Raw genomic sequence first — 54,227 nt, 5'->3', positions numbered from 1 at the left:
GCGCCCCGTCGGCCAGCGGCTCGCGGAAGACCATGCGCTCCCGCCACGTCCCGCCCTCGACCAGGCGCGCGCCCAGCACGACGGCGCGCAGCGTCCGCCCGCGACGCTCGCGCCGCGCCAGCAGCTGGTCCACCAACAGCACCAGCGCGCGCTCCAACTGCACGCCCGACGCCGACTCCGGCAGCTCCAGGACCTCCTCCAGCACCTCGCCCGGCAGGCGCGGCCGCAGCTCGTCGTCCTTCCCGCACGCGAGATCGTGCGCGTGCTCGCCGACGCGACCGAAGCGGTCCGCGACGACCGGTCGGCCCAGCGCCGCCAGCTGCCCCAGCGTCGTCACGCCGAGACGCATCAGCGGCTCCACCGTGGAGGCGACCTCCGGTCGACGCCGCAGCAGCGCCACCGGCTCGGACGCCAACCCGCGCGCGCCGTCGACGACCTCGACGCGCCGCGAGCGCGCCTTCACCGCGCCCGCCAGCGCGCAGAACCGCGACGGACCCGCGCCGATCCGCGCGGGCAGGCGCAGCGCCGCCCGCACCGCCGCTACGACGCCCGCCAGCCATGGCGGCGCGCCGGACGACGCGCGCGCCTGCAAGGCCGTCGCGGGGTCTCCCCCGCCACCGTGCAGCCGCGCCAGCGACGACGCGTCGAAGAACGCCAGCCCGGGCGTCTCGCTCTCGACCGCCGCGCCGACCGACTCCAGGCGCGCGAGCACCTTCTCCCACGCGTCGGCGACGCCCATCGGGTCCGGCGGGATCAGCGCCAGCGCGGGGCAGCGCGCCAGCGCCTCGCCCAACCGCATCCCCTTGTGGATCCCGAACCCCTCCGCCGAGGACGACACCTCCCCCACACGCTGCTCGCGCCCGGGCTCCGGCGCGAGCGCCGCTGGACCGCGCGCCAGCGCCTCGCGGCCGCCGGCGGCGATGACGAGCTCGAAGCGGGAGAGGAGAACGGCGACGATCATGCGAACCGAACACATGTTCGCATGAACGGCGGACGATGCGCAAGCCGGCCGTTCGGGTCAGAACGGTCCGGGCTGGCCGAACATCTCGCCCAGCCGCATCGCGACCGTGAAGTCGCCGGCCAGCTCCAGACGACCGGTCAGGACGGCCTTCACGGGGTCCAGGTCACGTCCCGCGATGCGGATGAAGTCCGCGACCGACACCGTGATCGCCAGCCGCGGATTGCCCGTCGCACCCGGCCGGGCCGACGCCCGCGGACCGTCGATCGACACCGTCCACGACCGGACGTCGCCGTCCTCGCCGCGCAGGTTGTACTGGATGTCGCCGGTGAAGCCATTGGCCTTCTCGGGGACGAACTGGCGCTCCATCGCGGCGAAGATCACGCGCAGCCCGGGACCCGATCCGGCGGTGCGGGCCAGGCGCGCGTCGGGCGAGCGCGCGACGAAGGCCTGGAACGCGCGCTCGCCGCGGGCCTCCAGCGCACGGCGCAGCGCGGCGCCGCGGGACTCGGGGGCGCGGTCGTCGGGAGTCGGTGAGTTCTCGGGCGCGGACACCGCCACATCATCCCCTGCCGCGAACGCGTAGTCGCGCGGCGGCCTGCGACGGGCCGGCCGGCGCTCCAGCGCGCGTCGCGCGGCCCCCTCGGAGAGGCGCGGCGTCGGGTCCTCGGCGAACGCCGGCATCACCTCGGCCGCGAACAGCTCCAGCGCCTCGAGCACGTGCTCGTGGCGCGTGCGCCCGGTCTGGACCATGAACACCAACTCGTCAACGCCGGCCGCGGCGAAGCGGGCGACGAGGTCGCGGACCTGGTCAGGTGTGCCGATCGCTCCACGCTGCGAGGCAAGGCCGCCGCCCATCGGCCTGACCCGCAGCGGCGCGCCATCGGCGACGATCGGAGCACGCGCGAGGCCGACGTCGTCGCGGCGGGCCTGGAAGTCCTCCCACACCGACGTCCGGCCGGGCCGGTGCTCGCCGAAGGTCGTATAGTGGCCGCGCGCGTAGGCGGCGAAGTGGGCGCCGTCGATGCCACGCGCGATCGCCTCGGCCTCATCATGGTGGACATGGAGGGGAAGCGCGGCGGCGAAGGTCGCGTTGACCGCGAAGCCAACAGGAACGCAGCGCTCAGAGTTGAGGGCACCGTCGTATTCGGACGCCCACGCGGCGAGGTCCTCCGGCTCCACCGCGGAGAGCACGAGCACGCCGGTCCCGCGCTCGCCCGCGACGCGCGCCTCCGCCCGCTTGGAGATCACCGACCACAGCGGCGGATGGGGCTTGCGCAGGGGCTTGGGGACGACGTCGCGGGGTGGCATCCCGAAGGCGTCGTCGCCGGCGTAGGGCGACTCCACCATCATGCTCACGGCGGTCGCGAAGACGTCGGCGGCGGGCGTGGCGGGCGCGAACGCCGCGCGCTCCGCGCCCGTCGCGGTCGCCGCCGCGCCGAGGTGGGCGCGGCCGCCGGAGACGAGGTCGAGCGTCGCGATCGTGGCCGCCAGGTGCGCCGGATGGTGAAGCGCGGGCTGGGCGGCGAGCCCGAGCGCGAGGTCGGTCGTGCGCTGCGACGCGGCGCTCAGCACGACGTCGGGCGCGCTCGCGAGCGACCGCTCCTCGAGGAAGTGGTGCTCGGCGATCCACGCGGCGTGGAAGCCTAGGCGGTCGGCGGCCGCGAGCTGGTCGAGCGCCTCGGCGATCAGGCGCCGCTCGGCCTCGGCCTGGCCGCCGTCCCAGGGCCGCGGCAGCTGCAGCTCGTAGAGCAGGGAGAAGCGCACCCGGGGAACGTAGCGGGGGCTCCCGATCGGGAGCCCCCGCCGTAGCACGCCTGTAAGCCGGATCTTGTCGTGGACGACCATCCATCTGAGCGGCCGACCTGGACCTCGGCGGGCAGCCTGCGAACGGTCCTGCTTGGCCTTGCACCTGGTGGGGTTTGCCTGGCCGCCATGTCGCCATGACGCCGGTGCGCTCTTACCGCACCTTTTCACCCTTGCCTGTGCCGGACGCACGTGCAGCCCGGCCATCGGCGGTATGTCTCTGTGGCACTGTCCCGCGGCTTTCACCGGGTCGGCTTGCGCCGACCACCATGCCCTGTGGTGTCCGGACTTTCCTCGACGGGTTGTCTCTCCCGCCGCGGCCGTCCGGCGTGCAGCAGTCAGCGTAGCGCCGAGCGGGGCGGGGTGAAAGCGCTGCAACGGCGCGAGCGCGACGTGCGTCCGGGGCGCGGGCTGGAGGGGTTGGTTCGTGGGCCCGGTGAAGGGGTTGGGGAGTTGATGAACATGGTGCGGGTGAGGCGCGTGGTGGTGGCGGGCGGGGTGACGGCGGCGCCCGAGCAGAGGCCGCGCCAGCGGTCGGTCGTCCGCCCGGTTCGCCTCGACTCGGCCCCGTTCGCCGGCGCCCGGGTGCGCGGTAGCGTCCGGAGGCATGAGCGACGAGTTCCGCTTCGACCCGGACTCCTACGACCAGATGATGGCCGACGACATCCCGGCCTATGCCGCGCTGCAGGCGGCCGTGGCCGAGGCGGCCGGCGCGGGCGCCCGGGGCGGCGGGCAGCTGGCGGCGCGGCTGCTGGAGCTGGGAACGGGCACCGGCGAGACCGCGATGCACGTGCTCGCCGCGCACCCGGGCGCGTCGCTGATCGGCGTCGACTCCGGCGACGAGATGTTGGAGCGCGCGCGGACGCGGCTGCCCGACGCGGACCTGCAGCCGGCGCGGCTGCAGGACCCGCTCCCCGACGGGCCGTTCGACCTGGTGTTCTCGGCGCTGGCGGTCCACCACCTCGACGGCCCCGAGAAGGCGTCGCTGTTCGCGCGCGTCGCCACGGCGCTGCCCCCGGCGGCCGCTTCGTGTTGGGGGACTTGATCGTTCCCGAGGATCCGAGCGACGTCGTGACCCCGATCGATGGCGTCTTCGACACCCCGAGCAGCATCGACGAGCAGTTGGGGTGGTTGACGAGCGCGGGCCTGGAAGCCGAGCTGACGTGGCGCGACCGCGACCTCGCGGTGCTGGTCGGGACGGCGCCCTCGCGCTGAGGTCGACCACCGTGGCGCCACGAAGGCACCACGAACGCGCGGGAGCGCGGGAGCGCGGGCGTCCTGAGAGCCAACGAACGCCCGCCGGAAAGGCGAGCGTCCCGAGAATCACGAACGCCCGCGGGGAGCGCGGGCGCCGGAGGGGATGAGGGGTTGTTGGTGGGGTTGGGCCCCGGTCAGGCGATGGTCGTGCGGCACGAGCCGCAGCGGCCGCCGACCGGCGCGGGCCCGGCGCTGTAGCGGGGCGTCATCGCCTCGCCGCAGGCCGGGCACGCGACGGTGCGGTGCGCGGCGAGGCCCTCCCAGACCCCGACGAGCAGCTCGTCGAGGGTCGGCCCGCCGTCCTGCTGGACCATCGGCTGGTGCGTGTCGTCGCGCGTGGGCGCGGGCGTGGCGTCCGGCACGGTGGCCGGCGCCGGCGCGGCGATCCGCGCGGAGCCGGGCTCGCGCAGCTGAGGCTGCTCCCCGTCACCGGGAGCCGACCGCCGCGAGCGGTCGTGCACGAAGCCCGGCTCGCGCAGTTGGGTCCGGTCGGCGTCCTCGACGGGATCGAGGATCGACGGACGGAAGAGGGTCAAGGTCGCGGTCATGTCACACGCTCCGGAAGAGTCCGACGACCCGACCCATGATCCTTACGTCCTTGGACCGGATCGGCTCCATCGTCGCGTTCTCGGGCTGAAGGCGGATGTGATCGGGTTCCCGGAAGAACCGCTTGACCGTCGCCTCCTCCCCCACCAACGCCACGACGATGTCGCCGTCGGCGGCGTTCTCCTGCTTGCGGACGACGACGTAGTCGCCCTCGAGGATGCCCGCGTCCTTCATCGACTCGCCGCGGATCCGCAGGACGTACTCGCCCTGGTCCCCGCCGGCGACCGGCGGCACCTCGACGTACTCCTCGATGTTTTCCTCGGCGAGGATCGGCTGACCGGCCGCGACCGAGCCGACCAGCGGCAGCCCCGCCGGCCGGACGATCGACCGGACGTTGTCGACCGTCTCCCCGACCGTGCTGGCCACCGCGGCACCCGCCTTGTCGAGCAGCTCCAGCGCGCGCGGCTTGGACGGATCCCGCCGCAGCAGCCCGAGCTTCTCGAGGTTCGCCAGGTGCGCGTGGACGGTGGAGGACGAGGCGAGACCGACGGCCTTGCCGATGTCCCGCACCGTCGGCGGATATCCGTGCTTGGCCGAGTACCGCTTGATGAAGTCGAAGATCTCCTGCTGGCGCTTGGTCAGGTCCACCGGGGTCACCTCTCGCAGCTCTTGTTCTCTCGGTCGAACATGTGTTCGTGAAGGTAGCGGGGTCTCCAGACGGAATCAAGCCGAGCGCCCGCGAAGCACCCCGCTCGCTATGCTGACCTCGCCTGTCACGCGCCGGTGGCGGAATTGGTAGACGCGCAAGGTTGAGGGCCTTGTGGGGGGATTCCCCCGTGGAGGTTCGAGTCCTCTTCGGCGCATGAGACGAAAGCCCCGCAAGCGCGGGGCTTTCTTCGTTGTGCCCCTTGGTTCCGCGTCGATGCCACCAGGGATCGGACCCCTGCGTCCCACACACGCGTGCCGACAAGCAGCCCTCCAATTCTGGCGGCGTCCCAGGGTCGACACGCAGCCGAATCCGCGCTCGTCAGGTCGTCCTGCGTATACCGCCGCGAGCAGACGCCCGAAGCACCGGGTGGGCGTCCGGCGGCGCTCTGGCCTTAGCGACCGCGGCCCTTCATCGGTCAGAATGTCTGGGCTGCCGGACATGGGGTGGGTGTGAGGCGGGAACGGGTCGAGGATCTGTACGACGAATACGGGGCGCGCGTGCTCGCGTTTGCGCGCCGACGCACCGATCCGGCGACCGCCGAGGAGATCACCGTCGATGTGTTCGTCGTCGCGTGGCGGCGTACAGCGGACGTACCTGACGTCGAGCCGCTGCTATGGCTCTATGGAGTTGCGCGGCGGCTGCTGGCCAACGCACACCGTGCACAGCGCCGGCGCGAGGCACTTCTGACCGCCCTCAAGGGGATCCGCCCGCCGGCCACGCACGACGTCCGCGAGCCGGGCCCGTTGCTCGAAGCGCTCGCAGCGCTCGGCAAGGCAGATCGAGAGGTCCTGATGCTGAGCGCTTGGGAGGACCTCGACGCGCGACAGATCGCGGCGGTTCTTGGACGGTCGGAACCAGCCGTCCATCAACGACTGCATCGGGCGCGGCAGCGGCTGCGCGCACAGCTTGAAAGGCGGACGCCACATCACTGCGCAGCGGCGCCGAAGGAGGCAACAGCCCGTGACTGACCTAATGGAGCAACTCCGTCACGCCAACCCGGAGCCTGCGTCGGAAGCGCCGCCGACGCTCCGTCGTCGGCTCTTGGAGCGGACGGCCTCAGGCGTTGGCGGCAGTCGTTGGACAGATCGGCGACGCATGGTGTTGGGAACGACGCTCGCGACGCTCGTGGCATGCGGCGGAGCAACCGCTGCGGTTGTGGCGCTGCATGGTGCGCCCTCTGAGCCTTCCTCGGGCCCGATTCCGGGAGCCGCACGCGGCCAGGCCGACCGGTACCGAATCAGCGTGACCCCAAACACGGTGCTCGGATCCAGTGGATGGTGTGTCAGCACCAGCACCTCGGTTGGCACGGAACAGGCAACGGTCGGCGAAGGCTGCACACAAGCCCCTCATGTTGGAACCCTCCTCGTCGGCGGAGGGATCTTCTTGCTGTCGAGCAGTCGAGCGCTGGTGTATTACCTCGTCGACTCAAGGGTCGCCGCTGCCCGACTCAACAACGATCGCGTCGTGGAGGCCACCTCCGACCCGGGCCTGCCGAGCACGATGCGACTCGTCGCAGCGACGGTGCGCGCGCAGGCCTACCACGTCGACCCCGGATATCTGCGCGTCCAGTTGCTCGCCGCTGACGGCAAGCCGCTGGCGGGACAGGCCAGCAGTCTGCAAGACCTTCCTAGACAGGAGCGGCCGACCAGGGGGCTGGCCTCGTCTGCGGCTGACGCGGCCTGCCGACTCACCGCCGCGGATGCAGGCGTCTCACTGCACGACGCGCGAACCGTCCCGCAAGCGACGCTCGATCGAGCTACGGGATATGCGTTCCTCAGCTGCGCTACGGCCACAGCCAAGGTCGGCGGGGCGAGTATCGAGGTAGTCGTGCTAGCAGACCCGGCCGGCGGAGGTGCGCCACCGGCGGTCAATACGGCAGCAGGCTTCGACACCCATGACGCAGCGGTTCAGCGATCGGCACAACGAATCGACGGTGGTTGGCTAGTGGTCAAGGGTGGCACGCGCGAGCAGCGCCGGGAGACGCTGACACGGCTCGTCGCAGAGGTTCGCCGCTAAGACCGCGCACTCACTCGCGCATCGAAACTCAGTTAAGAGCTATGAGACCCCGGCTTGTGACCACGCCGAGGAGATTTGTGACGATTTAGCGGCAGCTCCCGATCAATCGGGTCCGTCGACTCGCGCGTGGCGGTTCCAAGCATGACTCTTGCCTCCTGAGCAAACACAACTCTCGTCAGAGGAGGCGAGCTTGTCGATCTTCACGCGCTGGCTGAAAGTGGCTCGGGGCCTGTGTGCAGTCGGCTGTCTGGTCGCCCTGTGTGCGGCCGTGCCGACCGCTCACGCCGCGACGGCTGACTTCTGCGGGACCTCCGCAAGTCCTCGCGGATACCCCTACGGCGATCGCTGCGCAGCTGGCTACCACGGCGCCGTTGGGTTCACGAGGTTCACAGTGGCTTCTTGGGAAGGCCAAAACTTCATGTGCGCGCTGGTCAAGGAAACGGCGAGTGGCGGCGGCGCGAACCGCTCGCTGCCGGCATGCGCCTACGCCTACTCACAGCAGTCGGACTGCACGACCTCGTACAACCCCTGCAGTGGCTACGCGACCAACGTCAATAACTGGTCATCCATCACCGGCTTCTACGGCTGGGGCTACTTCCAGTACAGCAACTAGGAGCAGATGATGCGTATCTCAAGGATCAGCGCGTTTGTCATGGCCGTGCTGGCGATCGCCGTGACCGGTGGAGCGGTAGCAGCCTTCGCTAGCAGCGATCAGGGCACCTCACCAGACACGTTGGCGTCACCACCGGCTCGCGTGGCCGGCAACTACTCGGTGTTGCGTGCTGCGAAGAGCGCTTCCGACGCGGTACCTGCTGACGTCGCCAAGGGCTTTGCGCCGAGCACGTTGGACAACGCGCACCAACTACGAACGCAGCTTTCGCGAGGTCGGTCGTGGCTGGCTTCGACCGTTGACGGGGGGATCTGCCTCATCATCGAACTGGGCGCCGCCGGCTGCCAGAACGCCGACAATGCAGGGCGAGGCATCGTCGAAGCTCTCGGTGGAGCAGGTGGCGGGCCGGACTTCAAGGACGGTGAGGTGCTCATCTACGGCGTCGTTCCCGACGGAGTCACGAACGCAACGCTGTACCTCAAGAGCGGCGAGTCACAGAGCCTCAAGGTCGTTGGCAACGCCATTTCGGCTGACGTCATGGGACCGACCGAACGTGTCGAGTACACCGACGCGGCCGGAGCGTTGGTGACGATCCCCGCACCGTCCTACACCGGCTAGCCAGCTCTAGCTCTCAGCGCGGCCGATGCCGCGCTGAGAGCGTTGGGAGGGACACTGGATCCCCCTCGTGCTGGGGTCCCGCCGCTGAGCCCTCAGACAGCTCAGCGGCGCGGGCCTATGCCGCCAAGGTGACGATCAGCAGTTGGCGTGCGCGTCGACCCAGCACGGAAATCACGTTGGGGTTGCCGATCACCCGCCAGGCCGGCTCAGGCGACGTGACCGAGAAGTCGGCCGGCGTCTGAGCGGCCAGGCAGACCGAGAACCCGTCGCCGCGCTCCCACGACAGCAGCCGCATGACCAGGTCGGACTCGATGGTCCGAACTCTTCGATCGCCACGAACGTCGGGGATCGGCCGGACCTGCCGGTCCTGGGCGATGGCGGTCGGGTCCACACGATCACGGTGGCCAGCTTCTTGGGCAACAACGGATGGTCGTCGGCCTGCAGCGTGGACAGGGCGACCGCACTGCTGCACCGACGAGTTCGAATCGCGGCTCGAACCGCGTGCGGCCGAGATCAAGCCACGCGGCCGTCGCGGTGCTGGTCTTCGACGACGACGGCCGCGTCGAGGGCCGCGCGGACCTGGGCGCGTGGACGCGGGGCGTGGCGATCCTCGGCGACGACCTCTACATCGGCTGAAGCGCGCGTCGCGGAGCCGGCGACGGGCACCGCGCGCACGTCGCGGTCCTGGACCGCCGCACGCCGGACACCCGAGACCGCGTGCCGCTCCGCGCGCGCGAGGTCTATGCGCTGGCCGTCCTCCCCGACCCACTGATCGCCGGGATCGAGCGGGGCTTCGGCACCAACCCGATGCGGGCGGGCGACGAGCGCCAGCTCGACCTCTTTCGCAGCGCCGACGTCGAACCCGAGCAGCTGTGGCCCATCAGCGAGCCGCCGCCTGAGGCCGCCTGCCGCGTCGAGATCTTGGCGGAGCTCCCCGCCACGCTCGGCACCGGCGCCACGGCGACGCTGCCGTGGCGCATGGTCAACCAGGGTGGTGCCGTCCTGCACGCCGCCGAGCCCTTCCCCGTGCAGGTCGGGGCGCGCTGGGTCGCCCATGACGACGGCAGCGTGACCGACGGCATGCGCGCGAAGCTGCCCGGCACGGTCGCGCCCGGCACCTCCACCGAGGGCGAGATCGTGCTCACCGCGCCCGACCGGGCGGCCGCCTACACGTTGATCCTCACGGCCGTTCAGGAGGGCGTCCGCTGGTTCGACGCCGTCGAGGCGACCAACGCGACGAGCGCGCGCGTCCAGATCACCGGCTGATCGCGGCAGCAGCACAGGCGCCTGGGCCGCAAAGGCGCATGCGGTGGGGTCGCCTCGGGCGCCGACCTCGTAGCCTCCACTGGCCGCCTCCATGCCCTCGTACCGTCCCCATCCCGACGAGACCATTCGCCGCCGGCGCCGTACCGCGCTCGGGGTCGTCGTCGTGCTGGTCGTGCTGATCCTGGTGGTGGCGGGGCTCGGGCCGTTCGCGGACGTGCGGCGGGGGATCTCGGCGGTGTCGGGGCCGGTCGGCGACGGGGCGTCGAAGACCGTCAAGCCGATCAGCAACCTGTTCGGCTGGATCGACGACACGATCACCGCGAAGGGGAAGGTCGACGACGTCCGCAAGGAGCGCGACCAGTTCCGGGACCTCGCGATCCAGGGGCAGGCCGCGGCGGCGCAGAACCCGCAGCTCCTCGGGCTCCAGACGATGGACCGCCAGCCGGTCGACCTCACGCCCTACAAGCCGGTCACCGCCCGCGTGCTCGCGCGCTCCCCCACGTTGTCCTACACGAAGATCACGATCGGCAAGGGCGCGACCGACGGCATCAAGGTCGACCAGCCGGTGATCGCCGCCGACGGGTCCGGGTCCGACGACCACGGGCTGATCGGCAAGATCGAGAAGGTCGGCGACAACTCGGCGGTCATCCGCCTGCTCACGAACTCGACGGTCGGCGTCGGCGCCAAGACCGCCGACGGCGACTCGGCCGGGACGCTGGTCGCCAGCTCCGGCAACCCGCGCGACCTCGAGCTCCAGCAGGTCCCGACCAAGTCCGACGTGCGCCAGAACACGCTCATCGTCACCGAGGGCACGACGTCCAAGCGCGCCGACATCGAGTCGATCTACCCGCCCGAGCTGCAGATCGGCCGCGTGTCGCGGATCGACGACGAGGGCACGATCGACCAGTCGCCGCACATCCAGCTCCTGGTCAACCCGCGCCGCGTGCAGTACGTGCAGGTCCTGACCAAGCGCTACAACGGCAACCGCTGACGACGGGCGCGCCGCGCCGCGGCGCTACCCGTCCGACGCGCCGTTCATCCCGGCCGCCTCCAGCGCGCCCGCGGCGGTCTGGAAGACCCGGCCGTAGACCACCTGGCCGTCGTCCACGCGCCACAGCCACCCCGCCGGCGAGTCGATCACGCGCCCCGCGCCCCACGCGTAGACGCGGCCGGTCGCGACGACGACGCCGTCGTCGCCCTCGAAGAACGCGTCGGACGTCGGACGCAGCTCCTGCCAGATCGACGCGACGTCCTCCAGGTACCGCAGCATGCCCGCGTGACCGCGATAGGGCTGCCCCGCCGCCGCGATCTGAGCGGTCTGCGGCTCGAACACGATGTCCCGGGCGCAGAGGACCAGGACCTGGTCGCGGTCGCGCCGCTCGAAGGCGGTGAAGAGCTGCTGGACGATCTCGACGTTGCGCGACGCCACGGTCCGTGGACTATCGCATTGCTGTCGACCTCGATGAGCGAACGGCCGATACCGGTAGCGTCCGCGGCCATGCGCCTGGTGACCTTCCGCGACCCGCACAGCGCGATCCGCGTCGGGCGGCTGGACGACGGCGAGCGCGTCGTCGAGCTGGCCGCCGCGACGATGCTCGACTGGCTGAGCGGCGAGGGCCACGCGCCGACGGGCCGCGACCACGCGCTGGCCGACGTCGCGCTCCTGGCCCCGGTGCCGACGCCGCCGTCGGTGCGCGACTTCTTCGCCTACGAGGGCCACGTCGCCACCGGCTTCCGGCTGGCGGGCGCCGAGATCCCCAGCGCCTGGTACGTGGCGCCGGTCTTCTACTTCTCCAACCCGGCGTCGATCCAGGGGCCCGGCCAACCGGTGCGCCGCCCGGCGGGCTCGCGGCGGCTGGACTTCGAGCTGGAGATCGCGGCGGTGATCGGCGAGGAGGGCGAGATCGCGGGCTTCACGCTCCTCAACGACTGGAGCGCGCGCGACGTCCAGCGCGAGGAGATGGCCGTCGGGCTCGGGCCCGCCAAGGGCAAGGACTTCGCGACCTCGATCGGGCCGTGGCTGGCGACGCCCGACGAGCTGACGATCGAGGACGGCCGGATCCGATTGGAGGCCACGGTCTCCGTCGACGGCGAGGTGCTGGCGCGCGGCGACGCGGGCGCGATGCGCTGGTCGTGGCCGCAGCTCGTCGCCCACGCGGCCAAGGAGACGCGGCTGGTCCCCGGCGACGTGCTCGGGTCGGGCACGCTGCACCGCGGCTGCCTGCTGGAGCTCAACGCCGAGCGCGCGCCGGAGGACGTCCGCTGGCTGGAGCCCGGCGACGAGGTCGTCCTGGCCGCCCCGGGGCTCGGCGAGCTGCGCACGCCGGTCGTCTAGCGCCACTCAGAAGCCCAGCCCGAGCTGCTGGGCCGGGTAGGTCAGCGCGCCGTCTCCCCCGCGCTGCGCGAACGCGGTCACCGCGTGGCGCTCCAGCCCGCCGTCGGGCGCGATGTGCACCACCTCGACGCCCTCGCGCGCCACGAGCGCGTCGGCCAGCAGCTGCCGGTGGCAGCGCCGCCAGTCGCCCTCCGCGCACATCACGGCCGTCACCCGCGCCGCGCGCAGCCGCGCCAGCCGCGCCAGACCGCGCGCGAACTCGGCGCTGCCGAGGTGGTCGGCGTAGCCGTTGAAGGCCGCCACGTCCCAGCCGTCGTTCACCGAGCCGCCGACCGGATCCCGGTGGCCGCCCAGCTCGGGCAGGTGCGCGTAGGCGATCCCGGACGGCGCCAGCTCGACCGCCAGCGCGTCGTCGTCGAAGTGCGGATGGCGGCGCGACCGCGGCCAGCGCCGCACGTCGGCGACCTGCGTGACGCCGTGGCCGCGCAGCAGCTCCGCGAACCGCGCCAACGTGTGCGACGAGTGCCCGACGGTGTAGACGGTCAAGAGGCCAGCGCCAGCTCGGTGCGCCGCGCGCCGAACTCGCCCGCGACCTCGACGAGCACGTCGAGCATCGCCTGCTTGGCCGGCGACCGGTAGGAGTCGGCGAGCGTCAGCGCGATGATCCGGCGCACCGGCGAGCGGCCGCTGCCGAACGAGCGGATGACGACGTCGTCGCGCACGTTGATCAGCGCGAGGTCCGGGATGAACGACACGCCCATGCCCGCCGCGACGAAGCCCTGGATCGCGTTGTAGTCGTCGAGGTTGAAGGCGATCGTCGGCTCGAAGCCCGCGACCTGGCAGGCGCGCATGAAGATCGACGTGTCGGGACACGTCGCGGCAGTCCCGATCATCCAGGACTCGTCGGCGAGGTCGACGAGCTTCAGCCGCGAGCGCCCGGCCAGCGGGTGCTCGCGCGGCAGCATGATGTACATGGGGTCGTCGAGCAGCGGCAGCGCCTCCAGGTCGGCGGCGTCGGTGCGCGGCGGCGCGAACGTCGCCTCGATCGAGAGCGCGACGTCGACCTCGCCGGCGCGTAGCAGCGTGAGCCCGTCGTCGGGCTCGGCCGGGCACAGCGACAGGTCGACGCCGGGATGGCGCTCGCGGAACGTCGCGACCGCCAGCGGCATCAGCGTCGCGCACGCGGACGGGAACGCGGCCAGCCGCAGGCGCCCGCCGCGCAGGCCGTTGATCGCCTGCAGCTCCTCCTCGGCGTCGGCCAGCCGGGCGAGGATCGCGTCGGTGTGACCGACCAGCGCGCGGCCCGCGTCGGTGAGCTTGACGCCGCGCGCCGACCGCTCGACCAGGCGCGCGCCCGCCTCCCGCTCCAGCGCCGCGATCTGCTGGGAGACCGCGGACTGCGTGTAGGAGAGGGCCTCGGCGGCGGCGCTGAACGAGCCGTGCGTGGCGACCTCCCGGAGCACGCGAAGGCGGCGGACGTCGAGCATAAGCGGAACTTACTCCGTCGGTCACCAAATGTCATTTGAGCTAATCGACCCTGCCCACCATGATCCTGACCATGTCCGGCAGCACCCCCTCCCTCCCCAGCATGGACGCCTTGGTGATCCGCCCCGCCTACCCCGACGACCACGCGCCGCTCGAGCGCCTCGCGCGCCTCGACAGCCAACGGCCCCTCGCGGGCCGCGGCCCGGTGCTGGTCGCCGAGCGGGACGGCCGGATCCTCGCGGCGCTCTCCGTGGCCGACGGCCGCGCGATCGCCGATCCCTTCGCCCCGACCGCCGACCTGGTCGCCCTCCTGCGCCTGCGCGCCGCCGCGGAGTCCTCCGCGGCGACCTCCCGCGGCGTTGCCCAGGGTGCCCGGGATCTCCTCCGGCGTGCCGGGGCGACAGCCCGGCGGCGCCCCGCGTTCGCGCGCGGGTAGCCCGCCGGGACATGGCCCCAACGAGCGCCGCTCCCACCCACGAGTTCCATCCCCCTCCTCAGGAGATGCGGGTGTGGGCGGCGCTCGGGGCCATCTACCTGATCTGGGGCTCGACCTACCTGGCGATCCGCCTGATGGTCGAGACCGTCCCGCCGGCGCTCGGGGCGGGCCTGCGGTTCGTGCTCGCGGGCGCGATCATGATGGTGGTGTTGGTCGTGCGGCGCGGCGCCGGCGCGCTGGCGGTCGGGCGCGCGCAGCTGCTTTGGTGCGTGGCGGTCGGCACGCTGCTGGCCGCGGGCGGCAACGGGCTGGTGACGGTCGCCGAGCGCGACGTGCCGTCCGGGCTGGCGGCGCTGCTGATCGCGTCCGAGCCGTTGTTGATCGTGTTGCTGCGGCGCCTGGCCGGCGACCGCGCGCGGGCCGCGACGCTCGGCGGCGTGGCGCTGGGCTTCGTCGGCGTCGGGATCCTGCTCCTGCCCGGCGGACGGCCCGACGACGTGCCGCTCGGGATGACGCTGCTGGTCCTCGTCGCGTCGCTGTCGTGGGCGCTGGGGTCGTTCCTGCAGTCGCGCGTGAACGTGCCGTCGGACCCGCTGACCGCGACCGCGCTGTCGCTGTCCTCCGGCGGCCTGGTGCTCGTCGTCGGCGGCGTGGTCGCGGGCGAGTCGCTGGACCTCGGCGCGTTCAGCGCCAAGTCGGTGGCGGCGTTCTTCTACCTCGTGGTCGTCGGGTCGATCGTCGCGTTCTCGGCCTACTCGTGGCTGCTGACGCACGCGCCGATCTCGAAGGTCTCGACCTACGCCTACGTCAACCCGGTGATCGCGGTGCTGCTCGGCGCCGTCTTCCTGTCGGAGGACGTGGCGGTCGCGACGCTGGCCGGGATGGCGCTGGTGCTCGCGTCGGTCTGGGTGATCGTCCGGCAGGAGAGCGCGGGCGGGGAGGCCGGCGCGGACGCCGTCGCCGCCGTCGAGACACATCAGTTGCATGACGAAACCGACTCCGCTACCGTGCGGACGGCCTCCTCACGCACCTGACCCCTCGGAAGGGCCCGCCCCATGAGCCACCGCGCCCGCGTCGCGGCCATCGTCTCGGTCGGCGTCTTCGTCGCCAGCCTCGATCTGTTCATCGTCAACATCGCGTTCCCCGACATCCAGCGGGACTTCGACGGCACGTCGCTGGCGTCGCTGTCCTGGGTGCTGGACGCCTACGCGATCGTCTTCGCCGCGCTCCTGGTCCCCGCCGGGCGCTGGGCGGACCGGACCGGGCGCAAGCGCGCGTTCCTCGGCGGGCTCGCGCTGTTCACGGCGGCCAGCGCGGCGTGCGCGGCCGCGCCGTCGGTCGGCGTGCTGATCGCGGCCCGGATCGTCCAGGCGGCCGGCGCGGCGATCCTGACGCCGTCGTCGCTGGGCCTGCTGCTGCCGGAGTTCCCGCCGGAGAAGCGCGGGCTGGCGATCGGGCTGTGGGCGGCGGTCGGCGGCACCGCGGCGGCGGCCGGACCGGTCATCGGCGGGTTGCTGGTGGAGCTGTCGTGGCGCTGGGTGTTCCTCGTCAACGTGCCCGTGGGGCTGGCCGCGATCGCCGCCGGCGCGCGCGTGCTGCGCGAGGTCCGCGACCCGGATCCGGCGCGGCCGGACCTCGTCGGCGCGGGCGTGCTGACGGCGGCGGTGGCGACGCTGATCGCCGCGATCGTCGAGGGCCCGGGCTGGGGCTGGGGCGACCCCCGGGTCATCGGGCTGTTCGCGGCGGCGGCGATCCTGCTCGGCGCGTTCGCGGCGCGCTCCACGCGCCACCCGGTGCCGGTCGTCGAGCCCGCGCTGCTGAAGGTGCGCGCGTTCGCGTTCGCGCAGGTCGCGGGCCTGTTCTTCTTCATCGGGTTCAGCGCGATGTTGTTGGGGTCGGTGCTGTGGCTGACCGAGGTCTGGGGCCAGAGCGCGATCGGCGCCGGCCTGAAGATCGCGCCGGGCCCGGCGACCGCGGCGCTCTTCGCGGTCGCGGGCGGCGTGCTGAGCGCCCGCGTCGGGCCGCGCCTGGTCGGCGCGGCGGGCGCGGCGCTGTTCGGGCTGGGCGGCGTGTGGTGGGCGACGCACCTGGGGATGGACGTGCGCTACGCCGCCGACTACCTGCCGGGGATGCTGATCGGCGGCGCCGGCGTCGGCCTCGTCAACCCGTCGCTGGCGGGCGCGGCGACCGCGCAGCTGCCGCCGACGCGGCTGGCGACCGGCAGCGCGGTGCTGACGATGTCACGCCAGATCGGCAGCGCGCTCGGCGTCGCGTTGTTGGTGGCCGTGCTCGGGACGCCGTCGCCCGCCGACGTCGTCGCCACGTTCCAGGACGCCTGGTGGCTGATGGCGGGCGCCGCGGCGCTGGCGTCGCTGTCGTTCGTCGCGGTCGGTCCGCCGGCCCGGGCGACCGCGGACGAGCCGCTCGCGGAGGGGCGCGAAGCGGGCCTCGGCGCGCCGACGCCGGAGGTGGTCGCATGACCGCGACCGACCCGCGCGGCCCCGTGGACGCGGCGCGCCGGCGCACGGTGACCTGGGAGGACCCGGCGCCGATCGTCGCCGCGGCCGCCGACCGGACGGGCCTGGAGCTGATGCGCGCGATCGCCTCCGGCGCGCTGCCCGCCCCGCCGATCGCGCGGCTGCTCGGCTTCGACATCGACCGCGTCGACGACGGCAACGTGGTGTTCTCGATGGAGCCGATCGAGGCCCATCAGAACCCGCTCGGCACCGTCCACGGCGGCATCGTCACCACCCTGCTCGACAGCGCCATGGGCTGCGCGGTGCACACGACGCTGCCGCGCGGCGGCATGTACACCACCTTGGAGCTGAAGGTGAACTTCCTGCGGCCGTCGTTCGGCGGCGGCGAGCGCCTGCTGGCCGAGGGCACGGTGCTCAACCGCGGGTCGACCGCCGTGCTCGCCGAGGCGACGATCACCGGCGCGGAGTCCGGCAAGAAGGTCGCGCACGCGACCTCCACGTGCCTGATCCTGGGACCGCGCTGAGCCGGGCCGCGGGGCACGCCGGGCGAGGCCGCGCCCGCCAGGCATGATGCGGGTGTGGAACCGCTCTTCGCGCTGGAGGAGGTGACGGTCACGGGCGCGATGCGCCCGCGGCTGGATCGCGTCTCGATGGCGCTCGGGAAGGACGGCGGCGTGACCGTGCTGCAGGGTCCGTCGGGGTCGGGGAAGTCGACGCTGCTGCGGCTGCTGAACCGGCTGGTGGCGCCCGACGCGGGGCGCGTGCGCTACCGCGGCGCGGACCTGGCGACCCACGACGTGCTCGCGCACCGGCGCGAGGTCGGGATGGTCTTCCAGGCGCCGGTGCTCTTCCCGGGCACGGTCGCCGACAACCTCGCGGTGGCCGAGCCGGACGAGGGCACCGACCTCGCCGCGCTGCTGGCCCGCTGCGGCCTGGCGCCGGAGGACTTCCTGGAGCGCGAGGCGGCGACGCTCTCCGGTGGCGAGGCCCAGCGCGCCTGCCTGGCCCGTGCCCTGGGCACGCGGCCGCGCGTGCTGCTGATGGACGAGCCGACGTCCGCGCTGGACGCCGACGCCACCGCGACGATCGAGGCCCTCACCCGGCGCCTCGCCGGCGAGGGCGTCGCGATCGTCCTGGTGACCCATGACCGCGCGCAGGCCGCGCGGCTCGGCGATCGCGTGATCGTGCTGCGGGAAGGACGGGTGGCGGCGTGAGCAGCGGACAAGTCTCCTGGTGGGGCCTGGCCGCGTCGCTGGTGATGATCGCGGCGGTCGCGCTGCTGTCGATCCGCCAGAAGCTGCGCCTGGAGCGTGACCTGGCGATCGCGGTCGTCCGGTCGCTGGCGCAGATGCTGCTCGTCGGGATCGCGCTCGGGCTGATCGTCGACCCGCACACCTGGGTCGGCTGGTCGTTCTTCTGGGTGGCGGGCATGGTCGTCTTCGCCGCGTTCACCGTCGCGCGCCGCGCCCCGATGCTCCCGGGCGTGCTACCGGTGGCGGCAACCGCGCTGACCGCTGGCGCGACCGCCGGCCTCGGCCTGCTCTTCGTCCTGCGGATCTTCCCGGTGACGGGCCGGACGGTCGTCCCGGTGGCGGGCATGGTCATCGGGAACTCGCTGGCCGCCGGCGTGCTCACCGTGCGACGCCTGGTGGAGACCATCGGCGAGCGCCAGGCCGAGCTGGAGGCGCGGCTCGCGCTCGGCCTGCCGTGGCAGCGCGCGGTCCGCCCGACGGTCCGGCAGGTGCTGCGCACCGGGATCGCGCCCGACGTCGAGCGGTTGAAGGCCCTGGGCATCATCGTCCTGCCCGGCGCGATGACGGGCCTGATCCTCGCCGGCGTCGCGCCGCTGGACGCGGTCCGCGTCCAGCTCGCGCTGTTGTACGTGATCCTCGGCTCGGTGACGACCACCGCCTCGGTGATCGCGCTGCTGGGCTGCCGGCGGCTCTTCACCGCCGACCACCGCCTCGTGCCGCTGAGCCGCTCGACGCTCGACGAGGGGTAGGGTCAAGACCATGAACTTCACCTGGCAGGACGGCGAGCGGACGATCCGGTTCGGACGCGGCGCGGTCGCCGACGCGCCGCGGCTGCTGGGCGACTCCTACACCTTGCTGACCACCGAGCGCGCGCGGGCCGCGGCGCCCGAGGTCGTCGAGGGCGCGAGCGCCGTCCACGTCGTCGGGCCCGGCCTGGTCGACGAGCTGGCCGCCGAGCTGCACGAGGCGGTCGGCGACGCGCGGCTGATCGTCGCGCTCGGCGGCGGCCGCGTGGTCGACGTCGCCAAGGCGCTGGCGGGGGTCCGGCCGCACGGCACGCGCGCCGCCGCGATCCCGACGACGCTGAGCGCCGCCGAGATGACGCGCATCCACCGCACGCCCGCGGGCCACGAGGGCGCGCGCAACGTCCGCGCCGCGATCGTCGTCAACGACCCGGACCTGTCGGCCTCCCAGCCGACCGCCGAGCTGGCCGCCTCCTCGGCCAACGCGCTCGCGCACGCGGTCGAGGCGCCGGTCACGACGCTCGCCTCCCCCGTCCCGACGCTCGCCGCGCGCGAGGCCATGCGGTTGATCGACGTCGCCTGGCTGGTCGAGGGCGAGGACCCGTCCTACCTCGGCCGCGAGCAGCTCGCCCAGGCCGCGCTGCTGTCGGGCTACGCGATCGACGCCACGCGCTACGGCCTCAGCCACGTGATGAGCCAGACGCTCGTGCGCGTCGGCGGCGCCGGCCACGGCCAGGCCAACGCGGCGGTCCTGCCCGTCGCGATCGGCGCGCTGGAGCAGCGCAACCCCGGCCGCGTGGACCCCGACGGCACGCTCGTCGAGCTGGCCCGCCGGCTGGCGCGCCGCGCCGGCGCCGACGGCATCCGCCGCCTCGGCGTCGACGAGGACCAGCTGGAGGCGTGCGCGCGGGCCGCCGCGCAGCGCCCCGACCTGCGCTACACGCCGCCGGCCGCCGACGCGGAGGAGCTGCTCGCGCTCTACCGCGCCGCGTGGTGAGCCCCGCTCGCGCCGTCACAGAACGACCGCGAGAACGTACTCACCTACGTGATCCTCGCCCTCGCCCTGTCGGTCCTCGCGCTCGGCGCCCTGCCGGTCGGCACGCCCGTCCAGCCGCCGGGCCGGGTCGCGCACGACCCGCACTCGGGCATGGGCGTCCCGGTCGCCGGCAGCGCCCGGCTGCTGGACGGGATCGCGCCCGCCGACCCGTCCGACGGCGGCCCGCCGTGGGGCCTGCGGTACCTCCGGACGACGCGCGGCCTCGGCTGCGTGCAGGTCGGCCGCGTGCAGGACGGGCAGCTCGGCGCGTTGGGCCAGGACCACGCCTTCCGCGACGACGGGCGCTTCCACCCGATCCCGGTCGACGCGGTCAGCTCGATCTCCGCCTGCGCGCCGCTGGACCGCGACGGCAGGCTCTACGCCGGCGCGGCCGCGACCGGCATCGCCTCGGCCGCCACGCCCGGCGGCAGCTGCGAGCCGCGGCAGTTCGTCGTCGGCGCGCCCGAGTCGGACCTGTGCCCGGACGGCGACGTCCGCAACCTGTACTTCGGGACGCTCGGACCGCGGGCCCGCAGCGTCACCTACACCTTGGCCGACGGCCCGCACACGGTCCCGACGGTCGGCCCGGAGGGCGCGTACCTGATCGTCCTGCCCGACACGGCGAGCCGCGACTTCAACGGCGTCACCGGCGGGGTCGTCCCCACCAACTCGCCGATCACCGAGATCGCGTTCGCGGGCGGGAAGCGGTGCGCGGTCACCGAGCGCGGCGCCGCGGGCGGGCGCTGCGCGATCCCGGGCCGTCGCACGGCGCCGCTGCGCCGCCTGCGCGCCGGCCGCGCCCGCGCCGCCGTCCGGGCGCGCGCGGTCCACGACCGCCGGGGCCGCATCGCGATCCAGGTCAGCTTCCGCGCGCCGGTCGCCGTGCACGGCACGCTGGAGGACTACGACGTCTCGCTGACCCGGTCCGGGGCGAGCACCTACGCGGTCGGGCCCTCCGGCCGCGACCACGCCGCCGGCGACCTCGTCACCGTGACGTTTCCCTTCAAGCATCCCGGCCACTACTTCGGCGCGGTGACGCTCGTGCGCGCCAACGCCGACGAGAGCGCCCGCCCGCGCAGCCTGCGCGACCGGGTCGGCACGTTCGCGTTGACCGTGCGTTAGGGGCGTGTCCGCCGGGTTGGCGGACGGCCTCGCGTGCGCCAACCTGGATCCCGGCGTCACCTCCCAGCCCATCGCCACGTTCCGAGGACATGACCCGCTCCCGCCTGCTCCCCCTGCTCGCTCTGGCCACGACCGCCGGCGCCACCGCCCTGCCCGCCGGCGCCGTGCTCGCCGCGACCCGGCCCGCGACGCCCGCCTCGATCAAGATCGTGTCCGGCTACGCCTACTACGACGCGTTCAAGCCCAACCTGGGCAAGAAGCTCGTGGTCGTGGTCGTCAAGACCCACGGCCAGCTGCCGCGCCGCTTCGACGGCCTGATCCGCGCCTCGGGCACGTTCGCCAAGCACGGCGGCGGCTCGATCGGCTCGGTCGGCGGCAAGGCCAGCAAGTGCTACACGTTCACCGTGCCGCTCAAGAACGGCCGCTTCTACCCCGTCGCCGGCACCTCCGGCAAGGGCGCCAAGGCCTCCCCCGGCCGCTACCCCGTCACGCTCTCGGCCAAGGCCGCCGACGGCTCCACCGTCTCCTCGACCAAGACCATCACGCTGCGCGACCGCAAGGTCGGCGACCGCAGCGGCAAGCCCATCGGCTGCTGAGTGGATCGCCACCACACGCGACCGTGGCGCGTTTGCGCCCCGGATCGTCGTGGCTGGCGGTGCGCGGCGAGCGCCGGCGGGCGGCCGCCCGTCAAGCTCCGTCGCGTGCCGCCAGGCGCGGCGAGACGGCGCGCAAACGCGCCGCGGCCGTCAGGCGCGGCGAGACGGCGCGCAAACGCGCCACGGGCTAGTTGATCTTCAACAGGATGATCGTGTTCACCGCGAAGAGCACGGCGAAGAGGATCGTCCAGCGGTTCAGGTTGCGCTCGACCATGGAGCCGCCGCCGAGCGAGCCCTGACCGGTGCCGACGCCGAAGGCGCCGGAGAGGCCGGCGTCCTTGCCCGAGTGCATGAGCACCAGGAAGATGAGGACGACGCAGATGGCGACCTGCACGACGGAGAGGATCGTCTCGAGCATTGCGTCCTAGAGGCTACTCGGCCGGGCCGCCCAGCGCATCCAGGCGGCGGAGGATCTCCATTGCCTCCTGGCGCAGCTGGCGGTCGATCGCCTTGTAGTCGGCCTCCGACAGCTTGCCGGTGCGGAAGTCCATCTCGGCCTCGCGGATCTCGCGGTAGCGCGCCTCCTTGGCGGCCTCGAGGTCCTCGAGGCGCGCGGCGAGCGCCGCGTCGTCGGCCTCGGCCCGGCCGCCGCGCAGCGGGCCGGCGATGACCCAGCCCACGATCAGCGCCGCCGCGAGCACCCCGACCACCGCCACCACGTCCATCCGCGGCGCCTAGGCGCGCTCGGCGCCGGTGCGGCCGAGGTCGCGCGCGACGCGGGCGGCGTAGCCGGCGGTCGCCCGCCGGTGCGCGAGGTCGGCGGTCGGCCAGATGCAGATGATCCCGCCCAGGAACGCCAGCAGCGAGCCGATCCAGATCCACGTGACCATCGGCGAGACGATCAGCCGGAACGTCGCCGGCGGCGCCTTCGACGCGTAGCTGTCGGTCAGCCCGCGGATCGCCGTGCCGAGCGCGGTCGCGTACTCGGTGTCGCTCATCTTGCCCTGCGCCGCCGCGAAGACCTTGTCGCCCTTCTTGACGTCGGCCAGCGTCGGGTCGAGGTCGGGCGTCACCGCGCTCCAGATGTCGATGCCCAGCCCGGCCCTCATCGCGATCTCCGACGTCGACTCGCCGTCGAAGTACTTGCCGATCGCGCCCGCGAACGGAGCGCCCGAGATCGGGTAGTAGCCGCGCTCCGGCGCGAGGTGCGCGACGACCTTCTTGCCCTTCATCACGGTCAGCTTCGCGCCGAAGACCAGCCGCTCGACGCCGTCGGCCTTGACGTCGATGCGCGACGTCGGGCCGTCGTAGCGCGCCGAGTACCCGCGGCCGATGTTCGTCGTCTGGCCCTTCTTCAGCTCGATCGTGTTGACGTGCTGGAAGGCCGACGAGGCGGCCACGCCGATGAACAGCACGGCCATGCCGAGGTGGATGACGTAGCCGCCGTAGCGCCGCCGGTTGCGGCGGATCAGCGTCAGGAAGGCCAGCGGCACGGGCTCGCCGGTCATCGCCCGGCGGGCGCGCACGCCGCGCACGAACTCCTGGACGACGGTGGCGATCGCGAACGCGGCCAGCGCGAACATCGCCAGCGCCCACGGCCGGCCGCCGACGCCGAAGGGCAACAGCACGATCGCGGTCACCACGCCGGTGGCGATCGGCCACGTGAAGTTGCGCCGCGCGTTCTTGGGCGTCGCGCGCCGCCACGCGATCACCGGGCCGACGCCGCTGAGCAGCACCAGCGCGAGCGCCAGCGGCACCACGTACTTGTCGTACCAGGGCGGCCCGAGCGACTGCTTCTCGCCGGTGATCGCCTCGGAGATCAGCGGGAAGAACGTGCCCCAGAAGACGACGAACGCCATCCCGACCAGCACGAGGTTGTTGGCCAGGAACATCGCCTCGCGCGACAGCAGCGAGTCGAGCTTGTGCTCCGAGCGCAGCACGTCGCGCCGAGAGACGACCAGCGCGACCGACCCGAGGATCATCGCGCCGATCAGGATCACGAACGGGACGCCGAGGTCCGAGCCCGTGAACGCGTGGATCGAGTCGAGGATCCCGGAGCGCACGAGGAACGTGCCGAGGATCGCCAGCGTGCCGGTGCCGAGGATCAGCGACGCGTTCCACGTCTTCAGCATCCCGCGCTTCTCCTGCACCATGATCGAGTGCAGGAACGCGGTGCCGGTCAGCCACGGCAGCAGCGACGCGTTCTCGACCGGGTCCCAGGCCCAGTAGCCGCCCCAGCCCAGCTCGGCGTAGGACCAGCGGGCGCCGAGCAGGATGCCGACGCCGAGGAAGAACCAGGCGCCGAGCGCGAACCGGCGCGTGGCCTGGATCCACTCGGCGTCCACGCGCCGCACGACCAGCGCGCCGACCGCGAAGGCGAACGGCACCGACCACAGCGTGTAGCCGCTGTAGAGCATCGGCGGGTGGATCATCATCGACGGGTGCCGCAGCAGCGGGTTGAGGCCCGTGCCGTCCTGGGGCGCGATCGGCAGCGTGTCGAAGGGCGAGACCTTGAAGACCAGCAGGCCGCCGAAGAACGTCGCGAAGCCCAGCAGCGTCGCGATCGCGTAGGGCTGCACGTCGCGCATGCGGTGGCGCGTGAGGAAGACGACGAGGCTGGACCACACCGACAGCAGCCACAGCCAGAGCAGCAGCGAGCCCTCCTGGGAGGACCAGGCGGCCGCGAACTTGTAGAAGAACGGCGTGGTCGTCGAGCTGTGCGACTGGACGACCGCGAACGAGAAGTCGTTGCGCAGGAACGCGATCTCGAGCACCGCGAAGGCGGCGGTGCTGAGGCCCGCCAGCGCGTAGACGCTGCGACGGGCGCTCGTGACCCACTCGCGGCGGTGGCCGATCCCGCCGTAGAGCGCGGCGAACACGCCGTAGACGGCGACGGCGAACGCCAGGAACAGCAGACCGCGACCCAGATCAGACATGGGCCCCGCTCAGGTCTTCTGCGTCTTGGACTGCTCTTGGAACTTGGACGGGCACTTCGTGACCAGCGAGTCCTTCTCGCCGACGAACGCGTCGCCCTGGCGCTTGACCGTGACGATCACCTCGCGCCCGTCGCGGAAGGTGTCGGCGACCGAGCCGGTGTAGACGATCGGGACCGAGGTCGTGCCGGAGCGGTCACGGACGCGGAACCGGTAGGTCGTCCCGGACTTCTCGATCGAGCCGTTCACGACCTTGCCGGTCAGCTGGTAGCTCTTCCCGGTCTGGGCGCCGGCCAGGAGCTGGCTCGGTGAGCGCGCCTCCGACGAGGCGCTGAAGCTGGTGTAGACGAGCGCGACCGCGAGGATCACGGCGGTGCTCAACGCCACGACGAGACGTACGCGGCGTTTGCGTGCAGGGTCCATCGCCCACCAGTATCGCAGCCTCGCGCGCGGGAAGCGCCTCCGGGTGGGCCCCGAAGTTGGGTAGGGCGCGTGTCCACGCGGGTTCAAGCGCCGTTTCTGAGACGACGATCACCCGGACATCTCATGCGCGTTCGACCTCTGACCCCCAGTCGTCCCCGCACCGATCGCCGTCCGCACGTCCTCGAGCGGCCGGCCGCGACGCCGCCGCCGCCCGCCGACGAGCACCCCGCCGAGCGCCGCCACCGCGCCTGCGTGGCGCCCGAGGACTCCGCGCTCTACACGTGCGGCTGCGGGTTCGCCTTCCAGGCCGCGGTCTCCACGTCGGTCGCCTGCCCGCGCTGCGGGTCCGGCCAGGCCTGGTAGCGCCCCGGCCCGACGCGCTAGCGTCGCGGGCATGGCGACCGCCGACCTCACCGTGATCGGGCTCGGGCGCAGCGACCCGAGCGCCAGCCGCTACATCGCGGCGATCCAGCGCAAGCTGAACGCCCAGGATCGCGTGCGGCACCGCCTGCACGCGATGGGCACGTCGCTGGAGGGCGAGACCGCCGACATCCTGGAGCTGGTCGGCGAGCTGCACGCCGTGCCGTTCGAGCTGGGGCTCCCGCGCGTCTACACGGTGCTCAAGCTCGACGAGCGCCGCGACAAGCCGCAGACGCTGGACGACAAGGTCGCGTCCGTCGAGCGCCTGCTCGCGGACGAGCCCGGCGCCTAGTCACCCTGCGCCGCCTCGCGCAGCGCCCGCAGCGCGGCCTTGCGCGAGTCCTTGTCGGTGCGGTCGAGCATCAGCACGCCGTCGAGGTGGTCGATCTCGTGCTGCAGGACGGTCGCGTCCGGGCCCTCGGCGACGACGGTCAGCGGGTGGCCGTCGAGGTCGACGCCGGTGACCTCGACGAGCGCCGGGCGCTCGACGGGCACGTGGACGTCGGGGATCGAGAGGCAGCCCTCCTCGATCGTCTGGACCTCCTCCCCGCGCCGGACGACCTCGGGGTTGACGAGCACGCCGAGCGCCTCCTCGTCGGCGAAGCGGTAGACGAACAGCCGCTTGAGCACGCCGGCCTGCGGGCCCGCGAGCCCGACGCCGATCGCCTCGTCCATCAGGAAGCCCATCCGGCCCGCCAGCTCGGCCAGCTCGTTGTCGAAGCGCGTCACCGGCGACGCCGTGCTGCGCAGCACCGGGTTGCCGTACTGCGTCAGCTGCGACAGCGCCGCGCGCCGCCGCGCGAGGCGCTCGGGGCTGGGGCGCTCGTACTCGGGGTTCTCCTGGTCCTCGGACATCGGCCGGAACGCTAGCTCGTGGCTAGCGCTTGGGGACGACGACCGTCGCGCTCTTGCCCATGAGCAGGCCCGCGACGGGGGCCGGGGTCACCCGCACCTCGTACCTGCCGGGCCTCAGCGCGCGGGCGGCGAAGCGGAACGTGCCCTTGCTCGTCAGCGCCGTGCCGACGCGTCCGGCGTCGCGGCGGAAGAGCGTCACCTTGCCGTCGACGGCCGGCTGGTAGCGGCCGGAGACCACGAAGCGGTGGCCCTTGGCGCGCTGGAGCTTGGCCGTGACGACCGGGAAGACCTCGACCTTGGTGAGGTTGCCCGCCGTCGACTCGGCCGCGCCGTCGGTGGTGACGCCGTAGCGGGCCGAGTGCTCCGCGCGGAGGTCGAAGGCGTAGGCGCCGGTCGCGTCGGTCGTCGCGACCGTGCCCAGCAGCGGCGTGATCACGCCGGTGAACGGCGACGCCTGCTCGACCAGCGTGAGGACGCGCGCCGGCTTGCTGATCGAGCCCGTGATCGCGACGTGCGTGCCGTAGGCGACCTTCTTCTCGGAGACCCGCGGCGGCGGCATGTAGATCAGCGACTCGGTGCGGAACTCGCCGACGCTCGGGCTCTGGCCGCCGGGGCCGGAGGCGGTCGCGGCCCAGACGTAGCTCGTGCCGGCCGCCAGCGCGGGCAGCGGGATCGCGACGTCGCCGTCGGCCGCCACGGCGATCGGGCCGAACGTCGCGGTGACGCTGAAGGGACCGACGATCCCATGCGGGCCGAGGACGCGCCCGGTGCCGACGCGGCCGCTGATCGTGATCGGCTGCCCGTGCGTGGCGACGCCGATGTGCAGCGTCGCCGACTTGTAGGTGATGTCGGTCGTCGTGCCGGCGACGGTCTCCGGCGGGGAGAGCGTCACGAACGTCTTGCCGTCGCCGTTGGCGAACCAGTCGTCGTTCTCGACGATCGCGTTGTAGTAGTAGGTCGTCTTCGCCGCCAGCCCGGTCACCGTCGCGGTGAGCGGGACCGTGCCGGTGGAGCCGAGGTCGACCTCGGGCGTCCGCTGCGTGAGCCGGTCGGGCGTCGTCCCGTAGACGAAGTACCCGGTCGTCGGCGTCCCGTTGGTGTCGACCTGGGCGTGGAGCGTCGCCGCGGTGCCGGTGACGTCCGTCGCCTCGCCCACGACCACCGACGGCGCGGGCGGGTCGGCGTCGGCCGCGAGCGCGGCGGCGGGCAGGCCCACGACCAGCATGAGCGCCGCGAGGATCCCAAGTACAAAACGGCTCTGAGCGAACATCGCGCGGCACCCTACACAACGGCGTCACCGACGACACCCGGACGATCGGCCAGGGGCCGTCGCCGCCCCTACGCGGTGAAGGCGAACGACCCGACGGCGTGCGCGCGGTCGTGCAGGACGACCGTGACCCGGTAGCGGCCCGGGCACCAGCCGCGGCCCCAGCGCATCTGCCAGCCGGGCGTGAACGCGACGACCAGCCGCTGCCCGGCGCGGACGGTCTCCGGCAGCGGGCCGCCGCTGGAGTGCCAGGGGCGGTCCTCGCAGGCCCGGCCGCTCGCGGGCCCGTCGACGCGCAGCGTGTACTGCACGCCGTAGCGGTGCGTGGCCGCCGGCGCGCGGAAGGCGATCCGGTAGACGACGTTGCCGCCCCAGCGCTCGCGGGTGACGTGCAGCGGACGGCGCACGCGGGCCGGGTCGGGCAGGCCGCGCAGCGGATCCACGTAGCCCGGCGGCCGCGCGCGGTCGGCCCGCGGGTCGGGGACGGACTCGACCGGCGGCACGTCGTCGACCGGCCGGGTCGTGCCGTCGGCGTAGGTGGCGGTCAGCGTGTAGTCGGGGCTCCTGAGCGGATCCGGCAGCGCGAGCGCGAGCACGAACGCGCCCTCCTCCCCCACGCGCACCACGCGCGCGGGCCCCGCACCGGTCAGCTGCACCGTCCGCGCCAGCGGCCCGAGGAACCCGTACAGCACGAGGCGTCCGCTGCCGTCCGGGCAGACCGTGCGCCGCTGCCGGTCGGCGACCCATCCGCGCGGGTGGCAGGTCAGCCGCGCCTGGATGCCGTTGTCGAGCGCGAGCGCGTTCTGGAACGCGAACACGTGCCCGGCGCCGTCCAGCGGACGGCACTGGTCGCGTTCGACGGGCAGCTCGTGGAAGAGCCCGTCGTCGTCCAGCAGGCCGTCGGCGCCGAGCACGCCGAGCCGGCCGTCGAGCACGCGGCCGACCTGCCAGCACGCCGCGTGCCGGTTGGTCCGGTAGAGCCGGATGCCCCACGGCAGCCCGCCGTCGGGGTCCGGCGCGCGCACGTCGAGCAGCCGCGCGCCGCCGGGCAGCGGGCGCCCCGGGCCGCGGAACGGGGTGCCGAGCCCGTAGCGCTTGGGCGCCGGGTCGCCCGCGCGCGTGAAGTGGCGGACGGCCGCGACGGCGACCGAGGCGAGCAGCAGCGCGAGCGCGACCGCCAGGACGACGGCGCGGCGACGGCGACCGCGCGGGGCAGCGAGGCGCCGAGGGCGTCGCGGCGCGGGCCCGGACGCGGGCGGCGGCTGCGTCCGCCGCGCGGCCTCGCGCAGCCGCGCCTCCAGCTCGGGCAGCAGCGACGCGGTCATCGGCCCTCCTCCAGTCGGGCGCGCAGCGTGGCCAGGCCACGGCTGACGCGCTTGCGGATCACGAGCGCCGAGGTCTCCAGCGTCCCGGCGATCTCCTCGTAGTCGCGCTCGTCGACGATCCGCGCGAGCACGGCCGCGCGCTGGTCGGCGGGCAGCGCGGCGACCAGCTCGTCGCCGGTCAGCGCCTCGATCCGCTCCAGGTCGGCGTCGGTCAGCGCCAGGCGCTCCATCGCCAGCCGGCGCCGCGCGTCCTCCTCCACGCGCCCGCGCCGGGCGCTGTCGGCGAGCTTGTGGCGGGCGATCCCGAACAGCCACGCCGCGCAGGCGGCCGGGTCGCGCGGGCCGGCGTCGCGGCGCAGCGCCTCCAGCGCCGCGGCGAACGTCTCGGCGGCGAGGTCGGCGGCGGCTTCCGGGGCGCGCGTGCGGCGCAGCAGGTAGCCGAGCACCGGCCGCTCGTAGCGGCGGTAGAGGGCGGCGAACGCCTCCGGCTGGTCGCGCAGCGCCGCCAGCAGCGCCGCGTCGTCGAGGTCGTCGTGCCGCATCGTCGGAGAGCAGGTCGTATCGCAGGCGCGGGATGTGACCGCAAGTTCCGGGGAACCGGCGCGTTCCCGCCTCCATGGGTTCGATCGGGAGGAGGGTCGCGGCGCTGCTGGCCGCCGCGACGGCGACCGCGATGGCGATGGCGCCCGCGGCGGCGCAGGCGGCCGACGGCGACGGCGGCGCGTGGAGCGCGTACACGCGCCCGGCGCAGTACGCGACGGTCACCGACACCGACGTGCCGATCACGATGGGCGACGGCACGGTGTTGAAGGCCAACGTCGAGCGGCCCGACGCGCCGGGCACCTTCCCCGTGCTCGTCACGCAGACGCCGTACGGCAAGGACGCGGCCGGCGCGGCGCTCGGCGGCGGGAGCAGCTCGCTGGTCCAGCGCGGCTACGTCCAGGTGACCGTCGACGTCCGCGGGACCGGGCACTCCGCCGGGTCGTGGGACTCGTTCGGCCCGTCCGAGCAACACGATGGCTATGAGATCGTCGAGTGGGCGGCCCGGCAGTCCTGGAGCGACGGCCACGTCGGCCTCGACGGCCCGTCGTACATGGGCCTCACCCAGCTCTACACGGCCGCGCTGCGCCCGCCCCACCTCAAGGCGATCTTCCCGGTCGTGCCGATGGCCGACGGCTACCGCGACATCGTGTTCAGCGGCGGCGACATCAACCTGTCGTTCATCCCGTTGTGGTTGGGGTTGGTCACCGGCGGCGGCCTCGTCACCGACCCCATCACCCTGCTCCAGCACGTCGGGGGCGCGCTGAGCTTCACCATGCCGACGTTGTTGGGGTCGTTGACCGGCAGCGGCAGCGTCGCCTACGACGGGCCGTTCTGGAAGACGCGCTCGCCGATCGAGGTGTTGGACAAGATCCAGGTGCCGACGTTCGTGGTCGGCGGCCTCCACGACATCTTCCAGCGCGGCGAGCCGCTGATCTACGAGCGCCTCAAGAGCCGCGTGCCCGCGCGCCTGCTGATCGGCCCGTGGACGCACGTCGGCGGCTCGCAGGGCTCCGGGCTGCCGGCCGACGGCGTGCCGTCGCTGAGCGACCTCCAGCTGCGCTGGTTCGACCGCTACCTGAAGGGGATCGACACCAACATCGCCGGCATCCCCAAGGTCACCCAGTACGCCTACGGCGACGAGCGCTACGAGACGCAGGCCGACTGGCCCGACCCCAAGCTCGACCCGCAGACCTGGTACCTGCGCGGCGGCCAGACGCTGACCCGCGACGCGCCCGGGACCAGCGAGCCGGCGCAGTCGTTCGTCCAGCATCCGGTGAGCGGCCTCTGCACCATGAGCACCGGGCAGTGGACGGCCGGCCTGGCCGAGGCGCTGCCGTGCTTCACCGACGACCGCCCCAACTCGCTGAGCGGGGGCGCGACCTACCAGAGCGCGCCGCTGTCGGCGGACCTGCGGATCAGCGGGCCGCTGGCCGCGAAGCTGTGGGTGACGACGACGGCCGCGGACGCCGCCGTGACCGTGCGCGTCGACGACGTCGCGCCCGACGGGACGTCGACCGGCATGACGACCGGCTGGCAGACCGCGTCGTTCCGGGCCACCGACGCGTCGCGCGCCCGGGTGGTCAAGGGCCACCTGCTGCAGCCGTGGCACCCGTTCACGCAGGCGTCGGTCCTGCCCGTGACCGCCGGGCAGCCGACCGCGCTGGACGTCGAGATCTTCCCGACCAACTGGGTCCTGAAGGCCGGCCACCGCCTGAAGGTCGTCGTCGACCCGGCCGACTTCCCGCACCAGCTCCCGCCGCTCCCGGCGCTGCTGGCGCGCCTGGGCGGCACCGTGAAGGTGCTGACCGAGCCGGGCCACGCGTCGTCGATCGAGCTGCCGACGATCGGGACGTCGTGCGTGCGGCCCGGATGCGCCTCGCTGCCGGTCCCGAACCTCACCCGCGCCGGCGACTAGGCGACACCCTGATGTGCCCCGGGCACGCCTCCAGGAAGGTCTGGACATGCTCCGCTCCCCGTCCCTGCTCCTCGCCCTCGCGTGCGCCTGCGCGGCGGCGGTCCTCCCCACCTCCGCCGGCGCCGCCTCCTCCTGGCCGATCACCCAGGTCATCACCGGCGGCAAGGTCACCTACGCCGGCGGCGTCTCGGGCTCGCTGAAGTCCTCCAGCCCCGACACCGACGAGAACTACAACGACAACGCCGCCGTGGACTTCTCGATGGTCTCCTACGCCGGCGACCTCTACGGCGGCCTGTCGATGATCGACGACGGCGGCGCCTCGACGCAGGTCAAGCAGTACACGCAGATCCCCGGCAGCGGCAGCCTCAGCGCCCGCTTCCGCCACTGGGACTCGGTCAAGGGCTACACGTGGGAGAACGTGAGCTGCCAGATCTCGGGCAAGGCGATCGCGCCGCCGCAGCCGGCGCGGGCCGGCGCCGGCAAGCTGAAGCCCGGCAGCGGCGTCGCCGCGCTGGACTGGGCGTCGGGCAGCTCGTGCAGCAACGGCAGCAAGACCGGCTCGGTGGTGGGCCCGATGCTGTCGGGCATCGTCGGCGGCGCGTCGATCCCGGTCGGAGGCACCCCGCCGACCGGCGCGAGCAAGACGTTCGACGTCCCGTTCAACGACGACGCCGCGTGCCCGCCCAACGGGCTGCCGAACTGCCGCTACAGCTACAGCGGCGAGGGCCACGCGACCGTCCAGTGCGCGATCTGCCTGACGAACGTCGAGCTGGAGCAGGTCCAGGTGATCACCGGCGACCTGATGCCGGTCCCCGCGACCGGCACGATCGACGGCAACCGCGTGTTCGTCACCGCCACGTTCACCAACACCTCGCCCTACACGGTCAAGGGCATCGTCAACTGGCGCGAGCGCGTCGGCAAGCGCCAGCTGATCGACGCCGGCACGAACACCGAGGGCCCGTTCACGACGTTCCCGGCCGGGCAGTCCAAGAAGATCCAGTTCGAGTGGGACACCTCGGGCTTCGCGTGGGAGAAGGGCGCCCCGAAGTCCGATCGCGAGCTGGAGATCCGCACCGGCTGGGGCGGCGGCTACGTCAAGGTGAAGGTGTTGCCCAAGCCGATCGTGGCGGTGCACGGCTGGAACGCCAACTACAAGGGCTGGAACGTCGCCAAGCAGGTCATCCCGTCCGCGATCCACCCCGAGCTGAAGGACCGCGTCTACGCGGTCGGCGACGTCCGAGGCATCGGCATCATGAACACCGACCCGATGAACGGCGACTCGATCGCCCAGAACGCCGCGCAGGAAGCCAGGTACGTGCAGTCGATCCGCGAGACGGAGAACGCGGAGCACGTCGACCTCGTGGCGCACTCGATGGGCGGGCTGATCTCGCGGTACTACATCGCCAAGCTCATGCCCGACCCGTACACCGACTACCGGCCGACGGTGACGCACCTGGTGATGCTCGGCACGCCGAACATGGGCTCGCCGTGCGCGGACCTGATCGGCATGGCCGCGTGGGGCACGCCGACCGACCAGCTCAAGCCCAGCTACGTCGACGGCGTGTTCAACCAGCAGATCACCGACCGCCGGATGGTCCCGTTCTCGCTGATGGCCGGCGACTGGAACGAGCGCACGTGCACCGATCCCGAGCACGGCGACCTGGTGGTGTCGGTCCCCAGCGCGTGGTGGACGATCTCCGACGTCGCCAAGACCTACGCCCAGCACATGGAGCTGACCGACCTGTCGTCGATCTTCTCGTCGTTCGTCAAGCCGCGCGTCGGCCAGGATCCCGACCAGCTGCAGAACGTCTTCCAGCTGCCCGCGACCGGCCCGCGGGCCGAGGTCGCGGCGCGCTCCACCGCGCCGGTCGAGCGTGAGGCGGTGGCGGCCAAGGCCGACGCCGAGCCCGCCGTCCAGACGGGCGTCGCCAAGACCGTCACGGTCCCCGCGGGCGGCACGGTCGACGTGGCGCTCCCGGTCGGCGTCGCGACCGCGCTGTCGGTCGGCACGACGGCCCCGTCCGACGTGAGCTCGTCGCTGATCGCGCCGGGCGGCGCGGTGGTCGACGCGGTCGCCGCGGGCTCGGACGCCGCGCGCGCGCCGATGCGCTTCCAGCGCGCCGCCTCGCCGGCGGCGGGCACGTGGACGCTGCGGCTGTCGCAGGTCGGCGGGGGCGCGACGAAGGTCGCGGTCGTCGCGGCGTTCGAGGGCTCGCCGCTGGTGCTGCACGCCGCCCGCGAGGGCGGGAAGGTGACCGCGACGCTCCGCGACGGCGGCAGCGCCGTGGGCGGCGCGACGGTCACGGCCGACCTGCGCAGCCCGGGCGGGGCGACGCGGACGCTGACGCTGCACGACGACGGCGCCGGCGCGTACTCGGCCACGACCGACCTGCCGGCGGGCGAGTGGTTCGGGACCGTCCACGCGACGTCGGCCCAGGGCGAGCGGTTCGCCGACCTCGGCGCCGCGGCGGCCACGACGGATCCGTCGGACCCCGGTCCGAGCGGTCCCTCGGACCCGTCGGGCGACGGCCCCGTGGGCCCCGGCCCCGGCGGCGACGGCGGTCCTCGGACGACGCCGCCGTCCGGCGGCACGAAGGGCCCGAGCGGCGGCACGCCGAAGCGCCCGGCCACCGTCAAGGTGTCGCTGAGCGCCAAGCAGAAGCGCGTGCGCCGGGCGCCCTACCGGTTCGCGCTGAGCGGCAAGCTGTCGCCGACCTGCCCGTCCGGGACCAAGGTGCTCGTCACCGTCACGGCCGGTCGCAAGACGGTGGCCAAGGCCACCGTCAAGGCCACCAAGAAGTGCACGTTCTCCGCGAAGGTCAAGGTGGCCAAGCGGGCCAAGCTGCGCGCAACGGCGGCGGTCGTGCCGTCCGCGAGCGTCGCCGCGGCGGTGTCGCGGCCGCTCGCGCTGCGCGCGGGGTAGGGAGCAGCGCTCAGGCCGGCGTGCCCTGGACCGCACGCCGGCCTAGCGCCTGCACCAGCCGCGCGTCGGCGGCGCCGCCGCGCGCGGTGAGCCGCACGTGGTGGGAGCCGAGCCCCGGGAACGTCGAGGCGGGACGGATCGCGATGCCGTCCTGCCGCAGCGCGGTCGCCAGCGTCAGCGCGTCGGGGCCGTCGCCCGGCAGCTCGGCGAGCACGAAGTTCGCGGCGGCGCCCGGGTGGACCTTCATGAGGTCCCGCAGCGCGGCGGCGAGCGCCTCCCGGTCGCGCCGCGCGCGCTCGACGATCGGCGCGAGGCGCTCCGGATGCAGCGCGGCGGCGCGGGCGACGACGAGCGCCGGCGCGTTGACCGACCACGCCGGGCGCGCGTTGCGCAGGCGTCGCGCCAGCGCCGGCGGCGCGAGCAGGTAGCCGACGCGCAGCCCGGGCACCGCGAGGATCTTCGTGAGGCTGCGCAGCACGATGACGTCGCCCCCGGCGCCGTCGCCGTGGCGGTCTCCCCCGGCCAGCGTCTCGGGCTCGCCGGGGACGAAGTCCATGAACGCCTCGTCGACCAGGACCGTGCGCCCGAGCGCCCGGACGTCCGCGCGCCGATGCAGGACGCCGGTCGGGTTGGTGGGGTTGCCGACGACGACGAGGTCCGCGTCGGTCGGGACCCGCGCGCCGTCCAGCGCGAACGGCTCGCCGAGCACGACGCGCGTCGCGCCGGGCAGCACGCGCTCGGCCTCCATGAACTGCGGGTGGACGATCGCCGGGCGCCGCGGCGCCAGCACCCGCGCGACGAGCGCGTAGCCCTGCGCGGCGCCGTTGAGGAGCACGACCTCGTCCGGGTCACGGCCGTGGCGGAACGCGATCGCCTCCGCGGCCGCCGTCTCGTCGGGATAGGCGGCCAGCGCGTCGTCCAGCTCGCGCCGCAGCAGCGCGCGCAGCCAGTCCGGCGGACCGCCGGTGGCGACGTTGACCGCGTGGTCGTCGCGCGCGCCGCGCGCCCAGACGTCGCCGTGGACGTCGCCGCCGGTCACGGCAGCTCCACGATCCGCCCGGCGACGACGAGCAGCGCGCGCTCGGCGACCGCGCTCAGCGCCTGCGACGCGTCGCCGAGGACGTCGAGCCAGAGGCGCGTGGCGCCGGACGGCGGCACCGGACCCCAGCCGGCCTCCTCGGCGACGACGATCGTGGCGCCGGGGCGCGCGCTCGCGGCCCGCGCCAGCGCGGCGGTCTCCGCCTCGAGCGACGGCGCCCGCTTCGGGTCGTCCAGCGCGCCCGCGCGCCAGAGCACCTCGCCGACCCACGTGCCCAGCGAGTCGAGCAGGACGGTGGCCTCGGGCGGCGCGCCGCGCAGCGCGGCGACCACGTCGACCCGCTCGACCGTCTCCCACCCCGCCGGACGCGCGGCGCGGTGCGCGGCGACGCGCGCGGCCATCTCGTCGTCGGTGACCGTCAGCGGGGCGAGGACGACCACCTGCTCGCCGGCCTCCCCCGCGAGCCGCTCGGCGACGCGGCTCTTGCCCGACCGCCGCGGGCCGAGGACGAGCGTCAGCGCCATGCCGCCACCCCCGCGGCGCCGAGCGCCAGCACCGCCGAGGTCGTCGCGCTGAGCCGGATCGCCCGGCGCAGCGCGGCGGTGTCCGGCGGCGGGCCGTCGCCCAGGCGCGGCCGGTCCTCGACCGTCCCGTCGTAGTCGTTGCGCCCGCCGAGCGTGACGCCGAGCGCGCCCGCGAACGCGGCCTCGACGCGGCCGGCGTTCGGGCTCGGGTGGCGAGCGCCGTCGCGGCGCCAGGCGCGGACCGCGCCGCGCGCGTCCTCGCCGCACAGCACGGCCGCGACCACGGTCGCCCCGGCGCAGGCGCGCGCGGCCGGCCAGCCGAGGACGTCGTCCAGCCGCGCCGCCGCCCAGCCGAACTGCGCGTAGCGCTCGCTGCGGTAGCCGACCATCGCGTCGAGCGTGTTCGCCGCCCGGTGCGCGACCGCGCCCGGCGCGCCCGCGACCGCGCCCCACAGCAGCGTGCCCGCCTCGGCGTCGGCGGTGTTCTCGGCCAGCGACTCCAGCGTCGCGCGCGTCAGCTCCGCGCCGTCCAGCGTCGCGGTGCGCCGGGCGACGAGCGACCGCGCGAGCGCCCGCGCCGCCTCCAGCTCGCCCGCGTCGATCAGGTCGGCCATCCGCGCCGCGGTCCGCCGCAGTGACCGCCCGCCGAGCGCCGCCCAGCCGCAGGCCGCCAGCGCGACCGCGCGACCGCGTCCGCCGCCGACCCGCCGCGCCGCCAGCGCGGGCGCGACGACCAAGATGATGGTGTAGGTCGCGCCCGCCGCCCGCGACGGCCGGTAGGCGACGCGCTCCAGCGCCAGCGCCGCGCGGCCGAAGCCCGCCACCGGGTGGAAGCGCGCCGGGTCGCCGAGCAGCGCGTCGAGCGCGACCGCCCCGAGCAGCCCCACCGCGCGAGCCGCCGGCATCAGCGCGCGGCCTCCGCGTCGCGGCGGGCGACGAAGTCCCGCGCGCCCTCGTGGACCGCCGCGTGCACGCAGCGCGCGATCGCCGCGCCGGCCGTCGACATCGGCCCGGCGAACGGCTCGGTCGCGCCCGGCAGCGCGGCGACGCAGATGCTGTCGGTCGCGGTGCCGGTCGCGAAGCCGTCGTGGTTCTCGGCCGCGACGCGCGCGTCGGCCAAGGCCTGGGCCTTGGCCTCGGTCGCGGTCTGGACGGCGTAGACGAGCGCCGCGTCGGTCAGCGGCGCCTCCACGAGCACGAGCACGTTGATGGTGTTGACCGCCGGGACCGACCGCAGCAGCCGTCCCGCCGCGGCCAGCGGCACGCCGATGCCCACGGTCGCCACCGCGCGCGCGGCCCCCGCCTCCTCGCAGGTCGTCGCGCGCGACACGTCGGCGGCGGTCATCGCGCCGAGCGTCGTCGCCGCGTCCAGCCCGCGGGCGCGCATCTCCTCGCGCAGGTGCTCGTCGGGGTCCATCCGCGCGTAGCCGTGCTCGACCTGGAGGTTCAACCAGGCCCGCGCGTCGCGCAGCCCGCCGCCGACGACGCTGGACGACAGGCAGCGGCGCACGCCGCCGAAGTCGACGACGACCGCGCCGGTCACGCGCCGTCCTCCGAGAAGTACAACAACGCGTTGACCGCCGCGACCGCCACCGCGCTGCCGCCGCGCTCGCCGCGGTTGGCCACGCACGGCAGCCCGCTGTCGACCAACGCCGCCTTGGCCTCGGCGGCGCCGACGAAGCCGACCGGCAGCCCGACGACCAGCGCGGGCTCCGCGGGCGGCTGGGCCAACAGCTGGAACAGCGCGGTCGGCGCGTTGCCGACGACCCAGACCGCGCCCGCCGGCGCCTCCCGGGCCGCCAGCGCCATCGCGGCGGCGCTGCGCGTCGTCCCGGCCTCGGCGGCCAGCGCCGGCACCCGCGGGTCGGTCAGCGGCACGATCGCCTCGCGCGTCGTGATCCCCGCCGCGACCATCCGCGCGTCGGCGTAGATCGGCGCGCCGCCGGCCAGCGCGGCGCGACCGGCGCGCAGCGCCGCCTCGTCCAACACCAACGACTCGGCGAACGACAGGTCGGCGCCGGCGTGGCAGACGCGCTCGGCGACCGCGCGCGACAGCGGCGGCAGGGTGGTGAAGTCGTGTCGCGACCGCAGGATCGCCATCGACTCGACCTCGATCGGATGGGCTACGCGACGACCGGCCACGGGGCCTCCTCCTCGGACATGGGGATGAACGCGTCGGCCGGGCAGATCTCCAGGCACTCGCCGCAGCCCGTGCACTTGTCGATCAGCGTGAGCAGCGGCGGCCCGTCGAACCACGCGGGCGCCGGGCGCAGCGCGCGCTCCGGGCAGGTCTTCAGGCACGCCCCGCAGCCGCGGCAGTCGGTGGTCGCGGCGTAGATCATGGGGTCGCCGCGATCGCGCAGGTGGCGTGCGCGCTGCGTCGCTTGTCCACCAACAGCTCCGCGCCGAGCCCGGCCGCCAGCAGCGCGGACGCTTCCGCGACGCTCGGCGTCCCGACGTGGGCGGCCACGACCGCCGACGGCGTCGGCACCGGCACGCCCGCGAGCATCCCGGCCGTGTAGAGGCGCAGCGGCCAGCGGCGCGCGCGGGCCAGCGCCAGCAGCGCGGGCTCCCCGGCCTTGACGTCGGCCGAGGCCAGCAGCGCCACGTCGGCGTGCGTCAGCCCGGCCTCGCCGAGCGCCGCCGCCACCAAGGCCTCCAACTCGTCGGACGGGCAGCCGCGGCTGGCGCCCACGCCGAGCGCGACCGTCACGTCCGCCGCCCCACGGCCACGACCACCGGGTTGATCGCCGCCAGCCGGTGCCCGCCCGCCAGCGGCGCCAGGCGCGACGCCTGCACGAGCGTCGCCTCGGCCTCCAGCCCGGCCGCGCGCAGGCGCTCCAGCACCGGCCCGGCGCGCTCGACCAGCGCCAGCGTCACGACCACGGCGCGCGCGGTCGCGCGCGTCGCCGCGGCGTCGACGATCGCCTCCAGGTCCGCGCCCCCGCCGCCGACGAAGACCGCGTCGGGATCGGGGAGCCCGTCCAGCGCCGCGGGCGCGCGGCCCTCGACGACCCGGACCGGCACGCCGAACGCCTCGGCGTTGCGCGCGGTGCGCGTCACCGCGTCGGCGTCGTCGTCGATCGCCACGACCGCCGCGCCCAGCCGCGCGCACTCGACGGCCACGCTGCCGCTCCCGCAGCCGACGTCCCAGACCAGCCGCCCGGTCCGCGGCCCGAGGTGCGCGAGCGCGACGGCCCGGACCTCGCGCTTGGTGATCATCCCCGCACGGTGGTCGAAGTCGTCCTCGGGCAGCGCCCACGCCGGACCGGTCAACTCGATCGACTCGGCCGCCGCGAGCGACACCACCACGTTGGGTTGGTCGAAGGCCATGGCCGCGATCTCCTCGGGCGTCCCGTGGACGACGCGCTCGTCCGCGGCGCCCAGTCGCTCGGCCACTGCCAGCGTCCGTCCCTCCCACCCGCGCATCCGCTCCGCGAACCACGCCGGCGTCGCCGCGCCGTCGGTGAGGATCGCGACCTTCGGGTGGCGCAGCGCGGCCGCCAGCGCCGGGCGCGGGTCGCGCGCGTGCGCGCTGACCAGCAGCGCGTCGTCCCACGGCAGCCCGAGCCGCGCGAACGCGACGGCGGCGCTGGCCGGCGCGGGGTGCACGCTCAGCCGCTCGGGCGGGATCGCGCGGCGCAGCGCGCGGACGATGCCGAAGAACCCCGGGTCGCCCGAGGCGAGCACGGCCGCCGGGCCGTCGAAGGCCGCCAGCTCGCCCAGCGCGCCGTCGATCCCCGCGCCGAGCGTCAGCGTCGGCACGCCGCCCGGCGCCAGCGCCCGCAGCTGCCGCGCGCCGCCGGCGACCAGCTCGGCGCGCTCCAGCAGCGCCTCGGTCCCGGCGGGCACGCGGTCGCCGTGGACCCCGAGGACGGCGATCACGCCAGGGCCTCCACGGCCAGCCGCCCGCGCGCGCCCGGCGACGCGCCGGCCAGCCGCGCGCCCTCGAAGTCGACGATCGCGCAGTCCACGACCAGCGCGCCGTCGATGTAGGCGCCGAGGTTGTCGGCCACCTTGGCGCACAGCAGGTCCGACGCGGCGTGCAGGCCCGCGCCCTCCCACAGCTCCCAGGCGTGGCGGCCGGTGTTGGACGCCGCGACCTCCGCCGCCAGCGCCGCGTCGCCGCCGGCCTCGCGGGTGACCTCGGCCAAGAACAAGGGGTCGACCTTGGACCGCGTCCAGTGGGTCATCATGATGCCCGCGGCGAGCTTGGCCAGCTTGCCCGCCATGCCGACGAACACGCAGCGCTCGAACTCGAGCTTGGCCGCGCGCTTGAGCGCGTAGCCGGTGAAGTCGCCGACCTCGACGAAGCAGACCTCGGGCAGCTCGGGCAGCAGCTTGCGCGCCGCCTTCTCGGTCCGGCCGCCGGTGGTCAACACCACCGTCTTGGCGCCCTGCGCGTCCATGACGTCGATCGCCTGGCCGACGCTCGCGCGCCAGGCGGCGGTCGAGAACGGCCGGACGATCCCGGTCGTGCCGAGGATCGAGATCCCGCCGAGGATGCCCAGCCGCGGGTTGGACGTCCGCCGCCCCATCTTCTCGCCGCCGGGGACCGAGATCATCACCTCGACCCCGACCTCGTCCAGGTCGAAGACCTCGCTCACCGCCGCCGTGATCTGCGCGCGCGGGCCCTTGTTGATGGCCGGGCCGCCGACCTCCAGGCCGAGGCCGGGGCGCGTGACCGTGCCGACGCCCTCGCCGCCGCGCAGGACGATCCCGGGCGTCTCGGTCAGCGCGACGCGCGCGGTGAGGTGCGCGCCGTGGGTGACGTCGGGGTCGTCGCCGGCGTCCTTGACGACGACCGCGACCGCGGCGTCGCCGTCGCGCTCGCAGCGCTCGACGCCGAACGTCGGGCGCCGGTCGCCCTTGGGCAGCGGCACGACGACCTCGGCCGGCGGGTCGCCGTCGCGCAGCAGCAGCGCGGCGGCCTTGGCGGCGGCGGCGCTGCACGTGCCGGTCGTCCAGCCGTAGCGCAGCTTGCCGGTGGCGACCCGGCGCGCGCTGGCGGGCAGGTTGGGCGTGCGGAGGTCAGCCACGCGGCGCCTCCTTGGTCTTGTTGTAGCGGTCGGGGCGGCCCAGCGGGCGGTAGCGGTGCCCGTAGCCGGGGTCGTAGACGTGCGAGCGGCCGGCGCACGACGCGTCGCCGAGCGCGGGGCCGACCAGCACCAGGGCCTGCGTGGTGATCCTGTTGGCCTTGATCGACGCGGCCAGCTCGCTCAGCGGGCAGCGCACGACCAGCTCGTCGGGCCACGACGCGCGGTAGACCACCGCGCACGGCGTCTCGGGCGCGTAGCCGCCTTCGAGCAGGTCGGCCTGCAGCTCGCGCGGGCGGCGGACGGACAGGAACAACACCAACGTGGTCCCGTGCTTGGCGAACTCGACGAGCTGCTCGTTGGGCGGCATCGACGTGCGGGTCGGGCGCCGGGTGTAGATCAGCGACTGCGACACGTCGGGGATCGTCAGCTCCTGGCCCAGCGCGGCGGCCGCGGCGCTCACCGACGAGACGCCGGGGACGATCTCGGTCGCGATGCCCAGCGCGCGGCAGGCCGCGAGCTGCTCGTGCAGGGCGCCGTAGACGGTGGGGTCGCCGCTGTGCACGCGCGCGACGCGCAGGCCCTCGCGCGCGGCGCGCGCGTAGATCTCCACCACCTGCTCGTGCGTGCGGTCGTCGGACGGGACCAGCTCGGCGCCCGCGCGCGCGTGGTCGAGGATCGCCGGGTCGACCAGCGAGCGCGCCCAGACGATCACGTCGGCGCGCGCGAGCACGCTCGCCGCGCGCAGCGTCAGCAGGTCCGGCGCGCCCGGGCCCGCGCCGACGAAGGACACCAGGCCGCTCATGACGCCACCGCCGCCGGGGCGCGCCGCACGCGGACGAGGTCCGGCCGGACCGACATGAGGGCCTTGACGATCAGCGCGGTCAGCGTGCCCTCGACGACCGCGATCACCGCGTAGGCGCCGAGCGTCGACCACGCGATCTTCGCCAGGTCGATCGGGACGTCGGCCCCGAGCGCGAACTCGGCCACGAACGTCAGGGCGGACAGCTCGACCGCGATCGCCGCGCCGATCCCGCAGGCCAGCGGCAGGTCGATCACGCGTCTCAGCAGCAAGATGATGGGGTAGCCGGCGAAGGCCGGGACGAGCGCGAGCGTCACGATCGTCAGCCCGAGCGTCGAGATCCCGCCGTCGCCGAGCGCGAGCGCCTGGATCGCCGCGACGACCGCGATCGTGATCGCCCCCAGCCACGGGCCGAGCAGGCAGACGGCCAGCGCGCCGCCGAGCAGGTGCCCTTGCGTGCCGACCGTGATCGGGAACATCGGCGCGTCGCCGACGAGGAAGAACGCGGCGGCCAGGCCGGCGATCGGCAGGTCGCGCTCGCGCTCCTCGCGCTGGAACCGGCGCAGGCAGACCGCCAGCCCGGCGCCCGCCGCGACCGCGCCGACCGCGCAGGCCGGCCCGGAGAGGAAGCCGTCAGGGATGTGCATTGGCCACCTCCAGCGCCGCGACCTCTCCCACGACGAACGTCACCGGCGGCGGCAGCGGGCGCGGCAGCGCGCCGAGCGTCCCGCGCTCGACGACCTGCGCGTCGCGCGTCGCGCCGCTGATCGCGGCGATCGGCGTGTCCTCGGAGCGGCCGCCGGCGATCAGCTTCGCCGCGATCCGCCGGATGCGGCCGCGGCCGATCAGGATCACCAGCGTGCCGCCGAGCCTCGCCAGCAGGTCCCAGTCGGGCGGCGTGCCGTGCTCGGGGTCGTCGTTGCCGTCCACGAACGTCGCGGTGACGCTCAGCTGGCGCAGCATCAGCGGGATGCCGGCGGCGGCGGGCGCGGCCAGCGCGCTGGAGACGCCGGGGACGACCGCGACGTCGACCCCGGCCGCGCGCAGCGCCAGCGCCTCCTCCCCGCCGCGCGACGCGACGAACGGGTCGCCGCTCTTCAACCGCACCACGTTGCTCCCGGCGCGCCCCAGCGCGACGAGCAAGTCGTTGACCTCGTGTTGGGGCAGCGCGCGGCGGCCGGGCTGGAGCCCGACGCAGCGGCGCTCCGCCTCGGGCCGCGCGAGCGCGACGACGGCGTCCGCCGACGGGCGGTCGTAGACCACCACGTCGGCGGAGGCCAGCGCGGCGCGGGCCGCGCCCGTCAACAGCATGGGGTCGCCCGGCCCGGCGCCCACCAGCGTGACCGTCATGCGCGCACCGCTGCGGCGCCGCGCACGGCGACCAGCCAGGGTCCCGCGTCGCGGGCGGTGTCCCCCGCGACCAGGACGACGGTGCGCATCGTGACGCGCTCGGGGTCCAGCGCGCCGAGCGTCGTGCGCCGCACCGCCTCCCCCGGGCGCGTGACGTCGTGCGCGAGGACGACCGGCCCGTCGTCCCCGCGCGCTTCGCGGAGGATCGCCACCGCGCGATCGAAGCCCTCGGTCCGCCGCGACGAGCGCGGGTTGTAGAGGGCGATCGCGATCCCGCTCGCGGCCAAGGCGCGCAGGCGGTGCTCGATGCGGTCCCACGACATGTGGATGTCGCTCAGCGACACCACCGCGAAGTCGTCGGTCAGCGGCGCGCCGGCGACGGCCGCGGCGGCCTGGGCGGCGCTGACGCCGGGCACGACCACCACCTCGGGTCGCTCGCCGGCGTCCAGCTCGGCGGCGCGCGCCAGCGTCCGCGCGGCCATGCCGTGGACGCCCGCGTCACCGCTGCTGACCAGCGCCACGCGCGCGCCCTCGGCGGCGAGCACGAGCGCCTCGTCGGCGCGGCGCTCCTCCTCGCCCATGACGCCGCGCACGACCCGCTGCGCGGCGCCGAGCAGGTCCTCCACCATGTCGACGTAGGCGCCGTAGCCGACGACGACCTCGGCCTCGGCGACCGCGCGCGCCGCGGCCGGCGTGCGGTGCTCCGCGCCGCCCGGGCCGAGGCCGACGATGTGCAGCGTCCCGGTCATCGGTCAGGCGGCGAGCGGGTTGAAGCCGGCGGGCAGCTCGAGGCGGTGCGCGCGCATGAAGCCCTCGTCGGCGAGGACCTCGCGCGTCGGGCCGTCGGCGACCACCTGGCCCTGGTCGAGGACGATCGCGCGCGGGCACAGCTCCAGCGCGTAGGGCAGGTCGTGGGTCACGAGCAGGGTGGTCAGGCGCAGCGAGACGAGGACGTCGGCCAGCTCGCGGCGCGCGGCGGGGTCGAGGTGCGACGAGGGCTCGTCGAGGACCAGCACATCGGGTCGCATCGCCAGCACGCCGGCGAGCGCGGCGCGGCGGCGCTGCCCCGCGGAGAGCGCGTGCGGCGCGCGGTCGGCGAGGTCGGTCAGCGCGACGCGCTCCAGCGCCTCGTCCACGCGGGCGGTCAGGTCCTCGTCCTTGAGCCCGAGGTTGGCGGGGCCGAACGCGACGTCGGCGCGGACGGTCGGCAGGAAGAGCTGGTCGTCGGGGTCCTGGAAGACGAGTCCGACGCGGCGGCGGATGTCGCGGCGGGTCTTGGGCGTGAGCGGCGTGCCGCCGATCGCGACGTCGCCGGTCGCGCCGTCGAGCATGCCGTTGAGCTGGAGCGCGAGCGTGGTCTTGCCCGCGCCGTTGGGGCCGAGGATCGCGACGCGCTCGCCCGCCGCGATGCGCAGGGAGACGCGTTCGAGCACCGGCGTGCCGTCGGGGTAGGCGTAGGACAGGTCGCGCAGCTCGACGGCGGGCGTCGCGGTGTCGTCGCCCGCCGCCGTCGCCGCCGCCGGGACCGGATGCAGCGCGCGCTCGCGCGGCGGCGTGAGCGCCACCGGTGCCGGCCGCGGCGCGCGCGTGGCCCGCCGCCGCCCGCGGCGGCCGGTCGCCGGCCCGTCGCCGTGGGGCGTCAGCGAGATCGGCATCCCGACCTTGTCCTCGTAGCCGGGCAGCCGCACGCGGTAGGTGCAGAGGTCGCAGTTCATGCGCACGTCGCCGCGCAGCGCCTCGCGGTAGCGCTCCAGCACCAGCCGCGCGAGCCGCCGGTCGGGCCCGAGGTGCGCGGCGGCGCGGACGTCGAGGTCCGGGTGCGCGTCGGCGTACGCCTCGGCCGCCGCGTACAGGCGCGGGACCAGGATCCCCGTGAACAGCAGGAACGGCGCGACGACGATCGTGCGCGCGCCCAGCCGCCGCAGGCGCTCCAGCGCGGCGGGGACGTCGGGCCGCGCGACGCCCGCGAACGCCGGCTCGACCATCCCCAGCCCGCGGCCGTCGGCCAGCAGCCGGGCCACCTTGTACAGGTCGCCGCACGCGTCGGGGTCCGACGAGCCGCGGCCGACGAGCACGACGCCGGTCGTCTCCGGGTCGTGGCCCTCCGGCGGCAGCGCGGCGCGGATGCGGTCCTCGGCGACGGCCAGCACGGCGGGGTCGATGCCGAGGTCGCGGCCCATCGCGAACGCGACGCCGGGATGGCGGCCGCGGGCGCGCGCGAGCGTCGCGGGCCCGTCGTTCTTGAGGTGGCCGGCGGCCAGCAGCACGAGCGGGACCGAGACGACGGACGCGGGCGCGGCGCGCGCCATCAGCCGGTCGACCGCCTCGTCGACCAGCGGCTCGGCCAGCTCGATGAACCCGGTCTCGACCGGGATCTCGCCCGCGGCGTCGCGCACGAGCGCGGCCAGCGCGTGGAACTCCGCCAGGCCGTCGGCGTCGCGCGTGCCGTGGCCGACGACGAGCAGCGCGGGCGGCGCGGCCTCGACGGCGCCCGGACGCCGAGCCCCCTGGGCGAGGTCGTCCACGCTCACCACCGCGCTCCGATCGTGGCGAGCAGCGCCGGCAGCGCGGCGACCACCGCGATGGCCATGGCGTTGGCTCGCAGGACGGCCTCGGTGCCGACGCGCGGCATCCGCCCGTCCCAGCCGCGCGCGAGCATCGCGCCGTGCACACGCTCGCCGCGGTTCAGGCAGCGGACGGCCAGCGCGCCGGTCGACTGCGCGACCGCGCGCGCCTGCCACAGCCAGCGGGCGTCGTCGCCGCGCGCCTGGCGCGCGGTGTTGACGCGGCGCAGCTCCTCGAGCACGACCTGCAGGTAGCGCGCGGCGAGCGCGCCGATCGCCGTGAACGTCGCCGGCACGCGCAGCCGCTCCATCCCGGCGACGATCTCGGCCGCGGGCGTCGTCGCGCTGAGCACGCCGGTGGCCAGGACGACGAGCGTCGCCTTCGCCGCGATCGCGCCCGCCAGGGCGAGCCCCTCGGCGCCCGCGACGAGCGGCAGCACCACGATGAACAACAGGAACGGGATCTCGACCAGCAGCCGGATCGCCAGCGACGCGACCGGCACCCGCCCCCACGCGGCGAGCACGGCGACGATCGCCGCGTCGACCGCGAACGGCCACCACGCGCCCCGCGGCACGAACGCGACGCTCAGCGCGAAGACGACCAAGGCCAACACCTTGACCTCCGGCGCGGCGTCATGGAGGGCCGTCCGGACCTCGGCGACGACGGGCTCGCCGTGCGCGGCGCCGCTCACGGCGCGAGCCTCGCCCGGAGGGCTCGTTCGCGGGCGGAAGCTCGCCTGGCGGCTCGCCTCCGCGGTCGATGTCGCCTCATCGGATCCGTCCTCCTCGCGGCGCGCCGTCGCGCGCCGGCGTGACCAACACGGTGGAGAAGTACGAGGCCGGGCCGTCGGTCTCGCGCGCGGTCGCCACCGACTCGCCCGCCTGCCCGAGGTGAGTGCCGACCGAGGCCTCGGACTCGCGGCCGGCGGCGCGGATGACGTCGAGGACGCGCGGCAGTTGGCGGCCGCCCTTGTAGATGACGACGGTCTCGAACGCCGCCAACGCCGCGCGGACGCGGTCCTCGCCCGCGGTCCACGGGACGAGCGCGAGGCCGTCGGTGCCCTCGGCGAGCAGCGCGCCGGTGCGGGCGGCGAGGTCCTGCATCGCGGTGATGCCGGGCACGGTGCGGACCGTCACGTCCGGCACCAGGCCGCGCACGGTGTGCACGACGTAGGCGAAGGTGGAGTACAGCGCCGGGTCGCCGAGCGTCGCGAACGCCGCGGTGCCGCCGCCGCGCACGACCTCCGCGATCGCCGCGCCCGCGGCGTCCCACTTCGCGTCGCGCCCGCCGGCGTCGGTCATCGCGAAGCCCAGCCGCACCAGCCGCGCCTCGTCGACGTGCTCGGCGACCACGGCCTCCGCCCGCCCCGCGCCGCCCGTGGCCGACGAGGCCGCCGTGGAGGGCACGAAGACGCGGTCGGCCGCGCGCAGCTCGCGGACCGCCTTGAGCGTCAGGTGCTCGGGGTCGCCGGGGCCGACGCCCACGCCGACCAGCGCGCCCGCGCCGGGGCTCGTCACGCCGTCGCCTCCGCCGCGGCCCGCACGAGCCGCGCCGCGACCTCCGGCGTCGCCGCCCAGTGCGTGTGCAGGTACGACGCGTGCACGCCGCCCAGCACGAAGCCCTCGATCTCCTCGCGGCCCCGCGCGCGCAGCGTCCATGCGGGCGCGTTCGCGTCGGCGGCCGGATCGACCGAGCTGTAGTGGAACTCGTGGCCGCGCGTCACCGTGCCCGCCGGCCACGCCGGGTGGTCGCCGGTCGCGGTTGCCTCGCGGTAGCCGAGCGTCAGCTTCTCGCCCATCCACGCGCGCGCCGGGACGACGTCGCACATCGGCCGCCCGTCCAGCTCGGTCGACAGGTACAACAACCCGCCGCACTCGGCGAGGATCGGCCGCCCGCGCCGCGCGAAGGCCGCGACCTCGGCGCGCAGCGCCCAGTTGTCGCTCAACTCGGCGCCGAAGACCTCGGGGAAGCCGCCGGCCAGCAGCAGCGCGCCGCAGCGCGGCGGCAGCTCCTCGTCGGCCAACGGGTCGAAGGGCACCAACTCGGCCCCGGCGGCGGCCAGCAGCTCGTGGTTCTCGGTGTAGTGAAACGAGAACGCGGGACCGCCGGCGACGGCGATCCGCGCCTCGCGCAGCGGCGCTCCGTCGTCGGCGGACGGCTCCGGCGACCACGCCTCCCCCGCCTGCGCCGGCGCGCTGCGCGCCAGCGCGACCAAGGCCTCCAGGTCGACGCCCGCGCGGACGGTCTCCGCCAGCCCGTCGATCGTCCGGCGCGCGTGCGCCTCCCGCTCGACCGCCGGCACGAGGCCCAGGTGGCGCTCGGGCACGGTCAGCGACGCGTCGCGGCGCAGCACGCCGAGCACCGGCACGCCCGCGGGCGCGATCGCCTCGCGCAGCAGCTCCTCGTGCCAGTCCGAGGCCACGCGGTTGAGGACGACGCCGCCCAGCCGCAGCTCGGGGTCGAACGTCGCGAAGCCGTGGACGATCGCGCCGACCGAACGCGCCATCGCGCTCGCGTCGACCACCAGCACGACGGGCGCTCGGAGCAGCTTGGCGACCTGCGCCGTGGAGGCCAGCTCGCCGCTGCCGCTCGCGCCGTCGAAGAGCCCCATGACGCCCTCGACGATCGCCAGGTCGGCGCCCGCCGCGCCGTGCGCCGCCAGCGGCGCGATCAGGTCGGGGCCCGACAGGTAGGCGTCGAGGTTGCGGCCGGGACGCCCGGTGGCGAGGCGGTGGTAGGAGGGGTCGATGAAGTCCGGGCCGACCTTGAACGGCGCGACCGCGTGGCCGGCGCGCGTGAGCGCGGCCATCAGGCCGGAGGCGACGGTCGTCTTGCCCGCGCCGGAGTGCGTCCCGGCGATGACGAGCCGGCCGGTCACCGGCGGGCCTCCTGCGCCGAGGACGGCGCGGGCGTGAACGGGCCGTCCCAGATCGGAGAGCGGACGACGAGCCGCTCGTGCAGCCGGACCGCGCCGCCGCGCGCGATCCCCGGCCCGGCGATCACCGCGGGCACGGGGTCGCCGTGGTGGCGGCCGGTCTCCACGCAGGTGGCGTGGTCGGAGGTCACGGCGATCGTCCCGCCGTGGGCCGCCGCCGCGCGCGCCAGCGGGCCGATGACGTCGGTGTCGGCGGCCTCGAGCATCACGCGCTTGCCGAGGCGGTCGCGGTGGTGGGCGGCCTCGTCGGCGCCGCCGACGTGGACGACGACCGTGCGCGCGCCGTCGCGCAGCGCGTGCAGCGCGGCGCCGGCCTTGGCGGCGAGGTCGCTGCCGACGTCGCCGGTCGCGCCCTGGGGGTTGACGACGCGCGCGCCGAGCAGCCGCGCGCAGCCCGAGGCCGCGCCGGGCGCGGCGACGACCGTCGTCGTGCCGTCGAGCACCGGGTCCAGCCCGGCGCCGTCGGCCCACACGAACGCGTCGAGCGCCGCGACCGCGCGCAGCTCCGGGCGCGTCGTGCCGACCGCCAGGAAGCGGTGGCCCTTGAGATGTTGGACATCATGGTCGGGCAGCGCGCGCGCCACGTCGGGCGCGAGCAGCAGCGCCTCGGCGGTCACCGCGCGGCGCCCGTCGGGATGGTGCAGGTCGACGCGCCACGCGCTCGCCCCGGCGGGCACGTCCAGGCCGGCGGCGGCCGCCTCGACCAGGCCGCGGTCGACCGGCGCCGACGGCGGCGCGCCGAGCAGCGTCGGGATGCCGACCTCGCTGCCGGGCTCCAGGCCCGCGGGCGTCGTGGCGACGCGCGCGACCGCGCCGCGGTCGCAGAGGACGTCGAGCGCGGGCATGCGCGCCTCCTCGAGGGTCGACGGCCACGGCCACAGCGGCTCGGCGGCGCCGTCCAGGATGACGAGGATGCGCGTCACCACTCGATCCCCTGCTGGGCGCGGATGCCGGCGTCCATCGGGTGCTTGACCTTGACGACCTCGGAGACGAGGTCGGCGGCGTCGATCAGCGCCCGCGGCGCGTCGCGACCGGTGACGACGACGTGCTGGAAGCCGGGGCGGTCTCGCAGCGTGGCGACCACGTCGTCTTCCTCGATCCACCCGTACTTGATCGGGTAGGTCAGCTCGTCGAGCAGCAGGAACTCGTAGCGCTCCTGCGCGATCAGCTCCTTGACGCGCTCCCAGCCGACGCGCGCCTTGTCGGCCGACTCGTCCAGGTCGCGCGAGATCCACGACCAGCCGTCGCCCATCTTCTCCCAGTCGATCCCGCCCAACGCGGCGGCGGCCTTCGCCTCGCCGACCTTCCACTTGCCGGACTTGACGAACTGGAAGACGCCGCAGCGGTAGCCGCGTGCCCAGGAGCGCAGCAGCATGCCGAAGGCGGCGCTGGACTTGCCCTTGCCGTGGCCGGTGTTGACGATCAACAACGGCCTGTCGCGCGGCTTGCGGCGGATCGGGTCGGCGGAGCCCTGGTCGTCGGGCGTGTGGGTGGTGTCGGGCGTGTCGGTCATGCGGCGAGGGCGCGCAGGCGGGCGGCGAGGGCCTGGCCGCCGGCGCGTGGGTCGAGGGTGAGCGTGGTGCCGCCCGCGGCGAGCGCGATGCGGCGGGCGCCGCCGAGGCGGACGGGCCCCTGCTCGCCGTCGACGACGACGAGCTGGATGTCGTCCTTGGCCAGCCGCGCGGCGGCGGCGACGGGATCGGCGCCCGCGTTGGCGCGCCCGTCGGAGACGAGCACGACGACCGCGGCGCGGTCGGGCTCGCGCAGCCGCTCGCGGCGGACGACGTCGGCGGCGAGCGCGAGCCCGGCGGCGATCGGCGTCCGGCCGCCGGTCGGCAGCGCGGTGAGCGCCGCCGCGGCGTGGTCGACCGCGCCGGTCGGCGGCAGCGGAAGCTCCGCGCCCGCGCCGCGGAACGTCACGAGCGCGACGCGGTCCCGGCGCTGATAGGCGTCGCCGAGCAGGTTGAGGATCGTGCCCTTGACCAAGGCCATGCGCTTGCGCGCGCCCATCGAGCCGGACGCGTCGACGCACAGCACGAGCAGCACGCCCTGCCGGCCCTCGCGCAGGTGCGAGCGCAAATGATGGGGTTGGACCGGCTGCCGCCGGGCGGCCAGCAGCGTCGGGACGATCGCGACGTCGTCGTCGCCCTGCCGCGCGCCGACGACCGTGCCGGTGCCCCGCGAGCGGGCGCGCCGGCCGGCGGCGCCGGCGGTGCGGCGGCGCTCGAGGTCGATGACCGGCGCGAGCGCGGAGCGGTCGGGGTCGGCGTCGGCGTCGCCGGCGGAGGAGCGGCGGTCGGCGGAGGAGGAGCGGTCCGCCTCCCCTCCGCGCCCTTCGCGCTCGCGCTCGCGGTCGTCGGCGCAGGCGCGGGCCGCGTCGGCGCGGGAGGCGGAGTCGCTCTCACCCGCGCGCGCGTCGTCGTCCGCCGGCGGCGTGTCGCTCGGCCCGCCGTCGGTCGGCGACTCGGGGTCCGGGTCGGGCTCGTCGTCGAGCGCGTCCTTGACGGTCTGCGGCGAGGGCGGCGGGGCGAGCGGGTCGCGGCGGAGGCGGTGGGTCAGCGCGAGCGTCGCGGCGCGTTCGACATGGTGGTCTTGGACCTCGTCCGCCCCGTCGAGCGCGGCGAGCGCCAGCGCGGCGCGGGTCGTCGCGAGGTCGGCGCGCAGGCCGTCGACGCCGAGGCGCGCGCAGAGCGCGGTGATGCGCACGAGCTGGCGGTCGGGCAACCGGACGCCGGGCAGGCGGTCGCGCGCGGCGACCAGGCGCGAGGCCAGCGCGGCCTCGTCGCCCACGTGCTGCGCCACGAACGCCTCCGGGTCGGCGTCGAAGCGCAGGCGGCGCCGCACGACCTCGGTGCGCAGCGCCGCGTCGTCGGGCGCGTGGACCTCGACGCCGAGGCCGAAGCGGTCCAGCAGCTGCGGGCGCAGCTCGCCCTCCTCGGGGTTCATCGTCCCCACCAGCAGGAACCGCGCCGGATGCCGGACGCCGTGGCCGTCGCGCTCGACCACGTTGACGCCGGACGCCGCGACGTCGAGCAGGACGTCGACCGCCGCGTCGGGCAGCAGGTTGACCTCGTCGGCGTAGAGCACGCCGCGGTGCGCGGCGGCCAACAGGCCGGGCTCGAAGACCGCGGCGCCCTCCTGCAGCGCGCGGCGCACGTCCAGCGCGCCGACGACACGTTCGATCGTCGCGCCCAGCGGCAGCTCGACCATCGGCGCCTCGCGGACTTCCACCCCGACATGCTCGACCTCGCACGGACACGGCTCGCCGGGCGCGACGCCGTACGGGCACCCGCTCGCGACCTCCTGCTCGGGCAGCAGCGCCGCCAGCGCCCGGACCGCCGTCGTCTTCGCCGTCCCCCGCTCCCCGCGCACGAGCACGCCGCCGAGCGCCGGGTCGACGGCGCACAGCAGCAGCGCGGTGACCAGGTCCTCCTGGCCGACGATCGCGGTGAGCGGGAACCGCGTCACGACCGCATCGCCCCCGGCGCGGGAGCGAGCTGCCGCCCGGCATGCGCGCGCTCTGCGCGGGTCATGCCCCAGCCACCCCGGCCTCGGCGAACGTCGCCATCCCGTCGTGCAGGCGGCAGGCGGCGTTGACCAACAACAAGGCGGTCGCGGCGCCGGAGCCCTCGCCGAGCCGCAGGTCCAGCTCGACCAGCGGACGCAGGCCCAGGCGCGACAGCAGGTGCTCGTGCGCCGGCTCGACCGAGCGATGCCCCGCCAGCAGGCGCGGCTTCAGCTCCGGCGCCAGCTCGGCGGCGACCGCGATCGCGGCCGTGGCGATGACGCCGTCGCAGATCAGGCCGAGGCCGTGCTCGCCCGCGCCGAGCGCCAGGCCGGCCAGCACCGCCAGCTCGCCGCCGCCGAGACGCCGCAGGATCTCCAGCGGGTCGTCGAGGTGCGGGCCGTGGAGGTCCAGCGCGCGGGCGATGACCGCGCGCTTGCGCCACAGGCCCGCGTCGTCCACGCCGGTCCCACGGCCGACGACCGCCTCGGGCGACAACCCGCACAACGCCGCCGTGAGGCACGCCGCGGGCGTCGTGTTCCCGATGCCCATCTCGCCGGCGATCAGCAGGTCCACGCCGTCGGCCTGCGCGCGGCCCGCCAGCGCGCGGCCGGCGCGGATCGCCGAGCGGACCTCGTCCTCCATCAGCGCCGGCTCGACCGCGAGGTTGCGCGACGGCGTCGGAAGTCCGACGTCGACCGCGGCCACGCCGTCCGGCGGCGCGATCACGCCCGCGTCGACCAGCACGACGTCGGCGCCCGCGTGCTCGGCGAGCACGGTGATCGCCGCCCACCCCGCGCCGAACGCGCCGAGCATCTGGCCGGTGACCTCCTGCGGGAACGCGCTGACGCCCTCGGCGACCACGCCGTGATCGGCGGCGGCGACGACCACGCGCGTGCGCGGCACGCCCGGCCGCGCCCGGCCGGTGACGCCCGCGACCCACGCCGCGACGTCCTCCAGGCGCCCGAGCGAGCCCGGCGGCTTCAGCAGCTGGGCCTGCCGCTCCCGCGCCGCCGCGCGCGCCGCCGCGTCGACCGGACGGATCTCCGGAACCAACCCCATCACCTTGCTCATGCCGGGTCTCCCGCTTCCTCGAGCTGCTCCTCGACGTCCAGCAGCTGCTCCCGCAGCGCCTCCAGCGTCCCCGGCTCCGGCGCCGTCCACAGGCCGCGGTCGGCGGCCTCCAGCAGGCGCTCGGCCATCGCGTGCAGCGCCCACGGGTTCGACTTGCGCAGGAACGCCCCGACGTCCGGGTCGCGGACGTACTTGTCGCTGATCGCCTCGTACATCCAGTCGTCGACCACGCCGGTGGTGGCGTCGTAGCCGAACAGGTAGTCGACGGTCGCCGCCAGCTCGAACGCGCCCTTGTAGCCGTGGCGCGTCATCGCGCCGATCCAGCGCGGGTTCGTCACGCGCGCCCGGAAGACGCGCCGCGCCTCCTCGGCCAGCGACAGAGCCCGCACGCGCGCCGGGTCGGCGCTGTCGCCGATCCACGCCTTCGGGTCGCGCCCGCTCAGCGCGCGCACCGCCGCGACCATCCCGCCGTGGTACTGGAAGTAGCCGTCGGAGTCGAACAGGTCGTGCTCGCGGTTGTCCACGTTCTTGACCGCGACCTCGATCCGCGCGAACGCGTCCCGCACCGCGCCGCGCGCCTCCACCCCGTCCAGGCCCGCGCCGTAGGCGTAGCCGCCCCAGGCCTCGTAGACCGCGGCGAGGTCGGCGTCGTCGCGCCAGTTGCGCGCGTCGATCAGCTCCAGCAGGCCCGCCCCGTAGGCGCCGGGCGCGCTGCCGAAGACGCGGGCGGAGGAGCGACGCCACGCTCCGCGATCGCCCAGCTCGCCGGCGAGGCGATCGGCGTCCGCGCGCACGTGCTTGCGCACGTAGTTGTCGTCGTCGCCCTCGTCCAGCGCCGCGACCGTCGTCACCGCGTCGTCGATCAAGGACACCAGGTGCGGGAACGCGTCGCGGAAGAAGCCGGAGATGCGGACGACGACGTCGATCCGCGGGCGCCCCAGCTCGGAGAGCGGCACGACCTCGATCCCCGTCACCCGCCGCGTGTCGGGATGCCAGATCGGCCGCACGCCGAGCAGGTGCAGGATCTCGGCGACGTCGTCGCCGTGCGTGCGCATCGCGGCCGTGCCCCAGACGACGATCCCGACGGTCTCGGGATGGCGGCCGTCTTCGGCGACATGGCGCTCCAGCAGCGCGTCGCCGAGCCGCACGCCGACGTCCCACGACAGCTGCGACGGCAGGGCCTTCGGGTCGACCCCGTAGAAGTTGCGCCCGGTCGGCAGGACGTCGACGCGCCCGCGCGTCGGCGAGCCGCTCGGGCCGGCGTCGACGTACCGGCCGTCGAGGGCGGCGAGCACCGCGTCCATCTCGCCCGTCGTCGCGCGCAGGCGCGGCACCAGGTCGGCAGCCGCGAAGCGCAGGGCACCGAGGACGTCCGGCGCGTCGGTGTCGAGCACGTTGCGGGCGACCTCGCCGACGGCGTCCACGTCCCACTCGCGCGCCGAGAGCGCGTCCAACACCATGTCCTGCGCGGCGTCCAGCGCGTCCAGCGCCGTGCGGTCGCCCGCCTCGATCAACGCCGGCTCA

At 74.9% G+C, this 54,227-nt stretch carries 61 protein-coding genes, 1 tRNA gene, 1 other RNA gene and 1 pseudogene (2 of these 64 only partly in view); 24 read left to right on the top strand and 40 right to left on the bottom strand.

The genetic code is table 11. The features are described from left to right. The 3 genes from VFG42_RS02910 to rnpB form a co-directional block, all read right to left on the bottom strand. A protein-coding gene (locus VFG42_RS02910; protein WP_324905069.1) for a hypothetical protein crosses the window boundary here: on the bottom strand, positions 1-961 show its 5' portion. The gene continues 269 nt to the left of window position 1, outside the view; only the first 961 of its 1,230 coding nucleotides appear in the window; it begins with the start codon at positions 959-961; the stop codon falls past the left edge of the window. Between the two features lie 57 nt (positions 962-1,018). Beyond that, on the bottom strand, positions 1,019-2,725 hold the full coding sequence (locus tag VFG42_RS02905) for an LLM class flavin-dependent oxidoreductase (protein WP_324905067.1): 1,707 nt from the start codon (positions 2,723-2,725) through the stop codon (positions 1,019-1,021). A gap of 37 nt (positions 2,726-2,762) precedes the next feature. Further along, positions 2,763-3,100, bottom strand: an RNA gene (rnpB, locus tag VFG42_RS02900) — RNase P RNA component class A. Positions 3,101-3,371: 271 nt separating this feature from the next. Here rnpB and VFG42_RS02895 point away from each other — a divergent pair. Both VFG42_RS02895 and VFG42_RS02890 read left to right on the top strand, forming a co-directional pair. Continuing rightward, a complete protein-coding gene (locus tag VFG42_RS02895; protein WP_324905065.1) occupies positions 3,372-3,809 on the top strand; it encodes a class I SAM-dependent methyltransferase in 438 nt (145 codons plus the stop codon). A 26-nt stretch (positions 3,810-3,835) separates the two neighbouring features. Next, positions 3,836-3,979 (top strand): hypothetical protein, encoded by a 144-nt coding sequence (locus tag VFG42_RS02890; RefSeq protein WP_324905063.1) that lies wholly within the window; start codon positions 3,836-3,838, stop codon positions 3,977-3,979. A 176-nt stretch (positions 3,980-4,155) separates the two neighbouring features. Here the strand turns inward: VFG42_RS02890 and VFG42_RS02885 are convergent, their stop codons facing one another. Beyond that, the gene (locus VFG42_RS02885; protein WP_324905061.1) at positions 4,156-4,569 is read right to left on the bottom strand and encodes a hypothetical protein; all 414 of its coding nucleotides are present in this window, start codon (positions 4,567-4,569) and stop codon (positions 4,156-4,158) included. A 1-nt stretch (position 4,570) separates the two neighbouring features. Next, a complete protein-coding gene (gene lexA, locus VFG42_RS02880; RefSeq protein WP_324905330.1) occupies positions 4,571-5,215 on the bottom strand; it encodes a transcriptional repressor LexA in 645 nt (214 codons plus the stop codon). 129 nt (positions 5,216-5,344) lie between these two features. On the opposite strand from lexA, the gene VFG42_RS02875 reads away from it, so the two are divergent. From VFG42_RS02875 to VFG42_RS02855, 5 genes are all read left to right on the top strand, one after another. Next, positions 5,345-5,430: transfer RNA gene (locus VFG42_RS02875), tRNA-Leu, on the top strand. Positions 5,431-5,725: 295 nt separating this feature from the next. After that, a complete protein-coding gene (locus tag VFG42_RS02870) occupies positions 5,726-6,244 on the top strand; it encodes a sigma-70 family RNA polymerase sigma factor (protein ID WP_324905059.1) in 519 nt (172 codons plus the stop codon). 127 nt (positions 6,245-6,371) lie between these two features. Beyond that, positions 6,372-7,292, top strand: coding sequence for a hypothetical protein (locus tag VFG42_RS02865; protein ID WP_324905057.1), 921 nt, complete (start codon positions 6,372-6,374; stop codon positions 7,290-7,292). Between the two features lie 190 nt (positions 7,293-7,482). Beyond that, the gene (locus VFG42_RS02860) at positions 7,483-7,905 is read left to right on the top strand and encodes a hypothetical protein (protein WP_324905055.1); all 423 of its coding nucleotides are present in this window, start codon (positions 7,483-7,485) and stop codon (positions 7,903-7,905) included. A gap of 39 nt (positions 7,906-7,944) precedes the next feature. Then, entirely contained in the window at positions 7,945-8,520 is a 576-nt protein-coding gene (locus tag VFG42_RS02855; RefSeq protein WP_324905053.1) for a hypothetical protein, read from the top strand. Positions 8,521-8,635: 115 nt separating this feature from the next. Here the strand turns inward: VFG42_RS02855 and VFG42_RS02850 are convergent, their stop codons facing one another. Further along, positions 8,636-8,911 carry a hypothetical protein gene (locus tag VFG42_RS02850; protein ID WP_324905051.1) on the bottom strand — a complete coding sequence of 92 codons (276 nt, stop codon included), beginning with the start codon at positions 8,909-8,911 and terminating at the stop codon, positions 8,636-8,638. A gap of 110 nt (positions 8,912-9,021) precedes the next feature. Here VFG42_RS02850 and VFG42_RS02845 point away from each other — a divergent pair, with 110 nt between their 5' ends. The 3 genes from VFG42_RS02845 (at position 9,022) to mreC (ending at position 10,777) form a co-directional block, all read left to right on the top strand. Then, positions 9,022-9,156 carry a hypothetical protein gene (locus tag VFG42_RS02845; protein ID WP_324905049.1) on the top strand — a complete coding sequence of 45 codons (135 nt, stop codon included), beginning with the start codon at positions 9,022-9,024 and terminating at the stop codon, positions 9,154-9,156. Positions 9,157-9,237: 81 nt separating this feature from the next. Next, positions 9,238-9,786, top strand: a complete 549-nt coding sequence (locus VFG42_RS02840) for a hypothetical protein (protein WP_324905047.1) — start codon at positions 9,238-9,240, stop codon at positions 9,784-9,786. Positions 9,787-9,877: 91 nt separating this feature from the next. Further along, positions 9,878-10,777 carry a rod shape-determining protein MreC gene (gene mreC, locus VFG42_RS02835; RefSeq protein WP_324905045.1) on the top strand — a complete coding sequence of 300 codons (900 nt, stop codon included), beginning with the start codon at positions 9,878-9,880 and terminating at the stop codon, positions 10,775-10,777. Between the two features lie 24 nt (positions 10,778-10,801). Here mreC and VFG42_RS02830 read toward each other — a convergent pair whose 3' ends face one another. Continuing rightward, positions 10,802-11,215 carry a nuclear transport factor 2 family protein gene (locus tag VFG42_RS02830; protein WP_324905043.1) on the bottom strand — a complete coding sequence of 138 codons (414 nt, stop codon included), beginning with the start codon at positions 11,213-11,215 and terminating at the stop codon, positions 10,802-10,804. Between the two features lie 69 nt (positions 11,216-11,284). On the opposite strand from VFG42_RS02830, the gene VFG42_RS02825 reads away from it, so the two are divergent. Next, positions 11,285-12,121 carry a fumarylacetoacetate hydrolase family protein gene (locus VFG42_RS02825; protein WP_324905041.1) on the top strand — a complete coding sequence of 279 codons (837 nt, stop codon included), beginning with the start codon at positions 11,285-11,287 and terminating at the stop codon, positions 12,119-12,121. Between the two features lie 6 nt (positions 12,122-12,127). On the opposite strand, the gene VFG42_RS02820 is transcribed toward VFG42_RS02825, so the two are convergent. Next, the gene (locus tag VFG42_RS02820) at positions 12,128-12,667 is read right to left on the bottom strand and encodes a DUF488 domain-containing protein (protein ID WP_324905039.1); all 540 of its coding nucleotides are present in this window, start codon (positions 12,665-12,667) and stop codon (positions 12,128-12,130) included. Further along, a complete protein-coding gene (locus VFG42_RS02815) occupies positions 12,664-13,608 on the bottom strand; it encodes a LysR family transcriptional regulator (RefSeq protein ID WP_324905037.1) in 945 nt (314 codons plus the stop codon). Before VFG42_RS02815 ends, VFG42_RS02820 begins: the two co-directional genes overlap by 4 nt. A 71-nt stretch (positions 13,609-13,679) precedes the next feature. Between VFG42_RS02815 and VFG42_RS02810 the strand changes: the two genes are divergently transcribed. From VFG42_RS02810 to VFG42_RS02770, 9 genes are all read left to right on the top strand, one after another. Next, positions 13,680-14,042: a hypothetical protein gene (locus VFG42_RS02810; protein ID WP_324905034.1), complete on the top strand. Its 363-nt coding sequence runs from the start codon at positions 13,680-13,682 to the stop codon at positions 14,040-14,042. Positions 14,043-14,053: 11 nt separating this feature from the next. Next, on the top strand, positions 14,054-15,076 hold the full coding sequence (locus tag VFG42_RS02805; protein WP_324905032.1) for an EamA family transporter: 1,023 nt from the start codon (positions 14,054-14,056) through the stop codon (positions 15,074-15,076). Positions 15,077-15,097: 21 nt separating this feature from the next. Continuing rightward, positions 15,098-16,522, top strand: coding sequence for a DHA2 family efflux MFS transporter permease subunit (locus tag VFG42_RS02800; protein ID WP_324905030.1), 1,425 nt, complete (start codon positions 15,098-15,100; stop codon positions 16,520-16,522). After that, on the top strand, positions 16,519-17,043 hold the full coding sequence (locus VFG42_RS02795; RefSeq protein ID WP_324905028.1) for a PaaI family thioesterase: 525 nt from the start codon (positions 16,519-16,521) through the stop codon (positions 17,041-17,043). Before VFG42_RS02800 ends, VFG42_RS02795 begins: the two co-directional genes overlap by 4 nt. A gap of 99 nt (positions 17,044-17,142) precedes the next feature. After that, positions 17,143-17,733: an ABC transporter ATP-binding protein gene (locus VFG42_RS02790; protein WP_414642313.1), complete on the top strand. Its 591-nt coding sequence runs from the start codon at positions 17,143-17,145 to the stop codon at positions 17,731-17,733. Continuing rightward, the gene (locus VFG42_RS02785; protein WP_324905024.1) at positions 17,730-18,521 is read left to right on the top strand and encodes an ABC transporter permease; all 792 of its coding nucleotides are present in this window, start codon (positions 17,730-17,732) and stop codon (positions 18,519-18,521) included. The genes VFG42_RS02790 and VFG42_RS02785 overlap by 4 nt, the downstream gene beginning before the upstream one ends. 10 nt (positions 18,522-18,531) lie before the next feature. Next, on the top strand, positions 18,532-19,512 hold the full coding sequence (locus VFG42_RS02780) for an iron-containing alcohol dehydrogenase (RefSeq protein ID WP_324905022.1): 981 nt from the start codon (positions 18,532-18,534) through the stop codon (positions 19,510-19,512). Positions 19,513-19,560: 48 nt separating this feature from the next. Further along, positions 19,561-20,673 carry a hypothetical protein gene (locus VFG42_RS02775; protein ID WP_324905020.1) on the top strand — a complete coding sequence of 371 codons (1,113 nt, stop codon included), beginning with the start codon at positions 19,561-19,563 and terminating at the stop codon, positions 20,671-20,673. Positions 20,674-20,762: 89 nt separating this feature from the next. Then, positions 20,763-21,269, top strand: a complete 507-nt coding sequence (locus VFG42_RS02770; protein ID WP_324905018.1) for a PKD domain-containing protein — start codon at positions 20,763-20,765, stop codon at positions 21,267-21,269. 187 nt (positions 21,270-21,456) lie between these two features. On the opposite strand, the gene secG is transcribed toward VFG42_RS02770, so the two are convergent. The 4 genes from secG to VFG42_RS02750 are packed head-to-tail and all read right to left on the bottom strand — an operon-like array spanning position 21,457 to position 24,625. Continuing rightward, a complete protein-coding gene (gene secG, locus VFG42_RS02765; RefSeq protein ID WP_324905016.1) occupies positions 21,457-21,687 on the bottom strand; it encodes a preprotein translocase subunit SecG in 231 nt (76 codons plus the stop codon). 13 nt (positions 21,688-21,700) lie between these two features. Further along, positions 21,701-21,994 carry a hypothetical protein gene (locus VFG42_RS02760; protein WP_324905014.1) on the bottom strand — a complete coding sequence of 98 codons (294 nt, stop codon included), beginning with the start codon at positions 21,992-21,994 and terminating at the stop codon, positions 21,701-21,703. Positions 21,995-22,003: 9 nt separating this feature from the next. Then, entirely contained in the window at positions 22,004-24,205 is a 2,202-nt protein-coding gene (locus tag VFG42_RS02755; RefSeq protein WP_324905011.1) for a heme lyase CcmF/NrfE family subunit, read from the bottom strand. A gap of 9 nt (positions 24,206-24,214) precedes the next feature. Beyond that, the gene (locus tag VFG42_RS02750) at positions 24,215-24,625 is read right to left on the bottom strand and encodes a cytochrome c maturation protein CcmE (RefSeq protein ID WP_324905009.1); all 411 of its coding nucleotides are present in this window, start codon (positions 24,623-24,625) and stop codon (positions 24,215-24,217) included. A gap of 123 nt (positions 24,626-24,748) precedes the next feature. Here VFG42_RS02750 and VFG42_RS02745 point away from each other — a divergent pair, with 123 nt between their 5' ends. Then, positions 24,749-24,988 carry a hypothetical protein gene (locus VFG42_RS02745; protein ID WP_324905007.1) on the top strand — a complete coding sequence of 80 codons (240 nt, stop codon included), beginning with the start codon at positions 24,749-24,751 and terminating at the stop codon, positions 24,986-24,988. A gap of 31 nt (positions 24,989-25,019) precedes the next feature. Continuing rightward, a complete protein-coding gene (locus tag VFG42_RS02740) occupies positions 25,020-25,337 on the top strand; it encodes an MTH1187 family thiamine-binding protein (RefSeq protein WP_324905005.1) in 318 nt (105 codons plus the stop codon). Here the strand turns inward: VFG42_RS02740 and def are convergent. The 4 genes from def to VFG42_RS02720 all read right to left on the bottom strand — a co-directional run bounded on the left by def (position 25,334) and on the right by VFG42_RS02720 (position 29,034). Next, entirely contained in the window at positions 25,334-25,900 is a 567-nt protein-coding gene (gene def / locus VFG42_RS02735; RefSeq protein WP_324905003.1) for a peptide deformylase, read from the bottom strand. The two genes, VFG42_RS02740 and def, sit on opposite strands and share 4 nt — an antisense overlap. Before the next feature lie 22 nt (positions 25,901-25,922). Then, a complete protein-coding gene (locus VFG42_RS02730) occupies positions 25,923-27,170 on the bottom strand; it encodes a hypothetical protein (RefSeq protein WP_324905001.1) in 1,248 nt (415 codons plus the stop codon). A gap of 68 nt (positions 27,171-27,238) precedes the next feature. Continuing rightward, entirely contained in the window at positions 27,239-28,492 is a 1,254-nt protein-coding gene (locus VFG42_RS02725; RefSeq protein ID WP_324904998.1) for a hypothetical protein, read from the bottom strand. Further along, a complete protein-coding gene (locus VFG42_RS02720; RefSeq protein ID WP_324904996.1) occupies positions 28,489-29,034 on the bottom strand; it encodes an RNA polymerase sigma factor in 546 nt (181 codons plus the stop codon). The genes VFG42_RS02725 and VFG42_RS02720 overlap by 4 nt, the downstream gene beginning before the upstream one ends. Before the next feature lie 74 nt (positions 29,035-29,108). Here VFG42_RS02720 and VFG42_RS02715 point away from each other — a divergent pair, with 74 nt between their 5' ends. Then, positions 29,109-30,950: a CocE/NonD family hydrolase gene (locus VFG42_RS02715; RefSeq protein ID WP_324904994.1), complete on the top strand. Its 1,842-nt coding sequence runs from the start codon at positions 29,109-29,111 to the stop codon at positions 30,948-30,950. A gap of 46 nt (positions 30,951-30,996) precedes the next feature. Then, positions 30,997-33,873, top strand: a complete 2,877-nt coding sequence (locus VFG42_RS02710) for a hypothetical protein (protein WP_324904992.1) — start codon at positions 30,997-30,999, stop codon at positions 33,871-33,873. A gap of 10 nt (positions 33,874-33,883) precedes the next feature. Here the strand turns inward: VFG42_RS02710 and VFG42_RS02705 are convergent, their stop codons facing one another. From VFG42_RS02705 to cobN, 23 genes and pseudogenes are all read right to left on the bottom strand, one after another. Beyond that, on the bottom strand, positions 33,884-34,912 hold the full coding sequence (locus VFG42_RS02705) for an aminotransferase class I/II-fold pyridoxal phosphate-dependent enzyme (RefSeq protein WP_324904991.1): 1,029 nt from the start codon (positions 34,910-34,912) through the stop codon (positions 33,884-33,886). Continuing rightward, the gene (locus VFG42_RS02700; RefSeq protein ID WP_324904988.1) at positions 34,909-35,436 is read right to left on the bottom strand and encodes a bifunctional adenosylcobinamide kinase/adenosylcobinamide-phosphate guanylyltransferase; all 528 of its coding nucleotides are present in this window, start codon (positions 35,434-35,436) and stop codon (positions 34,909-34,911) included. Before VFG42_RS02700 ends, VFG42_RS02705 begins: the two co-directional genes overlap by 4 nt. Beyond that, complete coding sequence (gene cbiB / locus VFG42_RS02695) at positions 35,427-36,341, bottom strand: adenosylcobinamide-phosphate synthase CbiB (RefSeq protein ID WP_324904986.1); 915 nt, start codon at positions 36,339-36,341, stop codon at positions 35,427-35,429. The genes VFG42_RS02700 and cbiB overlap by 10 nt, the downstream gene beginning before the upstream one ends. Further along, the gene (locus VFG42_RS02690) at positions 36,341-36,979 is read right to left on the bottom strand and encodes an adenosylcobinamide amidohydrolase (RefSeq protein ID WP_324904984.1); all 639 of its coding nucleotides are present in this window, start codon (positions 36,977-36,979) and stop codon (positions 36,341-36,343) included. The genes cbiB and VFG42_RS02690 overlap by 1 nt, the downstream gene beginning before the upstream one ends. Then, positions 36,976-37,578, bottom strand: a complete 603-nt coding sequence (locus VFG42_RS02685; protein WP_324904982.1) for a precorrin-8X methylmutase — start codon at positions 37,576-37,578, stop codon at positions 36,976-36,978. Before VFG42_RS02685 ends, VFG42_RS02690 begins: the two co-directional genes overlap by 4 nt. Further along, positions 37,560-37,778 (bottom strand): 4Fe-4S dicluster domain-containing protein, encoded by a 219-nt coding sequence (locus VFG42_RS02680; protein ID WP_324904980.1) that lies wholly within the window; start codon positions 37,776-37,778, stop codon positions 37,560-37,562. Before VFG42_RS02680 ends, VFG42_RS02685 begins: the two co-directional genes overlap by 19 nt. Continuing rightward, positions 37,775-38,131 carry a cobalamin biosynthesis protein gene (locus VFG42_RS02675; protein WP_324904978.1) on the bottom strand — a complete coding sequence of 119 codons (357 nt, stop codon included), beginning with the start codon at positions 38,129-38,131 and terminating at the stop codon, positions 37,775-37,777. The genes VFG42_RS02680 and VFG42_RS02675 overlap by 4 nt, the downstream gene beginning before the upstream one ends. A gap of 14 nt (positions 38,132-38,145) precedes the next feature. Further along, on the bottom strand, positions 38,146-39,405 hold the full coding sequence (cbiE, locus tag VFG42_RS02670; RefSeq protein ID WP_414642312.1) for a precorrin-6y C5,15-methyltransferase (decarboxylating) subunit CbiE: 1,260 nt from the start codon (positions 39,403-39,405) through the stop codon (positions 38,146-38,148). Next, entirely contained in the window at positions 39,318-40,475 is a 1,158-nt protein-coding gene (locus tag VFG42_RS02665; protein ID WP_324904974.1) for a cobalt-precorrin-5B (C(1))-methyltransferase, read from the bottom strand. The genes cbiE and VFG42_RS02665 overlap by 88 nt, the downstream gene beginning before the upstream one ends. Then, positions 40,468-41,277 carry a precorrin-4 C(11)-methyltransferase gene (gene cobM / locus VFG42_RS02660; protein ID WP_324904972.1) on the bottom strand — a complete coding sequence of 270 codons (810 nt, stop codon included), beginning with the start codon at positions 41,275-41,277 and terminating at the stop codon, positions 40,468-40,470. Before cobM ends, VFG42_RS02665 begins: the two co-directional genes overlap by 8 nt. Further along, on the bottom strand, positions 41,274-41,921 hold the full coding sequence (locus VFG42_RS02655) for an energy-coupling factor ABC transporter permease (RefSeq protein WP_324904970.1): 648 nt from the start codon (positions 41,919-41,921) through the stop codon (positions 41,274-41,276). Before VFG42_RS02655 ends, cobM begins: the two co-directional genes overlap by 4 nt. Further along, positions 41,908-42,624, bottom strand: coding sequence for a uroporphyrinogen-III C-methyltransferase (gene cobA / locus VFG42_RS02650; RefSeq protein WP_324904968.1), 717 nt, complete (start codon positions 42,622-42,624; stop codon positions 41,908-41,910). The genes VFG42_RS02655 and cobA overlap by 14 nt, the downstream gene beginning before the upstream one ends. Beyond that, positions 42,621-43,373 (bottom strand): precorrin-3B C(17)-methyltransferase, encoded by a 753-nt coding sequence (locus VFG42_RS02645; protein ID WP_324904966.1) that lies wholly within the window; start codon positions 43,371-43,373, stop codon positions 42,621-42,623. Before VFG42_RS02645 ends, cobA begins: the two co-directional genes overlap by 4 nt. Before the next feature lie 3 nt (positions 43,374-43,376). Next, positions 43,377-44,267: an energy-coupling factor ABC transporter ATP-binding protein gene (locus tag VFG42_RS27375; RefSeq protein WP_414642311.1), complete on the bottom strand. Its 891-nt coding sequence runs from the start codon at positions 44,265-44,267 to the stop codon at positions 43,377-43,379. 120 nt (positions 44,268-44,387) lie between these two features. Next, positions 44,388-45,149, bottom strand: a pseudogene (locus tag VFG42_RS27370) (sirohydrochlorin chelatase); the annotation flags it as partial. A 2-nt stretch (positions 45,150-45,151) separates the two neighbouring features. Further along, on the bottom strand, positions 45,152-45,880 hold the full coding sequence (locus VFG42_RS02635; RefSeq protein ID WP_324904962.1) for an energy-coupling factor transporter transmembrane component T: 729 nt from the start codon (positions 45,878-45,880) through the stop codon (positions 45,152-45,154). A 76-nt stretch (positions 45,881-45,956) separates the two neighbouring features. Continuing rightward, entirely contained in the window at positions 45,957-46,706 is a 750-nt protein-coding gene (gene cobI / locus VFG42_RS02630; protein WP_324904960.1) for a precorrin-2 C(20)-methyltransferase, read from the bottom strand. Beyond that, on the bottom strand, positions 46,703-48,067 hold the full coding sequence (locus VFG42_RS02625; protein WP_324904958.1) for a cobyrinate a,c-diamide synthase: 1,365 nt from the start codon (positions 48,065-48,067) through the stop codon (positions 46,703-46,705). Before VFG42_RS02625 ends, cobI begins: the two co-directional genes overlap by 4 nt. Next, positions 48,064-49,047 carry a hypothetical protein gene (locus tag VFG42_RS02620; RefSeq protein ID WP_324904956.1) on the bottom strand — a complete coding sequence of 328 codons (984 nt, stop codon included), beginning with the start codon at positions 49,045-49,047 and terminating at the stop codon, positions 48,064-48,066. The genes VFG42_RS02625 and VFG42_RS02620 overlap by 4 nt, the downstream gene beginning before the upstream one ends. Further along, positions 49,044-49,637: a cob(I)yrinic acid a,c-diamide adenosyltransferase gene (gene cobO, locus VFG42_RS02615; protein ID WP_324904954.1), complete on the bottom strand. Its 594-nt coding sequence runs from the start codon at positions 49,635-49,637 to the stop codon at positions 49,044-49,046. The genes VFG42_RS02620 and cobO overlap by 4 nt, the downstream gene beginning before the upstream one ends. After that, positions 49,634-51,592, bottom strand: a complete 1,959-nt coding sequence (locus tag VFG42_RS02610; protein WP_324904952.1) for a VWA domain-containing protein — start codon at positions 51,590-51,592, stop codon at positions 49,634-49,636. The genes cobO and VFG42_RS02610 overlap by 4 nt, the downstream gene beginning before the upstream one ends. A gap of 61 nt (positions 51,593-51,653) precedes the next feature. After that, the gene (gene cobT / locus VFG42_RS02605; RefSeq protein ID WP_324904950.1) at positions 51,654-52,703 is read right to left on the bottom strand and encodes a nicotinate-nucleotide--dimethylbenzimidazole phosphoribosyltransferase; all 1,050 of its coding nucleotides are present in this window, start codon (positions 52,701-52,703) and stop codon (positions 51,654-51,656) included. Further along, on the bottom strand, positions 52,700-54,227 hold the final stretch of the coding sequence (cobN, locus tag VFG42_RS02600) for a cobaltochelatase subunit CobN (RefSeq protein WP_324904948.1). Its footprint extends 2,108 nt past the window's final position; the window shows 1,528 of its 3,636 coding nt (coding positions 2,109-3,636); the start codon falls outside the window, past its right edge; the stop codon is at positions 52,700-52,702. Before cobN ends, cobT begins: the two co-directional genes overlap by 4 nt.

Origin of the sequence: Baekduia sp. (genome assembly GCF_035685985.1) — a bacterium.
GTDB lineage: Bacteria > Actinomycetota > Thermoleophilia > Solirubrobacterales > Solirubrobacteraceae > Baekduia.
The sequence above is the reverse complement of the archived record's forward strand: the minus strand, read 5'-3'. Positions and strand labels throughout refer to the sequence as shown.

What these genes read in the sequence shown, in the direction of transcription:
- cobO (WP_324904954.1), bottom strand. Translation starts at nt 49,637, where the DNA reads ATGACCGACACGCCCGACACCACCCACACGCCCGACGACCAGGGCTCC.
- VFG42_RS02715 (WP_324904994.1), top strand. Translation starts at nt 29,109, where the DNA reads ATGGGTTCGATCGGGAGGAGGGTCGCGGCGCTGCTGGCCGCCGCGACG.
- VFG42_RS02800 (WP_324905030.1), top strand. Translation starts at nt 15,098, where the DNA reads ATGAGCCACCGCGCCCGCGTCGCGGCCATCGTCTCGGTCGGCGTCTTC.
- VFG42_RS02710 (WP_324904992.1), top strand. Translation starts at nt 30,997, where the DNA reads ATGCTCCGCTCCCCGTCCCTGCTCCTCGCCCTCGCGTGCGCCTGCGCG.
- VFG42_RS02855 (WP_324905053.1), top strand. Translation starts at nt 7,945, where the DNA reads ATGGCCGTGCTGGCGATCGCCGTGACCGGTGGAGCGGTAGCAGCCTTC.
- VFG42_RS02720 (WP_324904996.1), bottom strand. Translation starts at nt 29,034, where the DNA reads ATGCGGCACGACGACCTCGACGACGCGGCGCTGCTGGCGGCGCTGCGC.
- VFG42_RS02745 (WP_324905007.1), top strand. Translation starts at nt 24,749, where the DNA reads ATGCGCGTTCGACCTCTGACCCCCAGTCGTCCCCGCACCGATCGCCGT.
- VFG42_RS02700 (WP_324904988.1), bottom strand. Translation starts at nt 35,436, where the DNA reads ATGGCGCTGACGCTCGTCCTCGGCCCGCGGCGGTCGGGCAAGAGCCGC.
- VFG42_RS02780 (WP_324905022.1), top strand. Translation starts at nt 18,532, where the DNA reads ATGAACTTCACCTGGCAGGACGGCGAGCGGACGATCCGGTTCGGACGC.
- mreC (WP_324905045.1), top strand. Translation starts at nt 9,878, where the DNA reads ATGCCCTCGTACCGTCCCCATCCCGACGAGACCATTCGCCGCCGGCGC.
- VFG42_RS02810 (WP_324905034.1), top strand. Translation starts at nt 13,680, where the DNA reads ATGTCCGGCAGCACCCCCTCCCTCCCCAGCATGGACGCCTTGGTGATC.
- VFG42_RS02795 (WP_324905028.1), top strand. Translation starts at nt 16,519, where the DNA reads ATGACCGCGACCGACCCGCGCGGCCCCGTGGACGCGGCGCGCCGGCGC.
- VFG42_RS02770 (WP_324905018.1), top strand. Translation starts at nt 20,763, where the DNA reads ATGACCCGCTCCCGCCTGCTCCCCCTGCTCGCTCTGGCCACGACCGCC.
- VFG42_RS02815 (WP_324905037.1), bottom strand. Translation starts at nt 13,608, where the DNA reads ATGCTCGACGTCCGCCGCCTTCGCGTGCTCCGGGAGGTCGCCACGCAC.
- VFG42_RS02885 (WP_324905061.1), bottom strand. Translation starts at nt 4,569, where the DNA reads ATGACCGCGACCTTGACCCTCTTCCGTCCGTCGATCCTCGATCCCGTC.
- VFG42_RS02725 (WP_324904998.1), bottom strand. Translation starts at nt 28,492, where the DNA reads ATGACCGCGTCGCTGCTGCCCGAGCTGGAGGCGCGGCTGCGCGAGGCC.
- VFG42_RS02655 (WP_324904970.1), bottom strand. Translation starts at nt 41,921, where the DNA reads ATGCACATCCCTGACGGCTTCCTCTCCGGGCCGGCCTGCGCGGTCGGC.
- VFG42_RS02825 (WP_324905041.1), top strand. Translation starts at nt 11,285, where the DNA reads ATGCGCCTGGTGACCTTCCGCGACCCGCACAGCGCGATCCGCGTCGGG.
- VFG42_RS02740 (WP_324905005.1), top strand. Translation starts at nt 25,020, where the DNA reads ATGGCGACCGCCGACCTCACCGTGATCGGGCTCGGGCGCAGCGACCCG.
- VFG42_RS02755 (WP_324905011.1), bottom strand. Translation starts at nt 24,205, where the DNA reads ATGTCTGATCTGGGTCGCGGTCTGCTGTTCCTGGCGTTCGCCGTCGCC.
- VFG42_RS02645 (WP_324904966.1), bottom strand. Translation starts at nt 43,373, where the DNA reads ATGACCGGGACGCTGCACATCGTCGGCCTCGGCCCGGGCGGCGCGGAG.
- VFG42_RS02790 (WP_414642313.1), top strand. Translation starts at nt 17,143, where the DNA reads ATGCGCCCGCGGCTGGATCGCGTCTCGATGGCGCTCGGGAAGGACGGC.
- VFG42_RS02680 (WP_324904980.1), bottom strand. Translation starts at nt 37,778, where the DNA reads ATGATCTACGCCGCGACCACCGACTGCCGCGGCTGCGGGGCGTGCCTG.
- VFG42_RS02805 (WP_324905032.1), top strand. Translation starts at nt 14,054, where the DNA reads ATGGCCCCAACGAGCGCCGCTCCCACCCACGAGTTCCATCCCCCTCCT.
- VFG42_RS02760 (WP_324905014.1), bottom strand. Translation starts at nt 21,994, where the DNA reads ATGGACGTGGTGGCGGTGGTCGGGGTGCTCGCGGCGGCGCTGATCGTG.
- VFG42_RS02750 (WP_324905009.1), bottom strand. Translation starts at nt 24,625, where the DNA reads ATGGACCCTGCACGCAAACGCCGCGTACGTCTCGTCGTGGCGTTGAGC.
- cobM (WP_324904972.1), bottom strand. Translation starts at nt 41,277, where the DNA reads ATGAGCGGCCTGGTGTCCTTCGTCGGCGCGGGCCCGGGCGCGCCGGAC.
- VFG42_RS02865 (WP_324905057.1), top strand. Translation starts at nt 6,372, where the DNA reads ATGGTGTTGGGAACGACGCTCGCGACGCTCGTGGCATGCGGCGGAGCA.
- cobT (WP_324904950.1), bottom strand. Translation starts at nt 52,703, where the DNA reads ATGAGCAAGGTGATGGGGTTGGTTCCGGAGATCCGTCCGGTCGACGCG.
- VFG42_RS02895 (WP_324905065.1), top strand. Translation starts at nt 3,372, where the DNA reads ATGAGCGACGAGTTCCGCTTCGACCCGGACTCCTACGACCAGATGATG.
- cbiB (WP_324904986.1), bottom strand. Translation starts at nt 36,341, where the DNA reads ATGCCGGCGGCTCGCGCGGTGGGGCTGCTCGGGGCGGTCGCGCTCGAC.
- VFG42_RS02730 (WP_324905001.1), bottom strand. Translation starts at nt 27,170, where the DNA reads ATGTTCGCTCAGAGCCGTTTTGTACTTGGGATCCTCGCGGCGCTCATG.
- secG (WP_324905016.1), bottom strand. Translation starts at nt 21,687, where the DNA reads ATGCTCGAGACGATCCTCTCCGTCGTGCAGGTCGCCATCTGCGTCGTC.
- cobA (WP_324904968.1), bottom strand. Translation starts at nt 42,624, where the DNA reads ATGACGGTCACGCTGGTGGGCGCCGGGCCGGGCGACCCCATGCTGTTG.
- def (WP_324905003.1), bottom strand. Translation starts at nt 25,900, where the DNA reads ATGTCCGAGGACCAGGAGAACCCCGAGTACGAGCGCCCCAGCCCCGAG.